The sequence below is a fragment of the Anoxybacillus sp. ST4 genome (assembly GCF_019448545.1).
Taxonomy (GTDB): domain Bacteria; phylum Bacillota; class Bacilli; order Bacillales; family Anoxybacillaceae; genus Anoxybacillus; species Anoxybacillus pushchinoensis.
In genome coordinates this window covers 115344-173014 of the sequence record NZ_JAHZOE010000003.1, presented here as the reverse complement: position 1 = coordinate 173014, position 57671 = coordinate 115344, and the positions used below count along the sequence as shown (strand labels likewise).

Genomic DNA, 57671 nt, shown 5'->3' with positions numbered 1-57671 from the left:
TTGTTAATTTAGCCGCTAAACGCGCATTTTGTCCACGTTTTCCGATCGCAAGAGATAATTGATAATCTGGCACAATGACCGTCGTTGCTTTTTCTTCTTCGTTGACGATGACATCGAGCACTTTTGACGGACTTAGCGCATTAGCTACAAATTCAACCGGATCTGCCGACCAGCGAACAATATCGATTTTTTCACCTTTTAATTCGTTTACAATCGCTTGTACCCGCTGACCTTTTGGTCCGACACACGCGCCAACCGGATCGACTTCAGGGTTATCAGAATGAACAGAAATTTTTGAACGATCTCCTGCTTCACGCGCAACGGACTTAATTTCTACCGTCCCGTCATAAATTTCCGGCACTTCCAATTCAAACAATCGCTTAAGCAATCCTGGATGCGTGCGCGATACGTAAATTTGTGGTCCTTTTGTCGTTTTTTCTACTTTTGTAATGTATACTTTAATGCGATCATGCGGCTTATATGTTTCATTCGGCATTTGTTCACTTATCGGAAGTAGCGCCTCAATTTTACCGAGGCTGACATAAATAAATTTCGAATCTGTTCGCTGTACAATACCTGTCATAATATCTTCTTCACGATCAGCGAATTCGGCATAAATGACGCCGCGCTCCGCTTCACGAACGCGTTGTGTCACTACTTGTTTCGCTGTTTGAGCAGCAATACGTCCGAAGTTTTTCGGCGTCACCTCAATTTCAACGACGTCGCCTACTTGATAATTTGGATTGATTCGCTTCGCTTCATCGAGCGAAATTTCTAAGCGGGAATCGTACACTTCATCTACTACTTCTTTGCGTGCAAATACACGAATCGTTCCCGTTTCTTGATTAAAGTCAACACGCACGTTTTGCGCTTGATTAAAGTTACGTTTATAAGCGGACACAATCGCCGCCTCAATCGCTTCAATTAACACTTCTTTACTAATGCCTTTATCGCGCTCAAGCGCCGTTAAGGCATCCAACAATTCTGTATTCATGAACCGGTCGTCCCCCTTTATGTGAATTAAGAGAAAATGACAGCCAGCCGTGCGCTAGCTACTTTTTCGTATGGAATCGTCACCATTTTTTTCTTTGTTTTTACTTTCACTTCTACTGTCACCGTATGACCATCAAATGCGGCTAACAACCCTTCGAACTCTTTTTGGCCATCAATCGGTTCGTACGTTTTCATATAAACATGTTTCCCGATGGCACGTTCGAAATCTCTCGTCTTTTTGAGCGGACGTTCAGCCCCCGGTGACGATACTTCTAAAAAGTAATTGTGCGGAATCGGATCGACTTCATCTAGCTTTTCGCTTAATCGTTCGCTGACGACACCGCATTGATCAATATCAATTCCAGTCGGTGAATCAATAAAGACGCGTAAAAACCAGTTCTTTCCCTCTTTCACATATTCAATGTCGACAAGCTCTAATCCGATCTCTGTCAAAATCGGGGTGACGAGCTCTTCAACAATGTGCGTCACTTTTTTCATCTTGGTCCTCCTAACTGCAAGAAAATCCCTTGCAACGGCAAGGAATCTCGAATCAATACGAAAGAGTGGGTTTCCCCACTCTTTTTGTACATTATCTTTACCATTTCCACTAGAACTATAACATATTGGCAAAAAAATTGCAACTCATTTAAAAGAGCGACAATTGGTTTTGATCTGGTAGCGACTGCAAACAGCCGCGACTTTCGAGATATTCTAAAATCGTTTTTGATACTTTTCCACGTTGCTGTAAATCTTCTTTCGATAAAAATTCGCCTTCTTCCCGCGCGCGCACGATGCTAAGCGCAACGTTCGTCCCTAATCCTGGAATCGCATTAAACGGCGGAATGAGCGAATTTCCGTCAATAATAAACTCTGTTGCTTGTGAACGATACAAGTCGATATTTTTGAATGAAAATCCTCGTTCACACATTTCGAGGGCAATTTCAAGCACCGTTAATAAGTTTTTTTCTTTTGCGGAAGCGTCAAGCCCTTTCGCTTGAATTTCTTCAATTCGTTTACGAATCGCAGCAGATCCTTGAATCATCGCATCTAAATCAAAATCTTCTGCGCGTACGGTAAAATATGATGCATAGTAAAGAAGCGGGTGGTGCACTTTAAAATACGCGATGCGCACCGCCATTAACACGTAAGCAGCCGCATGGGCTTTCGGGAACATATATTTAATTTTTTTGCACGATTCAATGTACCATTTCGGCACATCGTGCTTGCGCATTTCCTCTTCAAACTCCGGCGTTAATCCTTTCCCTTTCCGCACTGATTCCATAATTTTAAATGCTAGCGACGGCTCTAAACCGCGGTAAATTAAATATACCATAATGTCGTCGCGACATCCGATCACTTCCGATAGCGTACACGTTCCGCTCTGAATAAGCTCTTGGGCGTTGCCGAGCCAAACGTCTGTCCCGTGCGATAAACCTGAAATTTGCACAAGCTCCGAAAATGTTTTCGGTTTTGTTTCTTCTAACATTTGGCGAACGAAGCGCGTACCGAACTCCGGAATTCCTAGCGTACCTGTATTGCACATAATTTGTTCAGGCGTTACTCCAAGCGATTGTGTGCTACTAAAAATTTTCATCACTTCTGGATCGTCTGTCGGAATTGTTTTTGGATCAATTCCGCTTAAATCTTGCAACATGCGAATCACTGTTGGATCATCGTGTCCGAGAATATCTAACTTTAATAAGTTATCGTGAATGGAGTGGAAATCAAAATGGGTTGTACGCCACTCCGCACTCGTATCATCGGCTGGATATTGGATCGGTGTAAAATCATAAATGTCCATATAATCTGGAACGACGATAATACCGCCTGGGTGTTGTCCTGTCGTCCGCTTGACTCCCGTACATCCTGCCGCTAACCGATCTACTTCTGCCCCGCGCACGTGAAGGTTATGATCGTTTATATACCCTTTCACAAACCCATACGCTGTTTTGTCAGCTACGGTGCCAATCGTTCCTGCGCGATATACGTTATCTTCACCGAATAACACTTTCGTATAGTTATGCGCTCGCGGTTGATACTCGCCTGAGAAGTTCAAATCGATATCTGGCACTTTATCCCCTTTAAACCCTAAAAACGTTTCAAAAGGGATGTCGTGTCCATCTTTATTGTACCGTGTGCCACATTTCGGGCAGTCTTTATCCGGTAAATCAAATCCAGAACCGACCGAGCCGTCATCAAAAAACTCGGAATGCTTGCAGTTCGGACAGACGTAATGCGGTGGAAGCGGATTAACTTCCGTAATTTCGGTCATCGTCGCAACAAATGACGAGCCGACCGAACCGCGAGAACCGACAAGATAGCCGTCATCAAGCGATTTTTTTACAAGTTTATGAGAAATTAAATAAATGACTGCAAAGCCATGACCGATAATGCTCTTTAACTCTTTCTCTAATCGTTTTTCAACGATGTCTGGAAGCGGATCACCGTAAATGCTTTTTGCACGCTCATAGCTCATGCGATGAATTTCTTCGTCTGCGCCTTCGATTTTTGGTGTGTACAGCTCATCTTTAATCGGTTTCACTTCCCCGATGAGATGGGCGATCTTGTTTGTATTTGTGACAACAATTTCTTTCGCTTTTTGTTCGCCAAGAAATGAAAACGCCTCTAACATTTCGTTTGTCGTTCGGAAATGAACGTTCGGCAATTCATGTCGATTTAACGGATTGCCGCCCGATTGTGAATGAATTAAAATTTTGCGATAAATTTTATCCTCTTTGTTCACGTAATGTACGTTTCCTGTCGCCACAACCGGAATGCCGAGCCTTTCGCCAAGTTCCACAATATTTGTAATAATTTCTTTTACCGCTGCTTCATCGCGCACATACTCCATCTCAATGAGCGGAGCGTACACTTCCGGTGGATGCACTTCAAGAAAGTCATAAAACGGAGCAATTTTTTCTGCTTCTTCCATTCCTTTTTGCATCATCGCTTCAAACAACTCACCTTTGTCGCATCCTGAACCGACTAAAATACCTTCGCGATGTTGCTGTAATACGGAACGTGGAATGCGCGGAACCCGGTAAAAATAATGAACATGTGAAAATGAGACGAGTTTAAATAAGTTTTTTAAACCGACTTCGTTTTGCACGAGCAATGTCGCATGAAACGGGCGTGATCGCTGAAAAGCACCTTGTTCTTTCGATGCCACATTGAGATGGTCGTGATAAGTAATTCCTTTTTCATCAAGCTCTTTCAATAAATGAATAAGCAAATACCCTGTCGCTTCAGCATCATAAATGGCGCGATGGTGTTGAGTTAATTCAATGTTAAATTTTTTACAAAGCGTATTTAAACGATGGTTTTTTAACTCCGGATATAAATAGCGAGCAAGTTCAAGTGTATCAATAACTGGATTTGTTACTTTACCCCGATGAATCTTTTTAAATCCTGCATTTAAAAAACCAATATCAAACGTTGCATTATGGGCAACGAGCACACAGTCTTCTATCCAGTGATAAAATTTCTCTAACACTTCTTCGACGTCTGGAGCGTCTTTTAACATATCGTCCGTAATTTTCGTTAATTCAATAGTCGTTGCAGAAAGCGGATGATGCGGGTTAGCAAACGACTCAAAACGGTCAATAATTTCTCCGTTTTTTACTTTTACCGCGGCTAATTCAATAATTGTATCATATACAGCGGAAAGCCCTGTCGTTTCCACGTCAAATACGACAAACGTATCGTCCATAAGGCGACGGTGAGCTTCATTGTAAGCGATCGGTACACCATCATCGACGATATTCGCCTCTAGCCCATATAAAATTTTCACACCATATTTTTTCCCTGCACTATATGCTTCAGGAAACGACTGGACAACGGCATGATCCGTTACAGCGATCGCCTCATGACCCCATTTTTTTGCTTGTTCAACAAGCTTTGTGATAGAGGCGACAGCATCCATTTGACTCATCTGCGTATGAACATGCAGCTCGACACGCTTTTCTTCCGCCGTATCTTGACGTTCATTTGGTTTCACTTCATTTAAATCGTTCGCAATGAGCACAAGATCGCGTACAAACGTATCGTTTTGCACGCTACCGCGCACTTTAACCCACATTCCTTTTTTTACACGTTGCATTAATTCTGCATCTTCTTTATCGCGCGAAAACATTTTCACAAGAATGGAGTTTGTATAGTCGGTCATTTTCAACGTCAATAATGTTCTTCCACTTTTTAACTCTTTTGCTTCTACGTCAAAAACGTACCCTTGCACGACGACACGCCGCTCTTCTTCTACAATTTGGTCAAGAGAACGAATTTGTTCCTCGTCTTTAATATGGTAACCAATTACAAGCGGACCGCTTTCCTCATTCTCGTGGTTCTCTTCTTGTTTCGGCATCGCTTCCATAAACGCGGCTAAAGCGCGCTCTTCATCTTCTTTTTGTTTTTGAGATAAAAATTGTTCAAACTGCTGTTCATCGTGTTTCACGTCAGCTTCTAATTGCAAATGCGGAAAGCCAAACGAGGCGTACGTCTCAGCAAACAATTGAGCAAATCGTTTTTTCAAAGCAATCGCTTCTGCCTCATTGCGCGCTTGTACAGTTACTTTCGTTCCTTTTACTGCCGGTTGCTGTTGCGCGAGCAAGGAAAGAAGAGGCGAGTTTTGTTGAATCGTGTCAATAAAAATCGGCCAATACATCGCGACATCTTCAGCAGTAAACGTTTGATCCTCTACTGCAACTGTGCATTGCACATGGGCGATATGGCGAAATTGTTCGATTAATCGTTTACGAAATTCAGCATATACGTGCGCTTGCAAAATGGCAGGAAAGCGAAAGTAAAAATGCCAACATGTCGTTCGTTTGTCGACAACGACTTTTTCAATTCGTCCATGCGCCAAATCGTTTGCGATATGAGAAGAAGAAAGCTGTAACTGTTGTAGTAAAATAGAAAATCGTTCTTTTTGTTCTTCCTTTTGTTCTTCCTTCATTGTTGTTCGTTACAAAAAGATGTAACGGTACACCTCCCTTTCTTTTTTATACATCGTTTGGGAGCGATAGACGACAGAAAGAGAGGGACCCCCCTCTCTGTCGTCTACAAATAACGGCGCAATGTTTCAATTAATTGCGACACGTGCACTTCTTCTGTTTCACCTGTTTTGCGCACTTTCACTTCAACAATTCCTTCACTTGCGCGCTTTCCGACCGTTACACGCACAGGCAAGCCAATTAAATCGCTGTCAGCAAATTTTACTCCTGGACGTTCTGCACGATCATCGTACAACACTTCAAATCCTTCTTGTTGTAAACGGTCATACCATTCATCTGCAAGTTCCCGTTGCTCGTCCACTTTTGGATTGACAGAAATGAGATGAACATGGAACGGAGCAACTGCTGTCGGCCAAATGAGCCCGTGTTCATCGTTATATTGCTCTGCGATGGCTGCAAGTGTGCGAGATACACCAATGCCATAGCACCCCATAATCATCGGCTGCGTGCGCCCATTTTCGTCTAAATATGTTGCATTCATCGCTTCACTATAACGCGTTCCGAGTTTAAATACATGTCCAACTTCGATTCCACGCGCAAAACGAATCGTTCCTTTTCCGTCTGGCGATGGGTCTCCTTCTTGAATAAAGCGAACATCGGCATATTGCGCAGCAAAGTCACGATCTGGGTTAACTCCTTTGTAATGGTAGTGGGCTTCATTCGCTCCACATACACCGTTAACAATTGCTTTCACCGCATGATCGGCTAAAACGAGCACATCGTCGCGAACGCCAATTGGACCAAGGGAACCAACTTCGCAGCTCATTACTTGTTTCGTTTCATCTGGTGTTGCTAATTCAACAACTGTTGCTTCTAATATATTTTTCACTTTCACATCGTTAACCTCATGATCGCCGCGAACGAGAACGAGCACGTAACGATCGTCTACTTTAAACAGCAACGACTTGATACATTTTTCTTTTGGCACTTGAAGGAATTGGCTCACTTCTTCAATTGAGCGTTGTTCTGGCGTATGCACTTTTTCAAGCGGTGCATGCGGCTCATCGCTTCGCTCATACGTTGTAATCACTGGTGCCATTTCAATGTTCGCAGCATAATTAGAGGAATCTGAGTATGCAATCGTATCTTCTCCAACATCAGATAAAACCATAAATTCATGCGTATCTTTTCCGCCCATCGCACCAGAATCGGCGATGACTGCACGGAAATTTAATCCGCAACGACGGAAGACGTTTGCATACGCTTCGTACATTTTATTGTACACTTCATCTAAACTTTCGTGTGAAGCATGAAAGGAATACGCGTCTTTCATGATAAATTCACGACCGCGAAGCAAACCGAAGCGCGGACGCTTTTCGTCGCGAAACTTCGTTTGAATTTGATAAAGCGTCAGCGGCAAACGTTTATATGACTTCACTTCATCACGAACGAGCGCCGTAATGACTTCTTCATGTGTTGCCCCAAGCGCAAAGTCGCGATCGTGGCGATCTTTTAAACGCATCAATTCCGGTCCGTACGAATACCAACGACCTGATTCTTGCCATAATTCGGCTTGTTGGAGCGCTGGCATGAGCAGCTCAATAGCACCGGCGCGCTCCATTTCTTCGCGAATGATCGCTTCGATTTTTTGCAACACACGCTTGCCGAGCGGTAAAAAACTATATACTCCGCTTGCATTTTGACGAATGAAGCCGGCGCGAAGCAATAGCTGATGGCTTTTAATTTCCGCATCTGCTGGTACTTCACGCAACGTAGGAATAAATGACATACTTTGTTTCATCTCTTGCACCTCTTACTCCATCAATTTATTATAAGAAAAATTTTTGAATATCGTTCCATGTCACAACAAGCATAAGCAACATAAGAAGGGCGAAGCCAATAAAATGCACAATGCCTTCTTTTTGGCGATCAATCGGCTTTCCACGCAACGCTTCAAGCGCAAAAAACGTTAAGCGGCCACCATCGAGCGCTGGAAGCGGAAGTAAGTTGATAATCCCTAAGTTGATGCTTAAAATCGCTCCCCATTTCATTAAGTAATACACACCTGATTGAGCGACTTTATGCGTCGAAACTGCAATACCAACTGGTCCAGATAACATATCGAACGAAAATTTTCCCGTCAGCAAATGACCTAAACCAACAATAATCTCCTTTGTCCAATAGTACGTTTCTAGCGCGCCCTGCTTTATAGCACCAACAACTGATTTTTCCATCGGTCCATACACGCCAATTAGTCCAATTGTTTCTCCTTCAATCGTTTTCTTTTCCGGTGTAACGGTAAGATCGATCATTTCACCGTTGCGATTGATTTGAAATTGGAGCGGTTTTTCTGGACTTTTCCGAATGACTGTAACGACATCTGTCCACGAAGACATGGACTGTCCATCGATGGAAATGACAACATCCCCTTGCTTTAACCCAGCTTCACGTGCTGCACCGTCTTCGGTTAACTCGCCAATGATCGGTTTGTCAACCGGATAGCCTTGCAGCAGCCCAATAACAATAAAAATGACGAGCGCTAAAATAAAGTTCATTAGCGGGCCAGCGAAAATAGTCATGGCGCGCTGTCCGAGCGTTTTAGAACCGAATTGACGATCGTACGGCGCAATTTGCATTTCCTCTCTGTCAATGACAAAATACGCTTGGTCACTTAATTCAAAACGTTGTAAGCGATCATCATCACCTTCATAGCCTTCAATATATAGCTCATGCTCAAAGTCAGCGCGCTCCACTTCAATGATTTTGGCATCTGGATATTCATCTTTATGATTGACGATTACTTTTTTCACTTTGCCTTCCGAGTCAAACAATAATCCGACAACTTGACCGCGCTTAACGTCCATCATCTCCGGATCTTCACCGGCCATGCGGACGAAACCACCGAGTGGAAGTAAGCGAATCGTATATGTCGTTTCTCCTTTTTTCATGGAAAACACTTTTGGGCCGAATCCAATCGCAAACTCACGGCATAAAATACCAGCCCGCTTAGCGAAAATAAAGTGACCTAACTCATGAAAAAATACAAGCGCACCAAAAATGATAATAAAAGCAATAACCGTTTCCAACGTTCCAACCACCTTTTATATGTGTAGTGATTTTACAAATTGTCGCGTTTCGCGATCAATCATTCGAATCGTGTCAAGATCCGGATCAGCAATCGGGACATGCCGTTCCATCGCCTGCTCAATGTATTGTTCAATCGCTAAAAACGATATTTGCCCAGCTAAAAAGGCGGCCACTGCTTCTTCGTTTGCAGCGTTTAACACGGTCGGCATCGTCCCGCCTATTTTTCCTGCCTCATAAGCAAATTGTAAACAACGAAACCGGTTCATGTCCACTTTTTGAAAATGTAACGTGGCCACTTCTGCTAAGTTTAGTCGCTCGATATGGAGCGGAAAGCGATCTGGATATGTTAATGCATATTGAATGGGCACGCGCATATCTGGCGTTCCAAGTTGGGCAATGACGCTTCCATCATGAAACTGTACCATGGAATGAATAATGCTTTCTTTATGTAAGAGCACATGAATTTGCTCATACGGTAAGTAGAACAACCAATGCGCCTCGATGACTTCGAGTCCTTTGTTCATCATCGTCGCAGAATCGATCGTAATTTTTGCCCCCATCGACCAATTCGGATGTTTGAGCGCTTCTGCAACGGTGACATGCTGCAGCTGCTCGCGCGTACGATCGCGAAAACTACCTCCGGATGCGGTCAAAATAATACATTCAACGTTTTTCTGTTTTTCTCCTTGTAAACATTGAAAAATCGCGGAATGTTCACTATCTATCGGCAAAATCGAGACACCATAGGCAGCGGCGTGCTTCATGACGAGATGACCCGCAGTAACTAACGTTTCTTTGTTCGCTAATGCGATTGTTTTTCCCGCCTCTATCGCTTTTAACGTAGGCACTAGTCCGACGCTTCCTACAACCGCATTAACGACAATATCCGCTTGTTCAACCGTCGCCACCTCAATCAACCCGTCTTCACCGGAAACGATGCGCACACGTCCAATATATTCGCGCTGTAACATGTCCGCATCTTCTTTTTGAGCGACACATACGATTTTCGGTGAAAATTGTTCAATAATCATTCGAGCCTGTTCAATGTTTCGCCCAGCTGAAAAAGCAACGAGACAAAACGCATCACGATGGGCGCGAATGACATCGAGCGTTTGCATCCCGATCGAACCTGTCGCACCTAATAAGCTAATTGCTCGCAAACTGTCCACTCCTTTTTACACAATGAGGTAAAACAAATATAAAATCGGTAAAATAAACAGCAAACTGTCGAAACGATCTAAAATGCCGCCGTGCCCTGGTAAAATCGCCCCTGAATCTTTTACTCCATAGTGGCGTTTAAACGCGGATTCAACTAGATCACCGAGCTGCCCGAAAATAGATAAAATAACGGTTCCAATAAGCAACAAAAGAAACGATGGGGCAAACGGCGATAGCCACTCATAAACGCTCACAACAAGAAGCGCACATAACACGCCGCCTATCGCACCTTCTACCGTTTTATTCGGACTAATATGCTCCCATAATTTACGCTTCCCAAACGCCCGACCGATAAAATACGCTCCGCTATCTGTTGCCCAAATTAAAAATAGGGCATAAAAAATATAAGACAATCCTGCTTCTCGCACTTGTAAAAAGGAATAAAATCCGACGCCTACATATAACAAAGAAGCAATCATAAAACCGGCGTCATCGAACGTAAACGCATTTTTAGATATAACCGTATAAATAAGCAACAATAAAAGCCCGATGATGAGCATCCATATGTTTATCATATGTTCATATGGATATAAAAAGAGCCATAAAACGAGAAAACTGACGACGCTCGGAAACGAAAAGAGCGATATGCGTTTCATACGAATGAGCTCAAATAAACCAACCGTAGCTAACACATACGTTAAAATGAGAAATGGCCATCGGCCGTATATGACAATAGGTAAAAAGATTGAAGCTGCAATGATCGCTGTTACAATTCTTTGTTTCATATGAAATTATACGCCTCCAAATCGACGGCTTCGTTGCTGGAATGCATGTACCGCCTGTAAAAAATGTTGCTCTGTAAAATCTGGCCATAATACATCTGTAAACCAAAACTCCGTATAAGCTAACTGCCAAAGCATAAAATTACTTAACCGAATTTCCCCGCTTGTACGAATGAGTAAATCCGGATCAGGCAAATCGTTTGTCATCAAATACGAATGGAACAACTGCTCATCGACATCGCTTACTTCAATCGTTCCGCTTTGAATATCAGTAACGAGCTTTTGTACCGCATGTACAATTTCCGCGCGACTTCCGTAGTTTAGCGCAAAGTTTAAAATTAAACCTGTATTTTGCTTCGTTTCTTCGATCGCTTTTTCAACTGCACGTAACGTATGTAAAGGTAGTTCATCTTTATGTCCCATCACGCGTACTTGCACGTTTTCGGCGATGAGCTCAGGTAAAAATGTGTTTAAAAATTGTTCAGGCAATTGCATTAAATAGTCAACTTCCGTTTTTGGCCTTTTCCAATTTTCCGTCGAAAATGCGTATAGCGTCAACACTTTTACACCTAGCTCGTTCGCAAAGCGCGTAATTTTTCGCACCGTCTGCATCCCTTCGTAATGTCCAGCCATACGTGGCAACGCGCGCTTTTTCGCCCAACGTCCATTTCCATCCATAATGATCGCCACATGCGCCGGAATTGGCCCTTGTAAAATGGATTGTTTTGAACTTACTTCTTCTTTGTTTTTCCATCTTTTCATTTTTTCAAACATTAGCGCGTGTCCTCCAGCTTTCGTCCATCGTGATCAGGCTGTGCGCCCTATTTCGTAATTATAGCAAAAAACCCTCTATAAACATAGAGGGACTTATACTTCCATAATTTCTTTCTCTTTTTCTTTCGTAATCGCATCAATTTTTGCAATGTGGTCATCCGTTAATTTTTGAATGTCTTCTGTATACCCACGCAATTCATCTTCCGTAATGTCGCCGTTTTTCTCTAACTTTTTCAACTCGTCATTTGCATCGCGACGGATGTTGCGCACAGCAACTTTCGCTTCTTCTGCATATTTTTTCACGAGCTTCACAAGTTCACGACGACGCTCTTCAGTGAGCGGTGGAATTGCGATGCGAATGACTGAACCGTCATTTGAAGGTGTAAGTCCTAAATCCGATGCTAAAATGGCTTTTTCGATTTCTTTTAATACCGATTTGTCATACGGCTGAATGACAAGAAGACGCGCTTCTGGCACTTGAATACCTGCTAACTGAATAATCGGTGTTGGCATGCCATAATAATCAACTGTAATTTTTTCTAACAAAGCAGGATTTGCTCGTCCAGCACGAACCGTTGCGAGTTCACGAGAAAACGCTTGTACAGCTTTATCCATTTTTTCTTTCGCATTCGTTAATACTTGCATCTTATTTCCCCCTTACAATTGTTCCAATATTTTCGCCTAATACAGCACGTTTAATATTTCCTTCTTCCATAATCGAGAAAACGATAAGTGGAATATCGTTATCCATACATAGCGAGGAAGCGGTGGAATCCATCACACCTAACCCTTGTTTAATTACATCTAAGTAAGATAATTCATCGTACTTGACCGCATTTTTATCGACTTTTGGATCGGCACTATACACGCCGTCTACGTTGTTTTTCGCCATTAAAATAACGTCCGCTTCAATTTCTGCCGCACGAAGCGCAGCTGTCGTATCTGTTGAAAAATATGGGTTTCCTGTGCCTGCCGCGAAAATGACGACACGTTTTTTCTCTAGATGACGGATAGCCCTTCTACGAATGTACGGCTCTGCCACTTGACGCATTTCAATAGACGTTTGTACACGTGTTTGTACACCGAGTTGCTCTAAGCTATCTTGTAGGGCGAGCGAGTTCATTACCGTTGCTAACATGCCCATGTAATCCGCTGTGGCACGATCCATTCCCATTTCGCTACCAACTTTTCCACGCCAAATGTTTCCGCCGCCAACAACGACAGCGACTTCGACTCCAAGTTCAGCTACTTCTTTCACTTGCTGGGCAATCGATTTAATGACCGCTGGATTAATCCCGAAGCCTTGATCACCAGCTAACGCTTCACCACTTAGTTTTAAAACGACACGTTTATATTTTGGGCTTTCCATTGTAAACCTCCATCCCGTTCTTTAAAAATAGGGAACACGTATGTGTTCCCTATTTGCTTCCTTACTTACGAACTTGGCTCATAACTTCTTCAGCGAAGTTATCTTGACGTTTTTCAATTCCTTCGCCTACTTCGTAACGGATGAAGCTTTTCACCGTTGCGCCATTTGATTCTACAAATTGACGCACTTTCACATCTGGATTTTTGACAAAGCTTTGCTCAAGCAAGCAAATATCTTCAAAGAATTTGCCTAAACGACCTTCAACCATTTTTTCAACGATGTTTTCTGGTTTTCCTTCGTTTAATGCTTGCTGTTTTAACACTTCACGCTCACGAGCAATTTCATCCGCAGATACTTCATCGCGAGAAACGTATTTTGGATTAATTGCTGCAATGTGCATCGCTACATCTTTTGCCACGTCGCTATTTGTTGTACCTTCTAATACAGTTAATACGCCGATGCGGCCCCCCATGTGCAAGTATGCACCGAACGCTGCATTGTCGCCTTTTTCTACAACTGCAAAACGACGTAACGTAATTTTCTCACCAATTTTAGCAATCGCTGCGTTAATGTGCTCTTCTACTGTTGCACCATTGTCCATTTTTTGTTGTAGCGCTTCTTCTACTGTTGCAGGCTTATGCTTTAATAAATGCGCTGCTAATTCTTTAACTAACGTTTTAAATCCTTCGTTTTTCGCAACGAAGTCTGTTTCAGAGTTTACTTCTAAAATGACTGCTGTATTTCCATCTACTTCGATTAACGTTGTTCCTTCGGCTGCGATGCGATCTGCTTTTTTCGCTGCTTTCGCCATTCCTTTTTCGCGAAGCCAGTCGATCGCTTTTTCCATATCACCGTTTGTTTCTGTTAATGCTTTTTTGCAGTCCATCATTCCTGCGCCTGTCTTTTCGCGCAACTCTTTTACCATTTGAGCAGTAATTGCCATGTCAAACATCCTCCTTTTTTATGTGCGAAATCGTATGTACACAAACCGAAACGGTTTGTATGCTTAGTATGCCCGATTTTCTTAAAAAAAGGTGATAAAAGGCTTCCCCCTCTTATCACCTTTCACATGTTTACTCAGCTGTGACAACGGCTTCTTCGCCTTGTTTTGCTTCTAAAATTGCATCAGCAATTTTAGCTGTAAGAAGCTTCACAGCACGAATCGCATCGTCGTTCGCAGGAATGACGTAGTCGATTTCGTCTGGATCGCAGTTTGTATCTACGATTCCGATGATCGGAATGTTTAATTTACGAGCTTCTGCAACGGCAATGCGCTCTTTGCGTGGGTCGATAACAAATAACGCATCTGGCAATTCTTTCATTTCTTTAATACCGCCTAAAAACTTTTCAAGACGCTCTAATTCTTTCTTTAGTTTTACCACTTCTTTTTTAGGCAATACATCGAATGTGCCGTCTTCAGCCATTCTTTCGATCTCTTTTAAACGTTTAATACGTTTTTGGATCGTTGCAAAGTTTGTTAACGTTCCACCTAACCAACGTTGGTTTACGTAGAACATGCCAGAACGTTCTGCTTCTTCTTTCACAGAATCTTGCGCTTGTTTTTTCGTACCAACGAATAAAATTTTGCCACCGTTTGCCGCAAGCTCTTTAACGAAGTTGTACGCTTCTTCTACTTTTTTCACTGTTTTTTGCAAGTCAATGATGTAAATACCATTGCGCTCAGTGAAAATGTATTTTTTCATTTTTGGGTTCCAACGACGTGTTTGATGCCCGAAGTGAACCCCTGCTTCAAGCAACTGTTTCATTGAAATAACAGACATCTTTCATCCTCCTAGATGGTTTTTTCCTCCGCTCACGTCATTTTTAAGCAAGACTGCAAAGCAGCACCGTCGCTTAAATCGATGAGCGTGTGTATTCACACCAAATAGAACTATATCATAATTAAAAAGCACATTCAACTACTTTTGGTGAAATTTAAGCAAAAGCTCTATTTCTGTCTTGCCACGTTTTAACGCTTTCGCTATTTCGTCGATCGTTTTTCCTTGTTGTTGAAGCTTTAATGCTTCCGAAACGAGCGATTCAAGCGATTGCTCTCCATTTCGCTTAGCTGTCGACAGTTCCACTCGATCGACCACTTGCTCGATCGGCAGCGAAGGAGGCGCTTCTTTTTTCTTTTGACGAACAGCCGATGATGTAATTTGTTTAACAAATCGTTCGTTCTCTTCCTTAAACTGCATTAAATATGTCGTCATCATCGTTTCCATTTCGCGAAGCCATTGCTCTTGCTCTTTTTCTGCCTCTTTCATTTTCATCCACTTTAACGATAAAAGAATAATGAGAAAGAGCGAAATGCCGTGCAAAACGAAGCTGATCATCCATAAAAACGTCGTCATATCATCCCTCTTATCCAATGAAGTCAATGTGTGTCCCTTTGTAAGGGTGTTTGCTCTTTTCTCTTTTTTCATCATGTTTTTTCCATTTTGTTCGTTCGCTTCGTTCGGCTTTCGTGACTTGTTGCCGAATGCGCTCATCTTGTTTTTTCATCTCTGCTGCAAGCTGTTGTTGAGCAAGCTGTCCGTACTGTTGCATATGTTCTTGCCATTTTCCGAGCTCATGCGTTTTCGGCAACGCGACTTGCAATTCGACGAGTTTGAAGCTCATATTTGTCACTTCCTTCATAAAATTGATGAAGGACTGCCATCACTACATAGCTTGCTCAATCAATTTGCGCATTTTAAATAATGCTTTAGCGTGAATTTGGGAAATACGCGACGTTGACAGCCCCATAATGTGCCCGATTTCTGTGAACGTCAATTCTTCTTTGTAAAATAAGCTAACGACTAATTGTTCTTTTTCATTTAGTTGTTGAATGACGTTTGCCAATTGTGCAATTTGCTCCTCGCGCAATATATGTTCTTCAGGCGATGGCGATTGATCGTCACGAATGGTAAATGACATATGTTCGTCATCATCATCAAATGGCCGTTCATCAAGCGATAAGATGTGAGCGAAAAATTGTTCGCTCATGACAGTATACACTTCATCTTCTGGCATGTTTAACGCTTCAGCAACTTCTTTAGCACTTATTTCACGCATGTACGTTTGTTGCAGCTGTTCGATCGTTGCTTCAATTTTTTTTGCCTTTTCTCGCACGCTGCGCGGAAGCCAATCTTCTTTCCGCAATCCATCTAAAATCGCTCCGCGAATGCGGAATGACGCGTACGTATCAAATTTTAAATCGCGTGAAGGATCAAATTTTTCAAGCGCATCATACAAGCCGAGCAAAGCTAAACTTTTCAATTCTTCTTTCCTCACGCTTTTCGGAAGGGATGAAGCGATACGTTGGACGTGATAATCAACAAGCGGCATATATTTTTCAATGAGTTGATCGCCCGCTTCCCGATCGCGAGCGTCTATCCACTTTTGCCAGCATTGTTCAATCATATCATCCCCCCTAGGTGAAAAGGTAGCCTACAACGTTTGAAATTTATTTTTCTTCATGGCTTAACAGTTGACGAATATATTGCGCGACTTTTTGTTGCTCTTCTTCGCTCAAACCTTCAATCATTTGCTCTACATGTTCATCATTTCGTTCCGTCCGTGAAACGTCTGGAGTGGATTCATCTTTTTGAATAAAGGCGACCATCCAGCGAATGACAAAAGCAAAAATAAAGAAAATAGCAAATGTGAGAAAGGCGCGCATGATAGACGTCCATATACTATTTTGCAACAACGAAGAAAAGAAGGCGATCATACAGCCGAATAAGGCGAAAACAACGTTAAATTTCCATGTACTAGCCATTACATTTCCCGTACCCCTTGATTTACTGTTCGAATTAGCAATATGCCTGTTTTCGGATGAAATTCTATCGTCCGCCCACTACTTCCCCCGACGTCTTCAGCGACGATCGGGATGCGAAAACGTTGAAGCTGTTCGCGGACAGCTTCAACGTTGCGCGGTCCAATGCGCATCATATCTGTCGTCCCTGTTCGAAATTGAAACATTTGCGCACCGCCGGCCATTTTCGCTTTTAAATGCCCGTTTCGTCCTCCTGCCCCGATGACGCGACGTATTAACTCTTCAATCGCCGTGTCGGCATATTTCGCTACGTTCATTTGCTCGGATTTTGCTAACGACGAATCTGGCAACATAACATGCGCCATCCCTGCCACTTCTTTTGCTAAGTCGTACACGACAACCCCAACGCATGAGCCGAGTCCGCATGTACGAATGACATGTGGCGCTTTCACCACGTTCATGTCAGCAATTCCGACTTTAACTACATGAACAATTTCACTCATCATGTTCCACACCTAAAGACTGAAAGATGATACGAAACGATTCTGGGTCAGGAAGTAAGAAAAAGTGGCCATTTACACGATCATTCGGCTGATGCTCCTCATGAATTGCCGTGTCCACGACAATGACATGATCGCCGACGCGCGACATTTCAATTAATCCATAGCTTAAAATCGCTCCGATCATATCAATGCTAAGCGCCGGAACAGATGGATATAAATTTAAGTTTGTGAAATCGGATAAAGATGATAAATATGAGCCAGCTAAAATGTTGCCAAGCTCCTGCAAAGCAGAAAGCGACAACTCCGAACAATCTTGTTCAAGTTTAAATTGTTCATCACCAATCATTTGTCGAATAAACCGTTCCGCTTGTTCAAGCGATAACACGAAAAACATGTTGCCGGGTGCATCTCCTTCGATGCGCAAAAAAACGGCAGCAACGACATTATCAGCTCCACCGACAATGTCCATCATTTCATCAAATGAAATGATGCGCACATCTGGAATCGTCATTTCTATTCTTTTATTTAGCAACTGTGATAACGCTGTTGCTGCATGGCCCGCTCCAATATTTCCAATCTCTTTTAGTATGTCCATATGGACGGCACTCATCCGTTCAAAATATGACATGGACAAATTATCCTTTCTCCGTTTTTAATACTTTTTCTAAGTTTAATAAGATGAATAGACGCTTCCCAATTTTTACGACGCCATTAATATAGTCTGCTGTCGTCGCATCGACTACTTCTGGCGGCGGTTCGATCGCTTCTGTCTCAATATCAACGACATCGTTCGCCGCATCAACAATTAAGCCGACTTCAACATCATCGAGCGCGACGATAATGACGCGCGTATGATCAGAAAACTCCGCTTCCTCTAAGCCAAAACGCATGCGCAAGTCGATAATGGGTGTAACAACCCCACGTAAATTAATTACGCCTTTCACATACTTCGGAACGCGAGGTACACGCGTAATATGTTGAATCTTTTCAATCGAGCGCACTTGTTGAACCGGAATCGCGTATTCTTCATCTTTCAGTTGGAATACAATCACTTTCAGCTCAGCCACATTCAATTCCCCCTCTCGCTTGTCCCTACTTAATTAACGCATTGCAATCAATAATGAGCGCGACTTGGCCGTCACCTAAAATCGTCGCCCCCGAAATGGCAAACACGGACGTTAAGTAGTTGCCAAGCGATTTTAACACCACTTCTTGTTGACCGATAAATGAGTCAACGACAAGCCCTGCCATTTTCTCGCCTTTGCGTACAATGACAACAGATAAAAAGTCGTCTTCTTCTTTAGAGGCAGGCACTTCGAAAATATCTTTTAGGAATAAAAGCGGAACGACTTTCCCGCGGAAATCGATGACTTTTTGATTATGAGCATGTAAAATATCTTCTTTTTTCACAATCGCTGTTTCAATAATCGATGACAGCGGAATCGCATATTTTTCATTTTGAATTTCCACTAACATAACAGAAATAATGGATAGTGTGAGCGGCAGCTGAATGGAAAAGACAGACCCAGCTCCTTCTTCTGAATCAATCGATACCGATCCACCGAGCGATTCGATCGTACTTTTTACAACGTCTAATCCGACACCGCGTCCTGAAATATCAGATACTTTATCTGCCGTTGAAAATCCTGACGCAAAAATAAGTTCATACACTTGTTTATCTGTTAAGTTCGCTGCGTTTTGTTCAGAGATGATCCCTTTACTTATCGCCTTCTTTAACACTTTTTCGCGGCTAATGCCTGCACCGTCATCTTCAATTTCAATAAACACATGGTTTCCGCTATGATACGCTTTTAACTTTACTGTTCCTTCTTCCGGTTTTCCTTTCGCCCGACGCACATCTGGCGTTTCAATACCGTGATCGATAGCGTTGCGCAACAAGTGAACGAGCGGATCACCAATTTCGTCGATGACTGTGCGGTCAAGCTCCGTTTCTGCTCCAATAATTTCAAGATTAATTTTCTTTCCTAAATCGCGAGCTAATTGCCGTACCATGCGCGGAAAGCGGTTAAATACCGTTTCGACCGGTACCATGCGCATATTTAAAATAATGTTTTGCAAGTCTCCGGAAATGCGTGACATCCGTTCGACCGTCTCATGCAATTCTGGGTTGTTCAGTTCGCGCGAAATTTGCTCCAATCGTCCGCGATCAATAACAAGCTCTTCAAATAAGTTCATTAGTACGTCTAAACGTTCAATGTTGACGCGAATCGTCTTGTTGCTTACTTGTTTTCCAGTTGCTTTTTCTTCTTGTCCTTCTTGCTTTTTCTCAACCGCTTGCTCTACTGCTTGCTGTTCTTCTTTTTGTTCGTGTTTTGTTTCCGTCGTTTTTTCTTCTTCCGTAGATCGATGTAAGTTCACTCGTTGAACGATAACTTGCTCCACTTCCGACACTTTCATAATGCGCTTTTGTAACTCGTCTTCTAATACTTTTGTCACAACTGTCACGACAAATTGATCATCGAACTGTTCTGCTTCTAGCATCTCAACGGTCGGAACGGATTTAATGACTTCTCCAATTTGTTCAATCACTTCAAAAATCATAAACACACGCGCTGCTTTTAATAAGCAGTCGGAGCGCAATTTTACAGTTACTTCATAACTATGAAATCCTTGTTCAGCTGATTGTTTTAAAATAGTATATTCAAATTCATCATACGTTTGTTCATGTGTTGGAGCTGGTTTTTGTGGAGCGGCGACCGCTTCCCCTTTTTCGATTTGCTTTAGCTGGGCGACAACATTTGTAACGTCGCGCTTTCCATCTCCACCTTCAGAAATAGAAACGACCATCGCTTCTAAATCATCGACAGCGCGAAAAATGACATCGAGCAATTCAGGTGTGACGGCAATTTTCCCGTTACGAATCGCATCAAGCACATTTTCCATTTGATGGGTCAAATTGGCCAAGTCTTCAAAGCCCATCGTCGCTGACATCCCTTTTAACGTATGCGCAGAGCGGAAAATTTCATTGACGATCGACACATCATCTGGATTTTTTTCAAGCTCTAACAATTGTTCGTTAATCGTTTGTAAATGTTCTCTACTTTCATCAATAAACACTTCGAGGTATTGACTCATGTCCATTGTTCCTATCCCCCTCAAACTTTTACGTGCTTCATTACCGCTTCGGCAATGTCATCAACGTGAACGATTTCATCAACAACGTTCGCAGCAATGGCTGATTTCGGCATACCGAATACGACGGAAGATTCGGCGGACTCTGCGATGACGAATGTCTTTCCGGACGCTTTTAGCTGTTTCAGCCCTGCTGTGCCATCTGAACCCATGCCTGTCATAATAACAGCAATTTTTTCATAATCCGTTAACGTGCTTAACGATTCGAACATCACGTCAACGGAAGGACGATGTCCATTGCGCGGCTCTGCTTCATCGAGATGAATCGCAAGCGATGTGCCCACGCGTTTCACATATAAATGTTTTCCGCCTGGCGCGATATACGCTGTGCCTTTTTGAATGATTTCACCATCTTCTGCTTCTTTGACGCGAATATGACTTAACGAATCCAAACGGGTAGCTAACGATTTCGTAAACCCTTTCGGCATATGCTGGACGACTAAAATCGGTGCGTCAATCGTTGCCGGAAACTTCGTTAGCACATGTTGAAGAGCGCGTGGTCCTCCTGTCGATGTGCCAATGGCAATCACTTTTTTCGTTCCGCCCACGCTTTGTCGTTCGCTTACCTCTATTTTACTATATTGTTTTTGTGGCAACATAGACATTTTTTGCTTTGTTTTGACTGTTCGCAAATTCGCTTCGCTTGCTAAAAGCACTTTTTCGATCATTTTATCTTTAATTTTATATAAATCTAGCGAAATGGCACCCGAAGGCTTAGCGATAAAATCAACCGCACCGTATTGCAGCGCTAAAATAGTATTTTCCGCCCCTTCCTTCGTTGTGCTTGAAATCATAACGACAGGAAGCGGGTGTTTTTGCATAATATATTTTAACGTCTCAAGCCCATTCATGACAGGCATCTCAACGTCTAACGTCACGACATCCGGTTGGAGCTGCTCGATTTTTTGCAACGCTTCTTGCCCATCGCGCGCTGTGCCAACAACGGTCAAACGCGGATGCTGTGACAAAAAGTCGCTAATTAATTTGCGCATGAAAGCAGAGTCATCAACGACGAGCACCTTTGCTTTATTCACAGCGATGATAACCTACCTTTCTAAAAAGTATTGGCGCAACTTCGCAAAAAAGTGAAATGGACGTTTCATTTGCTCCTTATGCTCTTCATTTGCCAAATAGCGTTCAGTCATTTGTATGACTGCCTTGCTTGCTTTCGCACTCGGATCAAATAAAAGAAAAGGCGTTTGACGAATAACTGCATTGCTTACCGTGCGATCTTCAGGTACGTACCCTAAAGCATGCAGTTCTTTTCCTAAAAAACGTTTCGCTACTTGCTTTAAACGTTGCAACGTCTCTATCCCTTCTTTGTCGGAACGGGCGCGATTGACTAACACATAAATCGGAAGTTGATGGTCTGCTAAATGAATGTATTTCATCGTCGCATACGCATCCGTTAACGCTGTTGGTTCAGGCGTCGTCACGATGAAAATATCGTCAACTGCCTTCAATAACTGAAGGCGATCTTCGGACATGCCTGCCCCCATATCGAAAATGATGTAATCATACTGCTCGGAAACAAGTTGTAGTTGTTCAATGAAATATTGTACTTTCTGTTCATCCATGTGAAAAATGTCCGTCAATCCCGTTCCGCCAGCGATAAACGACAAGTTTTCTGGTCCTGTTTTTATAATATCATGAATCGTTACGTTAGGACGAAAAATATCGATAATCGTGTGGGATGATGTTTGTCCAAGCAAAATGTCGATATTTCCCATACCGATATCCATATCAAACAACAATACGTTTTTCCCGCGTTGACGTAGTGCTAAAGAAAAGTTTAATGACACGTTCGATTTTCCAACGCCACCTTTGCCGCTTAATACAGCAATCGCTTTCGTTTCTGTTTCATGTTGCATTTTTTTCACGCGTAAACGTAAACTTTCAGCCTGATCTCTCACCATCGTTGCTCGACCCCGGTAATCATATTTGCAACAAGCTGTGGAGTAGCTTCCACAATATCATCAGGTACGTTTTGTCCGTGCGTCACATACGCCGCCCCGATGCCACATTGGATCATCATGTTTATCATCGCACCATGTCGGCTCGTTTCATCGACTTTTGTAAAAATAAACTTATGAATAGGAATAATTGAAAACTGATCGTAAATGTCTTTCATATCTCGCCATTTTGCCGTTAACGATAGGACGAGAAATGTTTCCATTTCCTCGTTAAAATCAATCATTTCTTTTAAATCGTTCACGTATTGGGCGTTGCGAAAGTTTCGCCCGGCAGTATCGATAAAAACGATGTCGTACGACGCAAGCTTTTCCTTCGCTTGACGAAAATCGTCGACATTGTAACATACTTCAAGTGGCACATTTAAAATTTTTGCGTACGTTTTCAATTGGTCAATTGCGGCAATACGATACGTATCTGTCGTAATAAATGCCACTTTTTTACGATGTGTAATGACGCAGTCGGCCGCCATTTTGGCAAGCGTCGTCGTTTTGCCAACCCCTGTCGGCCCTACAACGTTGACGTATTTTTTTTGAAATGAAATCCCACCAAATGAAAAGGACGATAATGTTTTGACGATGTCATCGTGAAGCCATTTTTTCACTTCGTCGTCTGAAGCGTTCGCCCCGGACGTATACCATCGTTGCAACAATGCAGACATGAACATCGCACGCACATCGTCACTTATTTCTTGATCGATCAAATGCGCATCGATCGCCTTTAGAGGGGACGGATAATGCTCCATCGCCCCTCCTTGCGTCAATTGATGAATCGTCGCTTTTAACTGCTGAATTTCTTTCAACAATTGCTCGTCACGCAGCGGTTCGATTCGCTCTTTTCGTTTTTCTTTTATTTGTTGAACAGGCGGAGTGGCTGGTTTTGGATCAACGGCAGCAATGACCTCGATATTTTTTCGGGAAAATAGTCCGAGAAAGCCTTTTTTATGAACGACTTTCGAATTTAAAATGACCGCATCATTTCCAAGTTCCGCTCGAATCATTTTCATCGCTTCTGGCATCGATGAAGCAACAAACTTTTTTACTTTCATTCGACATTCACCACCCCAACACTTTGAACTTCGACGTTTGCTTCAAGTTCATTATACGACAACACGGGAACGTGACGGAAATAACGCTCCGTTAATTGTCTCACATACATGCGCACAGCAGGCGAACAAAGCAAAATTGGCGATTGATCTTGAAACGGGAATTGTTCAATTTGCATTGCAATCGCTTCGATAATAGCTTGGGAAACGACCGGATCGAGCGCTAAATAATTGCCGTGTTCAGTTTGCTGTACACCTTCAGCAATCATTTTTTCAACTTTCCCTGACAATGTGATAACGCGCAACGGCTGACCTTCAACAACATATTGGCTCGTAATTTGACGAGCGAGCGCTTGACGAACGTATTCCGTTAAAAGATCTGGATCTGTCGTCATTCGCCCAAAATCGGCAAGCGTTTCAAAAATGACCGGCAAGTTGCGAATGGACACTTTTTCACGCAATAAGTTGGCAAGTACTTTTTGAATGTCACCGACCGACAGCGGATTCGGTGTTACTTCCTCTACTAAAATCGGATACGATTCTTTCACGTGGTCGATCAGCTGTTTCGTTTCTTGACGGCCGAGCAACTCATGCGCGTGCGCTTTTAACAGCTCAGTAATATGTGTTGATACGACGGACGGCGGGTCAACGACTGTATATCCGAACATTTCAGCCCGTTCCTTCATATCTTCAGAAATCCATTTTGCCGGTAATCCGAACGCCGGCTCAATTGTATCAATTCCTTCAATCGCATCATCTTCAACGCCGGGGCTCATCGCCAAATAATGATCAAGCAACAGCTCGCCGCGCGCTACTTCGTTTCCTTTAATTTTTAGGCGATATTCATTTGGTTGCAGTTGAATATTGTCACGAATGCGCACAACGGGAATAACTAGGCCAAGCTCTAAAGCTAATTGACGACGTATCATCACGATACGATCTAATAAATCCCCGCCTTGGTTGGCGTCAGCAAGCGGAATTAACCCGTACCCAAACTCAAACTCGATTGGATCAACACTTAGCAAACTTACAACGCTTTCTGGACTTTTCATTTGATCCATCTCTCGTTCTTCTTCTGTTTCTTCCGGTACCGCCTCTGGCACATGAGCCTGCTTCGATAATTGATATGCCCCAAACGCGAGCAATGCCGCGATCGGAACGGTTAACAAATCATCAATCGGCGTCAACAATCCAAGTAAAAAAATCGTTCCCGCTGTAACGTATAACATTTTCGGATAAGCAAACAACTGCCGCATAACGTCGGCGCCTAAATTATCATCTGAAGCGGCACGCGTAACGACAATACCTGTCGCAGTAGAAATTAATAACGCCGGGATTTGGCTAACAATTCCATCTCCAACAGTTAATAATGTATATCGTCTAGCTGCTTCACCAATATCCATACCTTGCTGCACCATTCCGATAACGATTCCAAACAACATGTTAATAAGAACGATAATAATGCCCGCGATCGCATCACCTTTGACAAACTTGCTCGCTCCGTCCATCGCGCCATAAAAATCAGCTTCTTGAGCAATTTTTTCGCGCCTTTCTCTCGCTTGCTGTTCAGAAATAATTCCGGCATTCAAATCCGCATCAATGCTCATTTGTTTTCCCGGCATAGCATCGAGCGTAAAGCGCGCTGCTACTTCCGATACACGCTCTGCCCCTTTTGTAATGACGACAAATTGAATAATGACTAAAATTAAAAAAACGACAAACCCGACGACAACATTGCCACCGATAACAAACGTACCAAACGTTTCGACTACCCCGCCAGCTTCTCCTCTGCTTAAAATCGAGCGAGTTGTTGAGACGTTTAAACCGAGGCGAAACAACGTAAGCAAAAGAAGAAGCGAAGGGAAAATCGAAAACTGGAGCGGTTCGCGCATATTCATCGACGTTAAGAGAACGAGCAGCGCAAGAGAAATATTGAAAATGATGAGGACGCTAAGCAACCACGATGGTAGGGGAATAATAAGCATCGCTACAATTAATACAACCATAAGTAATACAGACAAGTCCCTTGCCGACATAAACGTTCTCTCCTATTTACAGTTTGTTTTTCATCTTGTAGACGTACGCTAAAATTTCCGCTACCGCTTTAAAAAAAGCTTCTGGAATAACCATTCCGACATCTGTTTGATCGTATAGCGCACGTGCGAGTGGACGATTTTCAACGATCATGACATCATGCTTTTTAGCGATGTCTTTTATTTTCTGTGCCATGTAATCCGCCCCTTTAGCGACGACGATAGGGGCGTCTGCCTGTTGTTCATCATATTTTAATGCAACTGCAAAATGCGTTGGGTTGGTAATGACGACATCTGCCTTTGGCACTTCTTGCATCATGCGGCGCATCGCCATTTCCCTTTGTTTTTGTTTAATGCGTGATTTAATGAGCGGATCCCCTTCCGTCTTTTTATATTCGTCTTTAATGTCTTGTTTCGACATACGAATATTTTTTTCAAAATCGTACCGTTGATACAAATAATCGAATATCGAAAGAAACAATAAAGCGACAGAAGCGGCGATGCCCATTTGAATCGTTAACCGTCCGAGCGTTGCCGCAATCGCACCAATCGATTTGTGCGATAACGATAAAATATCATCGATATGCAACCATAATACAGAGAATGTAACAACTCCGACAAACAATACTTTTAAAATCGATTTTAATAATTCGACGATCGCTCGCAGCGAAAATATACGTTTAAATCCTTGAATCGGATCGAGTTTGCTTAGTTTCATTTGTAACGGCTCCGTCGTAAATAAAAAGCCGACTTGTACAAAGTTTGCAAATAGTGCCGCAGCGATCGCCGCTACAAAAATCGGGCCGACGAGCATCGCGAGCTGCTGGAGAAGATCCATGAAAATGAGCTGCACCGAATGAACGGTAACGTCCATGAAAAAATAATGCTGAAACGACTGACGAAACAGCCGTACAACCGCATCTCCCCACGCGCCCGAAGAAAAAGAAAGCACAAGAAAAACAACGAGCATTAAAAAGGCAGCGGTCGCATCAGCACTTTTCGCCACTTGTCCTTTTTTACGCACTTCTTGCCGCTTCCTCGGCGTTGCTTTTTCTGTCTTTTCCCCAGCGAAAAACTGTAAATCAACCGACAGCCAGCTCACGTTATGCGCCTCCTAGTAATTTCATCATGCCGCGCATCGACATAAAAGTCAGTTCGAACAACTGTTTCGTAACAACAAACATGCTTGAAAACACAATGATAAACAAAACGAAACTAACTATAATTTTTACAGGTAAACCGATGACGAAAATGTTCATTTGCGGAACTGTCCGAGCGACAATACCGAGCGCTACATCGACTAAAAATAAACACCCGACAATCGGAATAGCCATTTGCAACGCAATGACAAACATCGCTTGAAATAAACGGACAACTTGTTCTGCAACGGCTCCATTCCCAAAAGGGACGAGGTGGTCAACCGGAATGAATCGATAGCTATAAAAAATACCGTCTAACAACAAATGATGTCCATTGACGGCTAACAAAAAAAATAATGCGATCGTATATAAATATTGCCCCATCAATGGGCTTTGGGCACCTGTTTGTGGATCAATGACGTTTGCAATAGCAAAACCCATTTGGAAATCAATGAGTCCACCTGCAATTTGAATCGCCGACATAATCATAAAAGCAACGAGACCGATAAGCAATCCGACAAGCACTTCTTTAATGAGCAGCATCATATACGTTCCGTCAATATTTAATGGCTCTGGATCAAGCGAAAAAAACATGAGCCAACTAATGAAAAAAGCAAAACCGATTTTATGAACGTTCGGTATATTTCGATACGAAAATAGTGGCATCGTAACAAAGAAGGAAGCGACGCGCGCAAAAATAAGTAAAAAAGTCGGTATATACGTATATAGCTCCATACGTTTCATCCTACAAATTTACTTAAGTTACTAAAAATGTTGTATGCATATGAAATCATGCGTGAAAGCATCCACGGGCCAAAGAAAATAAGACCGAGCAACACAGCGACAATTTTCGGAACGAATGCTAACGTCTGTTCTTGAATTTGCGTCGTCGCTTGCAAAATGCTAACAAATAATCCTACTGCCAACGCAAGCAACATGAGCGGTCCACATACAATAAGCACCATATACACGCCGCGTTCAGCAACTTGAATGACAAAATCGGGACTCATATTTCCCACCTACTTTAAAAGCTTTCTAGTAACGATTTAACAACTAAATACCATCCGTCGACGAGAACAAATAATAAAATTTTAAACGGCAATGAAATCATGACCGGCGGCAACATCATCATTCCCATCGACATGAGCACACTAGCAACAATCATATCGATTACTAAAAATGGAATGAATAACATAAAACCAATTTGAAAAGCGGTTTTTAATTCGCTAATCGCAAAAGCAGGAACGAGCGCTGACATCGGAATATCTTGCACCGTTTTCGGCTGTTCAACCCCTGCGTAGCTTAAAAATAACGCTAAATCTTTTTGGCGCGTATGTTTGCTCATAAACTCTTTCAGCGGTACTTCCGCCCGCTCATATGCTTCTTCTAAGTTTATTTGTTCATCGAATAACGGCTGCAACGCCTCGCGATTAATTTGTTGAAATGTCGGTGCCATAATGAAAAATGTTAAAAATAGTGATAGCCCAATTAACACTTGGTTTGGCGGCATTTGTTGCGTTCCGAGCGCTGTTCTAACAAACGATAAAACGATGACGATGCGCGTGAACGATGTGACCATAATTAAAATGCCAGGCGCCACCGACAAGACGGTTAACAACAATAACAGCTTCACAGATGTAGCAACATTTTCGGGCGCACTATTGTTAAAAAACTGCATCACTTCATTCATGTTGATCCCTTTCTTTTTCCAACGCGCTCATTGCTTTTTTTCGCTCATGAGCTAGCTGTTGTAGCTCTTGATTGAACAGCTGGCGAAAGCGAGGTTCGCTCGTTTTTCGCTGCAAAAGCGACTGTAGCGATTTCCATACGCCCGCCGCATCAAGCATAGAGTCGAGACGCGCTTCATGTTGCTTAAGCAGCTCTTCAATTTCTTGCTCATCGGTAATTTCCTTTAATAAGTGAATCGACTCGCCTACACCGACAACAAACACACGCCGACCAACTTTCACAATTTGAATCGTTCGATTCGTTCCTAAACTTGTCCCACCTAAATGTTGAATGAGCCCTTTTCGCTCATAAAATCGGTTTTGTTTATTTAACCATCTTAAAAGCGAATATAGTAAAAAGATAACAAACGCCGTCGCAGCAATAAGTTTGACAAAATCCCAAACGGTAACAGGAGACGGTTGGGCAATCGTTTCATTTGGCGCATCATTGTTCGTTTGTTGTTCCTTACATGCTTCTGGATGCTCTAAACATTCTTTTACGCTATTCGTTTGTTCTGCAAAAGCAGGGGAAACTGCTTGCAGAACAACGAACGCGCACAATATGATCATGCGGATATAGCGCAATGAATTCCACCTCTAACCGAGCGTTTTGTTAATTGCTTCAATGACGCGATCTGCCTGGAACGGCTTAACGATAAAATCTTTTGCTCCTGCTTGAATCGCATCGATAACCATCGCTTGTTGCCCCATTGCAGAGCACATAATAACTTTCGCGTTGCTATCAATTTTTTTAATTTCTTTCAATGCTGTAATGCCATCCATTTCTGGCATCGTAATATCCATCGTCACTAAGTCCGGGCGAAACTCTTTATATTTTTCTACCGCCTGCGCCCCATCAGCTGCTTCCGCTACAACTTCGTGTCCGTTTTTCGTTAAAATATCTTTAATCATCATTCTCATAAATGCTGCATCATCAACAATTAAAATTCTTGCCATTCTCCAAAAACCTCCCGAATTATCGTAATTTGTTTAACCGATCGCTCTGGCTAATAATGCTTGTTACACGCACCCCGAAATTCTCATCGATAACTACCACTTCACCTTTGGCAATTAGTTTATTGTTTACTAAAATGTCAACAGGCTCACCAGCTAGTTTGTCGAGCTCGATAATCGATCCTGACGATAAGCTTAAAATATCTTGCACCGATCGCTTCGTGCGTCCAAGTTCTACCGTCACTTGCAACGGAATGTCGAGCAACATATCGAGATTGCGCGACTCCGCTTCCGGTAGCGGTGCAGGTTCGAAGCTTGCAAAAGCAACAGGCTGGACGTTGACAGGCTGCTGCACAGCTCCTGTTCCGAAATGTTGAGGAGCCTCTTTTTGCGTTTGTTGAGCCGATGAAGGCGCTGGCTGCGTTGGTGCGGATGGCGCGGTTTGGCGTGGCTCATTCGTATTTATTGTAGCTGATGTTTGCGTATTTGTACTAGACGGATTTAATAAATTTTCAACTAATTCTTTCGCAAAATGAATCGGAAGTAACTGCATAATGTTTGAATCAATTAAGTTCCCTACTTTTAAACGGAACGATACTTTCACGAGCACATCGTCAGGCGGTAAATATTCAAACCCTTCGCCTTCTGATAAATCAAGCAAGTGTAAGCTTGGCGGAGAAATGTCAACTTTTTTACTAAAAATCGTCGACATCGATGTCGCCGCCGATCCCATCATTTGATTCATTGCCTCTTGCACGGCGCTCAGTTGAATGTCATCCATGAGAGCTGGCGGGTTTGTTCCGTCTCCTCCCATCATTAAGTCAGCAATAATAGCCGCATCCGACTGTTTAATAACAAGCAAGTTCGTTCCTAAAAACCCTTCCGTATAGCTCACTTGAATCGCAACATACGGATGCGGGAATTCTTCTGCTACACGCGCACGCTCGATAAGCGAAACGCTCGGCGTCGTAATTTCAACTTTTTGATTTAATAACATCGATAACGCTGTCGCGGAACTACCAAACGAAATATTTCCTATTTCACCAAGTGCATCTTGTTCGATTGGTGTCAACACGTCATCAATTGACATTGTGCTAGACGGCATCGGATCTTCATCAATCCCACGCAACAACGCATCAATCTCGTCTTGAGATAACATATCGTCACTCATCATCGCCGTCTTCCCCCTTTATAACATCTAAAATTTGTACCGCTAATCGTTTGTTCATTTTTCCTGGCTGTCCGATAAACTTCGGCACATCTCCTACTTTAATAATCAATGGATCACGCACCGTTTGATCTAATTGAATGACATCGCCAACAGAAAGTTGCAAAAACTCTTGTACAGAAATGGTCGATGTTCCGAGCTGTGCAATCATCGGTACTTTCGTTTGTTTTAGCCGTTTTTGCAACGTTGCGACTTCTTCCGGTTCGCGCTCTTTTTTTTGCGTCTGCATCCAATAATGGACGGATAATTTCGGGATGATTGGTTCTAGCACGACGTGCGGAATACAAATATTAATCATTCCACTAATGTCGCCAATTTGCGTATTTAATGAAATGACGACAACCGTTTCGTTCGGCGATACCATTTGTAAAAATTGTGGATTTACTTCGAAGTCAGTAAGCATCGGATCCATATCAGCGACCGATTCCCACGCTTCGCGCAAGTTGCTAAACGCTTTCTCAAACAAGTTCGACATAATTTTTGTTTCGATTTCTGTTAAATTTTCAATTTTATTCAAGCTCATTCCTCTGCCGCCTAATACGCGATCAAGCATCGCATAAGCGATATTTGGGTTTACTTCTAACAGCACGCGCCCATCGAGTGGTGGAACTTCAAATACTGTTAAAATCGTCATTTTCGGAATGGAGCGAATAAATTCCTCATACGGCAATTGGTCAGCAGATGCGACTGAAATTTGCACGTATGTGCGCAATTGAGCGGAAAAAAATGTCGTTAACAAACGAGCGAAGTTTTCATGTATGCGCGTTAAGCTGCGAATTTGATCTTTCGAAAACCGCAACGCTCGTTTAAAGTCGTACACTTTCACTTTCTTCTCTGCTTCTTCTTTTTTCAATTCATCAGCGCTCATCTCTCCAGCGGATAGCGCTGCCAACAAGGCATCAATTTCACTTTGCGACAAAACTTCTCCTGACACCGTTCTCACCTCCTACTCCTATTCATATGATTTACTGGAGAATAAAGGAGGTTATATAAATTTTTTCAACTTTTCCTTCTTGCATGAGCTCATTTATACGTTCGCGCAGTTTTTTCTCTAAAAGAAGTTTTCCTTGCTTTCCTTTAAATTGCTCTCCTGTCATCTCTGAAAGTTCTTCAATAATAATATTTTTAATTTGAAAATCGCGCTTTTCCGCTTCTTCTTTCGCTTTTTCGCTATCTGTTTGAATTTTAAACGCAATTTTTATAAAGCGACCATCCGATAAGTTCGTCATCATTTCAGGGACATCAAACGAGCTGGCGACAATTTCATCGACCGTCGGCTCCTTCGGTTCATTATTTCCCATAAACTTCATAACAACGACAAGCGCAACGACGCTAACGAGCGTAATGACCCCCATGATGATAAGCATCACTTTTAACATCTTATTGTCTTTCAACGTCGGATCCCTCCGCATCTCTCCTTAATCCAAGCACCGAAATATTGCGGTAAAATGTTTCTACTAATAACATAACATCTTCAACAGACTCCCGCACGACAAACTTTTTGCCATTCGTTAACGTAATTGTCGTGTCAGGAAAGGCTTCAACTTGCTCTATGTAAATAGCGTTTAACGTGAAAGGCTTTCCATTTAATCGCGTTAATTGAATCATTATGTATCGGGGGCAACCGCCCCCGTCCCCCCTTTATTCATTATTTCTTCAAGTTGACAAGCTCTTGTAAAATTTCATCCGACGTTGTAATAATGCGTGTATTTGCTTGGAATCCGCGCTGTGCAACGATCATTTCCGTAAACTCTTCTGACAAGTCAACGTTTGACATTTCAAGCGCTCCAGAAATAATTTCACCTGCCCCATTTAAGCCAGGTCGTGACAATTCATTAATCGTTAGACCGTTTGCATTTCGATCAAGCTTACCTGAGTTATTCGTTTCTTTAAACGTATTGCCACCCATTTTCTCTAACCCTGTTGGATTCGGAAATTGTGCCAATAAAATTTGTCCCGCAATTTTCAATTGCCCGTTGCTATCGATGAACGTCACTTTACCATCTGCCGTAATTCCAAAGCTTTTCGCCGTTTTCGGAATTTGAATGAGTCCTGGCTCAAAGCTAGTCACATTTCCGTATTTCGGTTCACTATAATCTTGTAATACTTGCTGGACGCTTTCCACAAAACCGCTAATCCCTTCTAAGTACGGTCCCATCATTTTTTCAGCCTCCGCTAACGTATCCGGCCAATCGGCATCGTTTTCTGGAAGTAGCGGAACTGGATTAATACTTGCTTTCGGAGATACACGATCATTGAAATACGTCCCAGCCGCAGCAAGCGTTTGATCATCTGGATCTGTCTTTCCTGTAATTTTTTCGTTTAGACTTTTGAGTTCATTGTTAAAGTTTTTAATAAAATTAGTGAAATCTGTTTGTGTAGTTGGGTTATTATCAGGGTCTTTCGTAAACTCATCCTTCCACTTCTTTATGAAGTTCACAAGACCATTGGTACTATTAAGAAATGCATCTAAGTCACGTCTCGCTTGAGCAACATGTGGAGCGTTCGCGATAACAGTATCCACATCTTTAATCGCTGCTTCCCCGATTAAATATTGCCCGTCCGAGTTTACAATATAACCGTATTCATCTAAATAAAAGTTACCGGCACGTGTAAAGCTTAAGTTAAACACGCGGTCGATCGGCACACCTGTATTCACTTTATTCGTTCCGAGCTTTCCAGCTGGTCCATCCATGCTAATTAATGTGACATCGTTAATCGAGCCAACAACGAAAAAGCCGTCGCCACCAAGCGCCAAATCGAGCGGACGGGACGTCGTTTGCGTCGATCCTTGCGTATGAACTGTTTCGATCGAACCAAGTCCACTCCCTAAACCAATTTGTTTTCCGTTAATTCCTCCGCGCGTCCCTGTCGATGATGTCGCCGCAGAAATTTGTTGCGACACAAGGTCTTTAAACGTCACACGCGCTTTTTTGTAGCCGTACGTATTGACGTTAGAAATATTGTTACCAATGACGTCTAATTTATATTGGAAGTTGCGAATACCACCAATGCCAGTAAACATTGAACGTAACATATAATCCTCTCCTTTTTGTTATTTGAGCGGCTTCTGTCATTCCGCACGCTCAAAGGCTTCCTGTAAAGGTCCAGCCTTTTATATAATGATGGCGCCATTAATATTTGTAAACAGTTGCGTTTGTGCTTCTTCGCGATTCATCGCGGTAATGACCGTTTCATTCACAGCGCTCACAATTAATGCAGCTTCATTTGTAATGACGAGCGAATCGCGCACCCCTTTTTGTTTCGCCTCTACAATTTTTTGCCCAATCATTGCCCATTGTTCGTCGTTAATGTGAATATTTCGCTCTTGCAAACGTTGTTGCGCATGTTTGCTTATTTTTAACCCTTTTCCTGCTTCAATAAGCGCATCGCGAAACGATTGCCGCTCTGATTTTGATGAAGCAACGACTTGCTTTTTCGGCGGAATGAGCGGGGCAGGCGGAAAAAACTGTATTCGATCCATTCCCTCACCTCCTTTATTGCGACACTTTTGTGACGCGAGAGGCTAACACCGTTTCTCCTTGCTCGAGCTCTAACCATATATCTGTTCCTTTTTGAACGACAGCTTGAACAACACCGCTTTTTTCATCCCACGTCACCGTCTTGCCGATCCATTCACTATATTGAGCGAGCGACGGTGTAGATTGTTGTTGCATAAGCTTTTGCAACGCATCTAGCGTGCTGACAAGCTTTTCCGATGTACTTGTTTGCGATTCAATAAACTTGCCCATCATATTCGACATATTTACCATTTGTTCAAGCGATGAGAAGTTTGCCATTTGTGAAATAAATTCCCGGTCTTCCATCGGATTGAGCGGATCTTGGTGTTGCAATTGCGCAATTAAAATTTTTAAAAAATCATCTTTTCCTAACGAACTTTTTCCTGTTTCACGCTGTTTTACTTGTTGTTGCGATAAAAGTAAACTCGGATCGATCGCTGTCACAACTATCACCTCTACACGTCGAAATGAAACAACTCTTTTAACCACTCATCAAACGATTGGTCAGGCTGCTTTTTTTCTTCTTTTTGCTGTTGTTGCTGCTGTTGCTGCTTTTGTTGATGGAATGCATGGTCGCGAAACTTTGCTTCGTCAAATACATTAAATTGTTCGACCGTCACTTGATCCGCAATGTGCGCAAGTTGATGGATGTGCTGTTCCACTAACTGTTTTGCCGCTTCCGTAGACGTAATCATTTTTGCCGTTAGCTTTCCTTTTTGCTGAATGAGTTTAATCGTGACGTATCCTAAATGCTCAGGATGCAACCGAATAAGTAATTGTGCATTTCCGTTTTTCCATTGTGTAAATTGACTTGCGCGAACGATCCGTTCGATTTGCGATGCAAGCGGAGTTTCGCTTGTCGTATTGACCGTTTGCACCTCTATTGGCACACTTTTTTCAACCGACCGCTGTACTGCATGTAGCACGCTTGGCATCCGAACGATTCGCTCCATTTGCGATGCAAGCGGAGTTTCGCTTATTTGTGTCTCTAGCGGCATGCGTGATTGGACGGCTTGTTGAGCGTGCAACAGATCAGATGTGCGAACAATTCGTTGCATAGGAGCTAATTGTTCGTGGACAGGTAGCCACGATTGTTGTTGCTGAAACGGCCATTCAACCATTTTTTGCGCATTGTTCAACAACATAAGTTGGTTATTAACGATGTTTTGCAACATCGCCTGAATGGTAGCGTTTTGTTCATCATGTGCCCCAAACACGTGACGAAATGTTGCGCGCGCATATTCAATGATCTGCTCTGGAATCGCCCATTGCTTTTGCTCAAGTTGGAATAATGCAACGACAAGCATGAGCTCGTCTTTTTCATTTCGATCATCCGTTGGCGCAAACATCGCTTCAAGCGGTTGCTCAGATGAAAATCGTTCCGTGATGTCATTTTTCATGTCTTCTGGCAAAAGGGAAAGGAACGCTTGAACGACATCATTACATAACGTTTGTTTGTCTGCATACCCGTCATGAGCAGGAAGTTGCGCAAACCATTGTTGCAGCTGTTCCCAATCGACAGTTCGTACCTTTTCGGATGACTGAACGGATTGCTGTAACGGTTTCGCCTCTTGACGCAACGATGCAATGATACGAGCAAATGCGTTGTCATCGCTCGTTTTCATTTGTCCATGTTGTCCGCTAGATGACGTCATGAAGGAAATCGGTGCGATATTCATCTACTCACCTCCTTTCAATTGTCTGCTTTTTTCGCAAGCAAGCTCGTATATTTCGCCGCATTTTGTGCATCCATTTTTTCTAAAATGGCCGCCACTTTATCTGTTTTCAACTTCGACAATAAATTGACTGCCTCTTGATCTGACATTTGTGGAATAATTTCTGCCGCTTTGCGCGGAGACATCGTTTCATACATTTTGACAACATCGACACGCGGCGTATTTGTTTGCTCAGCTGGCGGAGTTGTTGTCGGCTCTTGCACTTGCTCCTTTTCCGCTTGCAAGCGGGCAATTTCTTGCTGAAGCGCATCAATTTCCGCTTCTTTTTCTTTAAGCACATCGTTTGCCTTTTTTAGTTGTTTCTCTTTTTCAACGATCGTTGCTTTTAGCTCGACGAGTTGTTCTTGCAGTTTCTTTTTTTCGTTTGCTTCCGTTCCTTCTACCCACTGAGAAATAAAAGGCAATTGACCTGCATATTTTTTTCCTTGTTCAAATACGTTAATGCCAGAAAACGTTAAAATGAGCAAAGCGACTGAAATTGTAAATAAAAGCGGAATAAAAACGACAAAGAGAAACCATTGCAACTTGCTTGTTTTTTTCGTTTCTTCATCTTTTTCAAACTGTTCCATTGACGCTCACCTTGTTTCCCGATAGCAATATTGCTGAATTGAAAGATCGTCCATCTGCTTTTGTTCCATCATGCGCATATGCTGAGCCAACATTTCGTCATGTTTTTCTTTCATCTTTTCATATTTTTTCACTTCTACGTTCAGCTCGACTAATTTTAGCTGTTTCAACTCCATGTGCTGACGGGCTTGCATGACGAGATGTTGATAATGATCGATAATGCGTTGCAAATTGACCATAAATTGTTGAAAGGAGCGAATATGTTGAATAGCTACCCCCGATTGCAACTGATGTTTATGCTGTTCTTCATACTCTTCTTTTTGTTTTAAAAAATGGTACAGTTTTTCCGCCACTTCTTCAAATCGGCTGCGCGCCTCTTCATATTCGTGCAACGCCTTTTGTTTTTCGTGTTCTTTTAAGTTTAAAATTTTCGTTAGCTTAAATGGTGTCATTATTTATTCACCCTTGTTCAATAAGTTGAAACAACTGTTGAACGCTTTCGTTTATTGTGAATGATTCATGAACATCTTGCTTTAAAAATGAAATGATTTTCGGATAGTAACGAATAGCTTCGTCAATTTCCCGCGATGATCCTCGCTTGTAAGCTCCTATTTGAATTAAGTCTTCAGATTGAACGTATGTCGCAAGCAGCTCGCGCAATTTTTCTGCCACTTTCCGATGTTCTTGCGTCACAATATAGTTCATGACACGGCTGACGCTTTTTAATACGTTAATTGCTGGATATTGTCCTTTATTTGCTAGTTGGCGCTCCAAAACAAAGTGGCCATCTAAAATGCCGCGAACGGTATCAGCAATCGGCTCGTTCATATCATCTCCATCAACGAGCACCGTATAAAAGGCAGTAATTGTGCCATGCTCATTCGTCCCTGTCCGCTCAAGCAATTTCGGCAATATCGCAAAGACAGACGGCGTATATCCTTTCGTCGTCGGCGGTTCTCCGATCGCCAGTCCAATTTCACGTTGCGCCATTGCGACACGCGTGACAGAGTCCATCATCAGCATGACGTTAAGTCCTTGATCGCGAAAATATTCTGCAATCGCTGTCGCTGCATATGCTCCCTTCATACGCATTAAAGCTGGTTGATCTGACGTAGCGACAACGACGATGGAGCGCTTTAATCCTTCGGGACCAAGGTCACGTTCAATAAACTCACGCACTTCGCGTCCGCGTTCACCAATTAAAGCAATAACGTTTAAATCGGCATTTGTGTTTCGAGCAATCATTCCCATTAACGTACTTTTTCCAACACCAGAGCCAGCAAAAATTCCAACGCGTTGTCCTTTACCGACCGTCAGTAAGCTGTCGATAATTTTTACGCCAACCTCGATTGGCTCCGAAATGGGCGGACGCGTCATCGGATTTGGCGGCTGGCGATCGATTGGAACAGCCGTTAACCCTTTAGGAAGCGGCTGACCGTCGAGCGGAGCGCCTAGCGCATCAATCACACGTCCGACAAGCGCTAAACCTACTTTAATTTCTAACGGGGAGCCCGTTGCCTCTACAATGCAACCGGGGGCAATATCTTGAACTGTTGCATATGGCATTAATAGTACGTATTCATCGCGAAATCCAACGACTTCCGCTTGAATTTTCTTCTTTTTTTTATGGCCAATATGAATATAGCAAACATCACCGATCGAGCTTTCCGGCCCTTTTGCTTCAATCATTAAGCCGATCACACGCGTCACTTTACCAAATCGTTTGTACGGGTCGAGCAGATCAATTTCATTGACGAGCGCTTGCCAATTCATTCATTTTCCCCCTCGATTCGCTCGAGCAATTGAAGTTTTAACTGCTCCAGCTGTGTGTCGACACTCGCATCAATGCGACCGAACGGCGACTCGACAATGCAACTTGTCTCCGCCAATGTTTCATCCGGATAAATAAACAAATGAACGTCTTGGCTAAATAGCGCTTTTAGCTCCTCTTTTTGACGGGTGACGACGTCATAATAAGCCGGATGAACGTATATTTTCACTTCTTCATGTTCACGAACTTCTTTAATTACTTGTTTTACAAGTCCAAGAAAATGTTCTTTATTTTCGGCGAGACGTTCGCCGATGATGCGCTCTGCTACTTTGCATGCAACGAGTAAAATCGTTTCATCGGCTGACTGCAACATATGATAAAATTGTTCATTCGCTGATTGAACGATTTGTTTTGCCTCACGAATGGCTTCCGTATATTGTTGAAAGCCGTCATGCCGTCCTTGCTCTAAACCGACGGCATAGCCTTCTTGACGTGCTTGCTCAATCCATCGGCTTCGTTCTTCTTCCCATTGCCTTTGTTCCTCGGCAATTTGTTGTTGAATCGATGCGTAGTACATGTCTGCTTCTTGACGAATGCTTGCTGCCTGTTGTTCCGCTTGTTCAATGAGCATTTGTACATGTTCTACCGTTGCTTCATGATGATGCTCGTTCGCTTCAGGCGGCATATCAGGCAGCATTTTTTTTACTTGAATGACCGCTCGTTGCTCCGTACACGTCCGAGCAAACGGGGCTTTAATGACTTTAGACAATAATATCATCTCCTCCGCCACGAGCAACGACAATTTCACCCGCTTCTTCGAGACGGCGAATGACAGCAACAATGCGCGATTGCGCTTCTTCTACGTCGCGAAGACGAACTGGTCCCATAAATTCCATTTCTTCTTTAAACGTTTCCGCCATGCGCGATGACATATTGCGGAATACGACTTCTTTCACTTCATCGCTAGACACTTTTAATGCAAGCAACAAGTCTGCGTTGTCCACTTCACGAATGACGCGTTGAATCGCACGGTTATCAAGCGTAACGATATCTTCAAATACGAACATCCGCTTTTTAATTTCTTCCGCTAACTCCGGATCTTGAATTTCAAGAGCATCTAAAATCGTGCGTTCAGTAGCCCGATCGACACCGTTCAACACTTCAACAACCGCCTCGATGCCACCTGTTTGCGTGTAGTCTTGCACAACTGTCGTTGACAGCTTCCGCTCAAGCACTTGTTCTACCTCATTAATCATTTCCGGAGATGTGCGGTCCATAAGGGCAATGCGGCGAGCGACGTCCGCTTGCATTTCTTGTGGAAGCGCAGATAAAATTTGGCCGGCTTGAGCAGGATCTAAATACGACAGTACGAGCGCAATCGTTTGTGGATGTTCGTTTTGTAAAAAGTTTAAAATTTGTGCTGGATCGGCTTTCCGTGCAAAATCAAACGGACGTACTTGCAAGGCGGACGTTAAACGATTAATGATGTTCATCGCTTGCTCTGGACCGAGCGCTTTTTCAAGCACTTGTTTCGCATAAGCGATTCCGCCTTGTGAAATGTAATCTTGAGCTAAGGCGATTTGATGAAACTCTTCTAAAATCGTTTCTTTTTTCTCAGCATCAACTTGACGAACGTTAGAAATTTCAAGCGTTAGCTTTTCAATTTCTTCTTCAGATAAATGTTTATATACGGATGCTGACACGTCGGGACCTAACGAAATGAGGAGGATGGCCGCTTTTTGTTTTCCTGTTAGTTCGCCTTTTTGATCACGCTTTGCCATATAATCCCCTCCCTTATTCTTCTGCAAGCCATGTTCTTAATAGTTTTGCAAACTCTTCTGGTTTTTCTTTTGCAAGCTTTTCAAGCTGCTTGCGGCGCAACGTTGCTTCTGTTTCGACTTCTTCGTTTACATCTGGAATGTGTACTGCCACTTGCTCTTCTTGTAGCGGCAGTTCGTCCATTTCTTCTTTTTTTCGCTTGCGCAACCATAAAAAGACGAGCAATGCAATGATGAAAACGAGCACTCCGCCACCAGCAAGGTAAGCCCATGTTGGAATAGCTGTAGATTGTTCGTCAAACTGCACCTTTCCGTTAAACGGTTGTACAGAAACGACGACGCGGTTTTGTAAGTCCGCATCGGTCCATTGACCTGCGATCTCTTTATCAACCGATGTACGCACGATCGTCCCTAAAATTTTTGTAATGTCGTCAACCGTTTGCGCCGGAAGTGAGTTCGGATCGTTTGGTGTCGGCGGTTCTACCATCACTTGAATGCCTAAATCTTTTACTTTATAAGGACTTGAAACAATTTCCTTTTTTATTCTATTAACCTCGTTGTTAATTGTTTCCTCGATTCGCTCATAATCACCGTTTGTCTCGCCATTTGCTCCTTCATACCCTGGCACCTCGTTTTCTCCTACGCCCGCTGTGCCACCCGGCTGTGCCCCTTTTCCTGAAAACGTCTCAGTAATGCGTTGCACACTAACGGCGATGCCTTCCATATTCTCTTTATCTACTGGCTCAACAAGCTCTTCTTGACGGTTTTCTTGCGTGAAATCTACATCGGCAGTCACAGACACGACTACCTTATCTTGTCCGATCATCGTTCCTAACATTTGTTGAACGCGCCGTTGAATGTCACGTTCAATTTGTTGTTTCACTTCATACTGCTCAGCAAATGTTTTGCCCGACGAAAAATTTTCTTTATTTTTTAAGTCAAAGTACTCAAAATATTGATTCATAATGACGATATTTTCAGTAGGAAGGTTCGGCACGCTTTTGGAAACAAGATGGTATAACGATTGAATTTGCTGTTCATTGAATTTATATCCTGCCTTTGTTTTCAAAACGATAGATGCCGATGCTTCTTCCTGTTGATCACCAACAAAGATGGTCGGCTGGGGTAGATTAATCATCACTTTCGCATCTTCTACCCCGTCGATACTTTTTATTAAATTAGCGAGCTCTGTTTGCATCGCCTCAATTTTTAGCACGTTAAATTCGTTATCTGTCATCCCGAAGCCGGAGTTTTTCCCAAAAAACGAATAATCAATGCTGCCGCTTTCCGGGATGCCTTCTGCGGCCAACTCTACTTTTAACGTATTCACAAGCTGTTCCGGCACTAAAATCGTCGTGCCGTTATCGGCAACTTGTGACTGAATGCCGCGCTGATCAAGCGTCGCTTTAATTTGTCCTGCTTCCTGCGGCGATAAATTGCTGTAGAGAGGAACGAAATTCGTCCGCGTCGCAAAAAAAGCAGTGAGCGCCACGGCGATGACTACCAGGCCAACGAGTCCGAAAGCCATCATTTTTTGCTGCTTCGTTCTCTCGCTCCAAAACAATTTGAATCGTTCTATCGCTTGTTTTAATTGCTCGTTCATATGCTTCCTCCGCTATCTCATGAGGTCAATTATACTTGCATTCTCATCACTTCTTGATACGCTTCGACGACTTTATTGCGCACTTCGATCGCTAGTTGAAGCGACACGCTTGCTTTTTGCGAAGCGATCATAACATTGTGTAAATCAACGTTTTCCCCTCTTGCTAACTTCGTCGTCAGTTGATCTGATTGAATTTGTTGCTTGTTCACTTCTTGAATCGCCTCTTTTAAAAATTGCGAAAACGCACGTTGCGCCTCGGCTGGCTTTATTGTTTGCTGCTGCACAGCTGGTGATAAAGCTGCACGTTGAATGCGATCAATCATCGTTTATCCCCCTACTTTCCGATTTCTAACGCCTTCATTAACATTCCTTTCGTCGCGTTCAATACGGTCACGTTCGCCTCATATGAGCGAGTCGCGCTCATTAAATCGACCATTTCTTTTAACGGATCAACGTTTGGAAGCTGTACATACCCATTTTCATCTGCATCAGGATGAGATGGGTCATACACAAGTTTAAACGGCGTTTGGTCTTCGATAATTTTCGTCACTTTCACTCCACCTGCCGACCGCTCGTTCATTGCCTGACTTAAAAAAGAAGAAAACGATTCGTTCGGCTGCATGACAACCATTTTCCGGCGATACGGTTGCCATTTTCCATCTACCATTTTCGCCCGCGTCGTATCGACGTTCGCCATGTTGGCTGAAATGACGTCCATGCGCAACCGTTGTGCCGTTAAAGCGGAAGCGGACACATTGAAACTTTGAAACATATATTATTTTCCTCCCTTAATGACCGTTTTTAAGGAGTTAAACTTCCCGTTTAACCGCTCGACTAACGCGTTGTAATAAATTTGGTTTTGCGCTAAATCCGACATTTCTTTATCCAAATCGACATTGTTCTTATTATGATTGTAAACGAGATCGTTTTTCGTTGTCACGAAAAATTTGTTTGTGCTTCCTTTAAACTCAAAATGGCGCGGATCCGTACGATACGCTTGCAACGCCTGATGAAATTCATTTCGAAACTGAACGTCTTTCGCTTGAAAATTCGGTGTATCGACATTCGCAATGTTGTTTGCGATCACTTTTTGCTTCAATGATGAGTAATTTAATCCTTGTTCTAATATTTGAAACGTATGTGAAAACAATTTCACGACATATTCCTCCTCGTAAAGACACCGTTCGACACCTTTATTGTAAAAAATTATTTCCAATATGTATATAGGGAACATTGGACTATTTTTCACATACTTTAACAAAAGAGGCATCTTTGCGAGAAAGATGCCTGCTTTATTTGGAGACAAGAAGCTTTTCTTATTAATGATGTTTTAATTTTTCAAGCTCTGTTAAAAACTTATCGTTTAACACTTTAATGTACGTTCCTTTCATTCCAAGGGAACGAGATTCAATAACTCCAGCGCTTTCTAGTTTGCGCAATGCATTAACAATAACCGAACGCGTAATGCCGACTCGATCGGCAATTTTACTTGCAACAAGCAAGCCTTCTGTCCCATTTAATTCTTCAAAAATATGTTCAATTGCTTCTAATTCACTATATGAAAGCGAGCTAATCGCCATTTGAACGACCGCTTTGCTGCGCGCTTCCTCTTCAATTTCTTCCGCTTTTTCACGCAAAATTTCCATTCCGACAACCGTTGCACCGTATTCAGCTAAAATTAAGTCATCATCGTGAAATTCTTTATCTAAACGGGATAAAATAAGCGTTCCTAAACGCTCGCCCCCACCAATAATCGGGACGATCGTCGTTAGCCCGTTTTTAAATAAATCTTTATTTTCCACTGGAAACGCCGTATACTCACTATCAATATCAAGGTTTGGCGATGTTTCTGTAATGTTAAATAAATTTTTCGTATATTCTTCTGGGAATTGACGGTCAGCCAACATTTTTTTCATTCGCTCGTTTTCAATCGTTTGTTTAATCGCAAATCCGAGCAATTTGCCCCGACGGCTAACAACGAAAACGTTTGCTTCGATTACTTCGCAAAGCGTCTCTGCCATTTCTTTAAAGTTTACTGGTTTTCCAGCCGCATTTTGCAGCATCGCATTAATTTTTCTCGTTTTTTCAAGTAAATTCATCTCGCATCCTCCTTATAAAATAAACTGACTTAAATCTTTGTTTCGCACAATATTTCCGAGTTTTTTCTCCACATACTGCGGGGTTATGACAATTTTTTCAAGATGCACATCCGGTGCTTCGTACAATAAATCTTCTAACAACTTTTCCATAATCGTATGAAGGCGGCGTGCGCCAATGTTATCTGTTTGTTGATTCACTTCAAACGCCACTTCCGCAATTTTACGAATAGCATCGTCAGAAAATTCAAGTTGTATACCTTCTGTCGCAAGTAAAGCGACATATTGTTTTAACAGCGCATTGTTTGGTTCTACTAATATTTTTACGAAATCATCTACCGTCAGCTTCGTCAGCTCGACGCGAATCGGAAAACGCCCTTGCAGTTCCGGAATTAAATCGGACGGTTTCGCCATGTGGAATGCACCGGCCGCAATAAACAAAATATAGTCCGTTTTCACTGGCCCGTATTTCGTCATAACGGTTGACCCTTCCACAATCGGCAAAATGTCGCGCTGCACCCCTTCACGCGAAACGTCAGCCGATGAGCCAGTCTGTCCTTTTCGCGCAATTTTATCGATTTCATCAATAAAAATAATACCTGACTGTTCAGCTAATCGAATAGCTTCTTGCGTCACTTCGTCCATGTCGATCAGCTTTTGCGCTTCTTCGTTCACGAGTACATGGCGCGCTTCTTTCACTTTTAATTTTCGTTTTTTTCGTTTTTTCGGCATAAAGCTACTTAACATATCTTGCATATTGACGCCCATTTGCTCGATGCCAGCACCTTGAAATAAGTCAAACATAAGCGGTTGTTGTTCTTCTACTTCAATCGTCACAAATTCATCTTCTAACTCTCCGTTTGCGAGCTTCCAAGCGATTTGTCGCCGTTTTTCAACAATGTGTTGCTCATCGCTTCCTGTCTCCGGTTGCTCTTGCGCGCCGCCAAACAAAAGTTCGAACGGATTTTTCATCGGCTGCTTCGCTTTTCCAGGCACGAGCAATTCAACAAGACGCTTATTCGCCAACTCTTGCGCGCGATCTTTCACTTCGTTCATTTTTCTCTCTTTGACAATGCGTACGGACGTTTCGACGAGATCGCGTACCATCGATTCGACATCTCGACCGACATACCCGACTTCAGTAAATTTCGTCGCCTCTACTTTTACGAACGGAGCGCCAACAAGTTTCGCTAACCGCCGTGCAATTTCCGTTTTTCCTACGCCCGTCGGTCCGATCATTAAAATGTTTTTCGGCACGACTTCATCGCGCAACTTCTCGTCTAACAAGCTGCGGCGATAACGATTTCTTAACGCGATCGCCACCGCCTTTTTCGCTTCATGCTGACCGACGATAAACTGATCAAGCTTTTCAACAATTTGTTTTGGCGTTAACATGCCGCTCCCCCCTTACAGCTCTTCGACAATAATGCAATCGTTTGTGTACACGCAAATATCGCTCGCTACTTTTAATGCCGCTTCCGCAATTTGCTTCGCTGTTAAATGCTCACCTGCATACGCCTTTAACGCTCTCCCTGCCGCTAGCGCATAGTTGCCACCTGAGCCGATCGCTAATATACCATCATCCGGTTCGATCACTTCCCCCGTTCCGGAAATGAGGAGTAAATGGGTGTCGTCCATGACGATTAACATCGCCTCTAACCGGCGTAACACTTTATCGCTCCGCCATTCTTTCGCTAGCTCAACCGCAGCGCGCTGTAAATTTCCATTGTATTCTTCTAGCTTTCCTTCAAACATTTCAAACAACGTGAACGCATCGGCTACCGCTCCCGCAAAGCCAGCTAACACTTTGCCATGAAAAAGTTTACGAATTTTTCGTGCGGTATGTTTCATCACGACAGCATTGCCGAACGTTACTTGACCATCACCTGCCATCGCCCCTTTTCCTTGGTGGCGAATCGCAAAAATCGTCGTCGCATGAAATTGGCTCATAAACATCCTCCTTATTTTCGTTATGCGCGCGGGTGGGAATGTAAATAAATGTGGCGCAAATGATCTTTCGTTACATGTGTATACACTTGCGTCGATGAAAGATGCGCATGCCCTAACAATTCTTGTACAGAACGTAAATCAGCGCCTTCGTTTAACAAATGGGTCGCAAATGTATGCCGAAACATATGGGGGCTTACTTTTAGCGAAAGAGCAGCGCGTTCGACGATGTCGTTTAAAATATGACGCACCCCTCTTGGCGTTAACGCGCCGCCGCGCGCATTTAAAAAAAGCACATCCGTCGGCGCTTTTGCTTTACTTATCAGTTGCTGACGTCCGTCTTGTATATATCGTTCAAGCGCTTCTTTGGCGTACGTACCGAACGGGACATATCGCTGTTTATTTCCCTTTCCGTAAATTAAAATGGTACATACCGAAAAATCAATGTGTGATAAGCGAATGTTACAACATTCACTTACCCGTACACCCGTTGCGTACAACAGCTCGATAATGGCTTGGTTTCGTTGACCGATCGCTGTATTCAAATCATTGACAACAAACAGCTGTTCTAATTCGTCTTGGTACAAAAAATGTGGAATTTTCTGTTCTTTCTTCGGCAACGAAGCAAGGGCAAACGGATTTTCAGAAACGATTTTTTCACGCACTAAAAATTTATAAAAACTGCGCAAACTCGACATTTTCCGGGCAATCGAACGGCTAGATTGCTTCCGCTTATGAAGCTCGGTTAAAAACAGGCGAACGTCGCTGTAAGAGACGTCTTGCAATCGTTTGACTTGTTCGCGCTCCATAAATTCGAAAAATTCGCCAATATCATGCTTATAACACGCAATTGTATATTCTGAATAATTTTTTTCTATTTGTAAATATTCAATGAACAAATGTAACGTAAAATTCACATTTTCCATTCGATCACCTCACAAGAGCTACTAAATAGTAGCATAATTTAGCAGCTCTTGCAATGAATTTCACAACTTTTTTAAAAAATTCTGAATCGTTTCTAACGCCCGTTCTGCATACCGTTCATTTTTTTTCTTTTTATCTTTAATCGGCTCATCGAGCGGGGCAAATAAGCCGAAATTGGCGTTCATCGGCTGAAAATGTTTTGGGTTCGCTGACGTAATGTAATGCGCCATGCTGCCGATTGCTGTTTCCTGTGGAAATACGATCAGTTCTTTTCCGAGCACGTAATGTGCGGCGTTGATCCCCGCCACAAGTCCTGAGGCTGCTGACTCAACATATCCTTCGACACCGGTCATTTGTCCTGCGAAAAATAAGTCTTCTCTCTCTTTATATTGATACGTCGGCTTTAGCAACTTTGGAGAGTTCAAAAACGTATTGCGATGCATGACACCGTATCGTACAATTTCTGCTTGTTCAAGCCCCGGAATGAGACGAATGACTTCTTTTTGCGCCCCCCATTTTAAATGCGTTTGGAAGCCGACAATGTTGTATAACGTCCCTGCCGCATCGTCTTGACGAAGTTGTACAACAGCATAAGGACGTTTCCCTGTACGTGGGTCTTCTAAACCGACGGGCTTCATCGGACCAAACAGCAACGTCTTTTTCCCGCGTCGTGCCATAACTTCAATTGGCATGCATCCTTCAAAATAAATTTCTTTTTCAAATTCTTTTAAAGGAACTGTTTCAGCAGAAATGAGCGCATCATAAAATCGCTCAAACTGCTCCTCTGTCATCGGGCAGTTAATATACGCCGCTTCCCCTTTATCATAGCGAGATTTCACATACACTTTCTCCATGTTAATGCTTTCTTTTTCAACAATCGGTGCTGCCGCATCGTAAAAGTATAAATATTGTTCCCCTGTCAACGCTTGAAGTTGTTCTGAAAGCGACTGCGATGTTAGCGGGCCGGTCGCAATGATGGTCGGACCGGCCGGAATCGCTGTTACTTCTTCACGAATGACGGTAACATTCGGATGATTCGCTACCATTTCCGTCACTCTTGCCGCAAATTCGTGACGATCGACAGCTAAAGCGCCACCGGCTGGCACTGCACAAGCATCTGCTGCTTTTATAATAACGGAGTCTAAACGACGCATTTCTTCTTTTAACACACCGACCGCATTCGTTAATGTGTTCGCACGAAGAGAATTGCTACATACAAGTTCTGCAAATTTGTCGGTATGATGCGCAGGGGTTTGTTTAACCGGACGCATTTCGTACAATCGAACACGAATGCCGCGCTTCGCTAGCTGCCACGCCGCTTCACTTCCTGCTAGTCCTGCTCCGATAACTGTTACTTCCATATACATATTCCCTCCTCGATAAAATGGGTGAGGGTATTCGCCTCACCTTACTGTTGTTCGTGATATTCGCACTGCGTACATTGAATGTGCATACTCTTTTTCCCTTTTTTCTCAACAAGCATGCCACCGCACTTCGGGCACGGGCGATTGATCGGTTTATCCCATGACACGAAGTCGCACGCTGGAAAACGATCACAACCGTAAAACATACGCTTCTTTTTACTTTTTCGTTCAACGATGTTCCCTTCATGACAACGTGGGCATTTCACGCCAATATCTTTGACGATCGCTTTCGTATTTCGACATTGTGGAAAATTGGAGCAAGCGATGAACTTCCCAAAGCGCCCCATTTTATATACCATCGGGCTACCGCATACGTCGCAGTCCACATCTGCCGCTTCATCTGCAATTTCGACTTTCTCCATTTCAACTTCAGCGATTTTTAACCGTTTTTCAAACTCGCGATAAAACTCATCAATGATGCGTACCCATTCGACTTTTCCATCTTCAATGTCATCTAAATTTTTTTCCATTTTCGCTGTAAATTCAACGTCTAAAATTTCCGGGAAAAATTGCATCATTAAATCTAGTACAATTTCACCAAGCTCTGTTGGAACGAAACGTTTGTTTTCGAGCGTGACGTAATTTCGTTTTTGAATCGTATCAAGCGTTGGAGCGTACGTCGATGGGCGACCGATACCAAGTTCTTCTAATGTTTTTACGAGCCGAGCTTCCGTGTAACGTGGTGGGGGCTGCGTGAAATGTTGCTTTCCTTCAATGTCTTTACTAAATACGCGTTCCCCTTCAACAAAATCCGGCAGCAACCGTTGTTGTTCGTCTTTCGGATCATCCGTCCCTTCCACATACACTTTCATAAAGCCTGGAAACTTAACCGTCGAACCGGTCGCACGGAAGATGACAGTTCCGTTTGATAGTTCCACTGCTACTGTGTCGAGCACAGCCGGCGCCATTTGGCTTGCGATAAAGCGCTCCCAAATGAGTTTGTACAGCTGATATTGATCGCGCGTCACGTACGGTTTAATCGCGTTTGGATGGCGCCAGACGGACGTTGGACGAATCGCTTCGTGCGCATCTTGGGCGTTCGCTTTTTGTTTTTCTTTTCTTTTTTCTGTTGGTACATATGATGTGCCGAACGTCTGTTCAATATACTGAATCGCCTCTTGTTGAGCGCTTTCGGATACGCGCGTCGAGTCTGTACGCATATATGTAATTAAACCGACCGTCCCTTCACTTCCAAGGTCGATCCCTTCGTATAGCTGTTGGGCAACCATCATCGTTTTTTTCGTGCGGAAGTTTAATTTCCGCGCTGCTTCTTGTTGTAAAGACGATGTAATAAACGGTGCAACAGCATTTCGCTTTCGTTCTTTTTTCGTTACCGATGTGACGACAAATTCGTTTCCTTGAATGTGGCTTAACACATGTTGCACATCTTGCTCCGTTTTTACGTCGAACGTTTCACCGTTCAAGCGATAAAATTGCGCCTCAAATACATCATTGTCTTTTACAAACGTTCCTTGAATCGTCCAATACTCTTCTGGTTGGAATGATTGAATTTCTTTTTCCCGATCGATAATTAAGCGAAGCGCAACAGATTGCACGCGCCCTGCACTTAATCCTTTTTTTACTTTTTTCCAAAGCAACGGGCTAATATTGTAGCCGACGAGACGATCGAGCACACGCCGCGCTTGCTGGGCATGAACTAAATGCATATTGATGGCACGCGGATGTTCAAACGATTGTTTAATTGCGTCTTTTGTAATTTCGTTAAATACGACGCGACATTGTGAATCAATGTTTAAATCAAGGAGATGGGCTAAATGCCAAGCGATCGCTTCCCCTTCACGATCGGGGTCGGCTGCAAGAAATACTTTTTTTGCTTTTTTCGCCGCCGCTTTCAATTCTTTAATGACCGACCCTTTTCCGCGAATCGTAATGTACTTCGGCTCATAGTCGTTTTGTATGTCAACGCCCATTTGACTTTTTGGCAAATCACGTACGTGTCCCATCGATGCTTTTACTTTATACTTTTTTCCTAAATATCTCTCAATCGTTTTCGCCTTCGCCGGCGACTCTACAATGACTAAGTAGTCTGACATCATTTTGTCCTCCCTCAAGAGGTAATTCGTAAAGTAAAATCTTCATTATTATTAATGATGATGTATTCATTTGTCAAACATCATTTTTCGATTTTTTCTTTCATTCATGTAAAAAGGTGTCGAAATTCCTCTTCAATATCCTCGCTCGCTAGTACTAATTTCGCCCCTTGTTGAATGAGCCGATTCGTCCCAAACGCCTCTTTTGTCAATATGTCGCCCGGGATCGCAAACACTTCTCTTCCGTACTGTAACGCAAAATGAGCGGTAATGAGCGAACCGCTCCGCTCCTTCGCTTGCACGACGAGCGTACCGACAGATAAGCCGCCAATGATGCGGTTGCGCATCGGAAAATGCCACGTTTGTGGGCGAATAACCGGCGGGTATTCAGAAAGAATAAGCTGTGTTGTCGCTAGCTGTCGAAACAACGATTCGTTTTCAGGTGGATATATATAATTGAATCCCCCGGCAATGACGGCAATCGTTTCACCGTCATATTGCAAACATAAACGATGCGCCTGTGCATCAATCCCTTTTGCCAATCCGCTAACAACGACCCAGCCGTTTTGAATAAGCGGCTTAACGATCGTTTGCATCGCTATCATCCCTTGCCGAGTAGGCATCCGTGTTCCGACGACACTAATCATTTTGCGTCGTGTTAACAATTGTATGTTCCCTTTCGCATATAGTACCCACGGCGGATCGTATATATGTTTTAGCCAATGAGGGTAACTTTCATCCGCTATTGTCACAATATGAATGTTTTGCTCCTCATATGTTTTTATCATACGTTTCAACTTGTGACAATGCAAATCATGGAAAAATACAGTGAAATGTTTTTGCGAGATTGGAAGTAATCGTTGCAATTCATGAGGAGAAAGGTGAAAGATGGAAGTTAACGATGAATCAAAGCGGAGTAATTGTGCTATACTTTTCCAGCCAACGCCGCGGCAATGATGCAAATGAATAAGCCTTTCTCGGAATGTATCGTACATCATATCCCTCCTCTTTTTATAAAAATCGTCCTAAGGAACATGCCCTAGGACGATGTGACGATTAATGAGTTTTGCACTTTTCGTATAAGCCGCGCTCTTTTAATACAGAAATTAACGTTTCACCAATGACTGCTGGCGTTTCTGCGACTTTAATGCCGCACGCTGTCATCGTTTTAATTTTTTCTGCAGCCGTTCCTTTTCCGCCAGAAATGATCGCACCGGCATGTCCCATGCGCTTTCCTGGAGGAGCTGTTTGGCCGCCGATAAAGCCGACAACCGGTTTTGTCATGTTTGCTTTTACCCATTCTGCCGCTTCTTCTTCCGCCGTTCCGCCAATCTCACCGATCATAATGACCGCGTACGTATCTTCATCTTCGTTAAACGCTTTTAATACGTCGATGAAGTTTGTACCGTTGACTGGGTCACCGCCAATACCGACCGCCGTTGATTGACCGATTCCCGCTTGTGTTAACTGATGAACAGCTTCGTACGTTAACGTACCGGAGCGGGAAACGATACCGACATGGCCTTTTTTATGAATATAGCCCGGCATAATGCCGATTTTGCATTCTTCCGGTGTAATGATGCCAGGGCAGTTTGGTCCGATTAAGCGCGTTTTCTTTCCTTCCATATAGCGCTTCACTTTTACCATGTCTAATACCGGAATGCCTTCTGTAATACAAACAACTAAATCGATTTCCGCATCGACAGCTTCCATAATCGCATCGGCAGCAAATGCTGGCGGAACGTAAATGACAGAGGCGTTCGCACCTGTTTTTTCAACCGCTTCAGAAACCGTATCAAACACAGGTACCCCTTCAACTTCCGTGCCACCTTTTCCTGGTGTTACCCCACCAACAATGTTTGTGCCGTACTCAATCATTTGTTTCGTATGGAACAACCCTTGTGAACCTGTAATTCCTTGTACAATGACTTTCGTATCTTTATTAACAAAAACGCTCACGTTTCTCCCATCCCTTCTATTAGCTTACTAGCGAAACGATTTTTTGCGCGCCGTCTGCCATCGATTCAGCGGCTGTAATATTTAATCCGGACTCTTCTAAAATCTTTTTCCCTAATTCAACGTTCGTTCCTTCTAAACGAACGACAAGCGGAAGATTTAAACCGACTTGTTTCGTTGCCTCAACAATTCCGTTAGCGATGACGTCGCATTTCATAATGCCCCCAAAAATGTTAACGAAAATACCTTTAACATTCGGGTCAGATAAAATGATTTTAAACGCTTCTGTTACTTTTTCTGTCGTCGCACCGCCACCAACATCTAAAAAGTTTGCCGGCTCGCCACCGTAATATTTAATGATGTCCATCGTCGCCATCGCTAAGCCTGCACCGTTAACCATGCAGCCGATGTTCCCATCGAGCGAAATGTAGTTTAAATCGTATTTTGACGCTTCAATTTCTTTTGGATCTTCTTCGTCTAAATCGCGATATTCTAAAATGTCTTTATGGCGATATAACGCGTTTGAATCAAAGTTAAGCTTCGCATCAAGCGCCATTACTTTTCCATCACCCGTTACGACAAGCGGGTTAATTTCAGCGATTGAGCAATCTTTTTCAACGAACACTTGATATAAGCCTAACATAAATTTTACAGCTTGATTGACAAGCTCTTTCGGAATATTGATGTTAAATGCCATGCGGCGCGCTTGGAACGCTTGTAGGCCGACAGCTGGGTCGATATACTCTTTAAAAATTTTCTCCGGCGTTTTTGCAGCCACTTCTTCGATTTCTGTTCCGCCTTCTTCTGATCCCATTAATACTACGCGGGACGTCGCACGGTCAACAACAAGCCCGATGTAATATTCCTTTTTAATGTCGCATCCTTCTTCGATCAACAGACGCTTCACTTCTTTTCCTTCTGGACCTGTTTGATGCGTCACAAGCACTTTTCCGAGCAATTCGCTCGCATATGTACGAACTTCCTCTAGGCTTTTTGCGACTTTTACACCCCCTGCTTTTCCGCGACCGCCAGCGTGAATTTGCGCTTTAACGACACAAACGTTGCTGCCGAGCTCTTTTGCCGCTTCGACCGCCTCTTCAACCGTAAACGCCACACGGCCGTTCGGCACGCTTACTCCGTAGCTTCTGAGGATCTCTTTTCCTTGATACTCATGAATATTCATACCCCATCCTCCTATGTATAAAAATAAAAGTACTAGCGCTTTCATTGTATAATGATACTTTGTCAGTTGTCTACCATTTAGACAGAAAATTCTTTAACGAAAGAAAAAAGGAGCATGATCATCGCTCCTCCACCTTTTTTTCGACTTGATAAATAAACGCGAATACTTCGGCGACAACTTTGTACAGCTCTTCTGGAATCGTTTCGTTTAGCTGTAATTGGCCGAGCATCGCCGCAAGCGTTTCATCTTCGTAAACGGGGACGTCGTATTGTTTCGCTTTTTCAATGATGCGCTCAGCAACCGTCCCCTCCCCTTTTGCAACAACGATAGGGGCAACATGTTGCTCATCGTACGACAAAGCAATAGCACGTTTTCGTGTCATATGCGATAATCCACCCCTTTGTATGAAAATGGTTCGACGAGCAATCGTTTCTTTGTCGGTGCGCGCTCTGGCACTTTGACGTGAACGGTCGAAAGCGTATAACCATGCTCAGCAAGTTGTTTTTTTAACGACGGCTCAAGCGCTGAGACGTACGACGATAAATGCGGCGTGTCATTGATGACGAAAATATGGACAATGCGTTGTTGAATGTGAACATCGACGATCGTTTCTTTTAACGTCGCCATCGTTAAGTAAAATAACATGCGACAATAATCTGTATCGATTTTTCCGTTTTCACGTTGTTTCCCGCGCCATTGAATCGTCACGTCTGTGGCGTGCGTTCCAATGAGAAGTGGAAATTGGGTAAAAAGATGGCGAAGCGGTGCGTCACTTGTCGATAATAGTTGCTGCGCCTTCATGCGCTCGAATAGCGATACGATTTCTTCTTTCAATTCGCCGGTCGCTTCAGCCGCTGCTGATTGCAATAAAGAAAATGATTCATCTTGTTGCTTGATCACCTGTTTGAGCAGTTGATAAACCCGTTCTGGTGAAAATGAGGAAAGCTCCGGCATATCGCGCAAAAATGAGGCAAGTTTCGTTAACGTTTCATTCGGTGGCAACCGTTCAATCATTTGAGCGAGCATCATCCGTTGCTCGTATAACGGCTTATCATGCTGCAAAGCGACGAGCGAACGAAACACATCGTCTTGAAACGGCAAATCGTGCATAAGAAGCCATTTGATCGCTTGAGCTTCCTTTTCCCCTCCTGTTTGCATCCATTGCCGAAGCGACGCCATATCATTCGTTTTAAATGAAAAAGATTGGTCGATCATCCACCGCACAAGCGCCTTCGTTTGTTCGTTTGTCGGCAACCGAAAGTGACGAATGACGCTTTCTTCATCTGCCGTTTTTGCCGTTTGCGGCAACATTTTTAGCAGCAGCGGGGAGGCTTGTTGCACTTGAAACGTATATGCCCCACCTTCTTTAGCTGGCGATTGCAAATGAGCGGTAAGCATATGCGTTCCGATTCGAACGAGCGCTGTACGATCTTCATTTATTTTTTCGATTTTCCCATGTATGATATCTCCTATGTGGAACGTTGGTGCTTTCGGTAGGCGGTTCGTTTGCGCCTCATCAAATAACGTGCGCAACCATTGAACGTTCATTTCATTCCCCTCGCTTTAGTCGCTCGCGAATTGGTGCAAATGAGCGGCGATGTTCCTCAATCACTCCATATTGTTCAATGGCTTGCAAATGCTCTTTCGTTCCATATCCCATATGCCGCTCAAATCCGTATTGTGGATATTTCTCACCTAACTGTTTCATCATGCGATCGCGCGTCACTTTCGCTATAATGGAGCTTGCTGCAATAGACGCACTATGTGCATCCCCACGAATAATCGACGTTTGTGGAATCGATAGCGGGATATGCATGGCATCAATGAGAATATGTTCCGGAACGACAGAAAGCGACTGAACGGCTTCAATCATCGCTTTTTTCGTTGCTTCGTAAATGTTGAGCTCGTCAATTTCACGTGCACAAACGACCCCGATGCCGATCGCAAGCGCCGTTTGTTGAATGACAGAAAACAGTTGTTCTCGCTTCGTTTCCGATAGCTTTTTTGAATCATCTAAATGCGGAAGAAACACGTCTTGTGGCAAAATGACCGCCGCAGCAACAACCGGACCGGCAAGCGGACCGCGCCCGACTTCATCTACACCAGCAATATAGCGGACACCCCGTTCGTATAGCGACCGTTCATATTGCAACATATGCAAAAAGCGTTCTCGCTCGCGTTTTTCCATCTCTTTTTGTTTATACCATTGTTGAACGAGGCGTTGGACGCCTTTTCGCTCGTCATGTAATAGTTGTTGAAACCATTCGTCTGTTTCATCGTGAATCGTTTGTAGTCGTTGTTTAATCTCTTGCATGTTCACGCGCAATCACTCCTTACACTTTATATCGGCTCATTCATAAAAAAATAAAGGCTCGCATATGCGAACCTTACAGGCGATCGAAACTAAGCCGTCCTAGTTTTTCTGTGCGAATATCGCGCAATACGAGCTCGGCTACTTTATCGTAATCGACGACGCCGCCAGAAGCGAGGCAACCTCGTCTTTTACCGATTTCGTCGAATAGTTGGACGATGTCCTCCGGAATATGAGAAAGAGCGTACCGTTCTTTTAAACGATCAGGGTAATGCGCCGTTAAAAAGCGCAACGCATATACGGCAACGTCTTGCAAATTTAAAATCGTATCTTTAATCGCTCCTGTCGTTGCGAGCTTTAATCCGACTTCTTCATCTTCAAATTTCGGCCATAAAATTCCTGGCGTATCAAGCAATTCAAGTTCCTTGCCGACTTTAATCCACTGTTGTGCTTTCGTCACTCCTGGTTTATCGCCCGTCTTTGCGATATGCTTTCCTGCTAACCGATTAATGAGTGTTGACTTTCCTACATTCGGAATGCCGACAATTAATGCGCGCATTGCACGTGGGCGTTTTATTCCTTTCGCTGCCATCTTTTCGAATTTTGGACGCAACCGTTCCTTCGCGGCTGCAACAATTTGTTTCACACCCGTTCCGCTTTGAGAATCAATCGCAATTGCCTCGATTTGTTGCGTAGCGAAAAAGGCAATCCACTGTTTTGTGACGTCTGGATCAGCCATATCTGTCTTATTGAGCAACATGATGCGCGGTTTATTAGCAACAATTTCATCAATTAACGGGTTGCGTGAAGAAAGGGGAATGCGCGCATCAACAAGCTCAAATACAATATCAATCAGTTTTAATTTTTCTGTTACTTCCCGCTTCGCTTTCGCCATATGGCCGGGAAACCATTGAATCGTCATCGCTGCCACCTACTTTATATGATGTTATTCAACAATGCGAGCATCCGAAAGAGGCCAATAGACGACGGACGTTTTGCCTACCACTTTTTCCATCGGAATGAACCCGATATGGCGGCTATCTTTACTATACCGACGATTATCTCCGAGCACGAATAAATGGCCTTCTGGGACTGTTTTTTCCCCCCATAGCTCTTCAAGAGTAAACGACTCTGTTAGCGGACCGTCAAACAGTTGTTTTTTCTCTTCATCTAAGTACGGCTCTTTATACGGCTTTCCATTGACATATAGCGTATCGTTTTTATATTCGATGCGATCGCCTGGAAGCCCAATGACGCGCTTAATATAATCTTTGCCTTCCTCCGCATGAAAAACGATAATATCAAACCGTTCTGGTTCACCAATTTTATATGCAACTTTATTGACGATCATCCGATCTTGATGATGCAACGTCGGCATCATCGATTCCCCTTCGACAATAATCGGGGCAAAAATGAAGTAGCGAATGCCGCCTGCTAACGCCACTGCAATAAGAATTGCTTTCACCCATTCAAACCATTCGTTTTTTTGTTTTTCCATCCTTCTCCCACCTATATGATACATGTTGAAAAAGGAGCTTGATGATCAAGCTCCTCGCAATCATTTCTTTTGTTAGATGATTTCTTTGATGCGTGCTGCTTTACCGCGGAGTTGACGCAAGTAGTACAACTTCGCACGACGAACTTTACCGCGACGAACAACTTCTAATTTTGCAATCTTCGGCGTGTGTAATGGGAATGTACGCTCAACACCTACACCGTAAGATACTTTACGAACTGTAAATGTTTCGCTAATTCCACCACCACGACGCTTGATTACAACGCCCTCAAATACTTGGATACGTTCACGGTTTCCTTCAACAACTTTAACGTGAACGCGCACAGTGTCACCAGGGCGGAATTCAGGAAGATCGTTACGTAGTTGTTCTTTTGTAATTTCTTGAATTAAATGATGCATCATATTCATCTCCTTCCAACAGATGCTCATGCTTATGCTTCTTGTTCATAGCAGCGGAACATCGTTTTCATGCGACGTAAGTCACAACGTTTATACTAGCATAAAGATGTATCGGATGCAAGAGTTACCGCTCATTTTTTTCCCATTGTTCGATCCATTTTTTTTGTTGTTCCGTTAGTTCATACGTCTCAAGTAAATCTGGACGGCGCAACCATGTGCGACGCAACGACTCTTTTTGGCGCCATTCTTCAATTAAGCGATGA

Annotated in this window: 62 protein-coding genes and 2 pseudogenes (2 of these 64 cut by a window edge); all 64 read right to left on the bottom strand. The window is 43.1% G+C overall.

Translation table 11 applies throughout. The features are described from left to right. On the bottom strand, positions 1 to 994 hold the 5' portion of the coding sequence (nusA, locus tag K1I44_RS04165) for a transcription termination factor NusA (protein WP_003394825.1). It extends 110 nt beyond the left edge of the window; only the first 994 of its 1104 coding nucleotides appear in the window; its start codon is at positions 992 to 994; its stop codon lies off the left edge, out of view. A 26-nt stretch (positions 995 to 1020) separates the two neighbouring features. After that, a complete protein-coding gene (rimP, locus tag K1I44_RS04160; RefSeq protein WP_003394827.1) occupies positions 1021 to 1491 on the bottom strand; it encodes a ribosome maturation factor RimP in 471 nt (156 codons plus the stop codon). A 148-nt stretch (positions 1492 to 1639) separates the two neighbouring features. Then, positions 1640 to 5944, bottom strand: coding sequence for a PolC-type DNA polymerase III (locus tag K1I44_RS04155; RefSeq protein WP_219985345.1), 4305 nt, complete (start codon positions 5942 to 5944; stop codon positions 1640 to 1642). 104 nt (positions 5945 to 6048) lie between these two features. Continuing rightward, on the bottom strand, positions 6049 to 7743 hold the full coding sequence (locus K1I44_RS04150; RefSeq protein WP_003394832.1) for a proline--tRNA ligase: 1695 nt from the start codon (positions 7741 to 7743) through the stop codon (positions 6049 to 6051). A 28-nt stretch (positions 7744 to 7771) separates the two neighbouring features. Then, on the bottom strand, positions 7772 to 9028 hold the full coding sequence (rseP, locus tag K1I44_RS04145) for an RIP metalloprotease RseP (protein WP_219985344.1): 1257 nt from the start codon (positions 9026 to 9028) through the stop codon (positions 7772 to 7774). Between the two features lie 15 nt (positions 9029 to 9043). After that, entirely contained in the window at positions 9044 to 10189 is a 1146-nt protein-coding gene (gene dxr, locus K1I44_RS04140; RefSeq protein ID WP_255573202.1) for a 1-deoxy-D-xylulose-5-phosphate reductoisomerase, read from the bottom strand. A gap of 15 nt (positions 10190 to 10204) precedes the next feature. Then, on the bottom strand, positions 10205 to 10972 hold the full coding sequence (locus K1I44_RS04135; protein ID WP_003394836.1) for a phosphatidate cytidylyltransferase: 768 nt from the start codon (positions 10970 to 10972) through the stop codon (positions 10205 to 10207). A 6-nt stretch (positions 10973 to 10978) separates the two neighbouring features. After that, the gene (locus K1I44_RS04130) at positions 10979 to 11743 is read right to left on the bottom strand and encodes an undecaprenyl pyrophosphate synthase (protein ID WP_003394837.1); all 765 of its coding nucleotides are present in this window, start codon (positions 11741 to 11743) and stop codon (positions 10979 to 10981) included. A gap of 93 nt (positions 11744 to 11836) precedes the next feature. Then, positions 11837 to 12388 carry a ribosome recycling factor gene (gene frr / locus K1I44_RS04125; protein WP_003394838.1) on the bottom strand — a complete coding sequence of 184 codons (552 nt, stop codon included), beginning with the start codon at positions 12386 to 12388 and terminating at the stop codon, positions 11837 to 11839. 1 nt (position 12389) lies between these two features. Then, positions 12390 to 13112 carry a UMP kinase gene (gene pyrH, locus K1I44_RS04120; RefSeq protein ID WP_003394839.1) on the bottom strand — a complete coding sequence of 241 codons (723 nt, stop codon included), beginning with the start codon at positions 13110 to 13112 and terminating at the stop codon, positions 12390 to 12392. A gap of 61 nt (positions 13113 to 13173) precedes the next feature. Next, the gene (gene tsf / locus K1I44_RS04115; protein ID WP_003394840.1) at positions 13174 to 14055 is read right to left on the bottom strand and encodes a translation elongation factor Ts; all 882 of its coding nucleotides are present in this window, start codon (positions 14053 to 14055) and stop codon (positions 13174 to 13176) included. Between the two features lie 130 nt (positions 14056 to 14185). Continuing rightward, positions 14186 to 14893, bottom strand: a complete 708-nt coding sequence (gene rpsB / locus K1I44_RS04110; RefSeq protein WP_021094186.1) for a 30S ribosomal protein S2 — start codon at positions 14891 to 14893, stop codon at positions 14186 to 14188. A 138-nt stretch (positions 14894 to 15031) separates the two neighbouring features. Beyond that, on the bottom strand, positions 15032 to 15466 hold the full coding sequence (locus K1I44_RS04105; protein WP_219985342.1) for a DUF6115 domain-containing protein: 435 nt from the start codon (positions 15464 to 15466) through the stop codon (positions 15032 to 15034). Between the two features lie 10 nt (positions 15467 to 15476). Further along, on the bottom strand, positions 15477 to 15734 hold the full coding sequence (locus K1I44_RS04100; RefSeq protein ID WP_003394844.1) for a hypothetical protein: 258 nt from the start codon (positions 15732 to 15734) through the stop codon (positions 15477 to 15479). 42 nt (positions 15735 to 15776) lie between these two features. Further along, on the bottom strand, positions 15777 to 16517 hold the full coding sequence (locus K1I44_RS04095; RefSeq protein WP_003394845.1) for a FliA/WhiG family RNA polymerase sigma factor: 741 nt from the start codon (positions 16515 to 16517) through the stop codon (positions 15777 to 15779). A 43-nt stretch (positions 16518 to 16560) separates the two neighbouring features. Beyond that, positions 16561 to 16875 (bottom strand): hypothetical protein, encoded by a 315-nt coding sequence (locus tag K1I44_RS04090; protein ID WP_219985341.1) that lies wholly within the window; start codon positions 16873 to 16875, stop codon positions 16561 to 16563. After that, on the bottom strand, positions 16875 to 17375 hold the full coding sequence (locus K1I44_RS04085) for a chemotaxis protein CheD (RefSeq protein ID WP_003394847.1): 501 nt from the start codon (positions 17373 to 17375) through the stop codon (positions 16875 to 16877). The genes K1I44_RS04090 and K1I44_RS04085 overlap by 1 nt, the downstream gene beginning before the upstream one ends. Next, positions 17368 to 18003: a chemotaxis protein CheC gene (locus K1I44_RS04080; RefSeq protein WP_003394848.1), complete on the bottom strand. Its 636-nt coding sequence runs from the start codon at positions 18001 to 18003 to the stop codon at positions 17368 to 17370. Before K1I44_RS04080 ends, K1I44_RS04085 begins: the two co-directional genes overlap by 8 nt. A gap of 7 nt (positions 18004 to 18010) precedes the next feature. Next, the gene (locus K1I44_RS04075; RefSeq protein ID WP_003394849.1) at positions 18011 to 18442 is read right to left on the bottom strand and encodes a chemotaxis protein CheW; all 432 of its coding nucleotides are present in this window, start codon (positions 18440 to 18442) and stop codon (positions 18011 to 18013) included. Between the two features lie 25 nt (positions 18443 to 18467). After that, positions 18468 to 20477 (bottom strand): chemotaxis protein CheA, encoded by a 2010-nt coding sequence (locus K1I44_RS04070; RefSeq protein WP_003394850.1) that lies wholly within the window; start codon positions 20475 to 20477, stop codon positions 18468 to 18470. Between the two features lie 14 nt (positions 20478 to 20491). Then, the gene (locus K1I44_RS04065; RefSeq protein WP_219985340.1) at positions 20492 to 21562 is read right to left on the bottom strand and encodes a protein-glutamate methylesterase/protein-glutamine glutaminase; all 1071 of its coding nucleotides are present in this window, start codon (positions 21560 to 21562) and stop codon (positions 20492 to 20494) included. 12 nt (positions 21563 to 21574) lie between these two features. Continuing rightward, the gene (locus tag K1I44_RS04060) at positions 21575 to 22444 is read right to left on the bottom strand and encodes a MinD/ParA family protein (protein WP_003394855.1); all 870 of its coding nucleotides are present in this window, start codon (positions 22442 to 22444) and stop codon (positions 21575 to 21577) included. Further along, positions 22438 to 23547 (bottom strand): flagellar biosynthesis GTPase FlhF, encoded by a 1110-nt coding sequence (gene flhF / locus K1I44_RS04055; RefSeq protein ID WP_219985339.1) that lies wholly within the window; start codon positions 23545 to 23547, stop codon positions 22438 to 22440. Before flhF ends, K1I44_RS04060 begins: the two co-directional genes overlap by 7 nt. Then, a complete protein-coding gene (gene flhA, locus K1I44_RS04050) occupies positions 23544 to 25580 on the bottom strand; it encodes a flagellar biosynthesis protein FlhA (protein ID WP_003394859.1) in 2037 nt (678 codons plus the stop codon). The genes flhF and flhA overlap by 4 nt, the downstream gene beginning before the upstream one ends. A gap of 16 nt (positions 25581 to 25596) precedes the next feature. After that, on the bottom strand, positions 25597 to 26679 hold the full coding sequence (flhB, locus tag K1I44_RS04045) for a flagellar biosynthesis protein FlhB (protein ID WP_219985338.1): 1083 nt from the start codon (positions 26677 to 26679) through the stop codon (positions 25597 to 25599). Between the two features lies 1 nt (position 26680). Next, on the bottom strand, positions 26681 to 27460 hold the full coding sequence (gene fliR, locus K1I44_RS04040; protein ID WP_219985337.1) for a flagellar biosynthetic protein FliR: 780 nt from the start codon (positions 27458 to 27460) through the stop codon (positions 26681 to 26683). Then, positions 27457 to 27726, bottom strand: coding sequence for a flagellar biosynthesis protein FliQ (fliQ, locus tag K1I44_RS04035; protein WP_003394866.1), 270 nt, complete (start codon positions 27724 to 27726; stop codon positions 27457 to 27459). Before fliQ ends, fliR begins: the two co-directional genes overlap by 4 nt. 14 nt (positions 27727 to 27740) lie before the next feature. After that, the gene (fliP, locus tag K1I44_RS04030; RefSeq protein WP_003394867.1) at positions 27741 to 28406 is read right to left on the bottom strand and encodes a flagellar type III secretion system pore protein FliP; all 666 of its coding nucleotides are present in this window, start codon (positions 28404 to 28406) and stop codon (positions 27741 to 27743) included. Further along, complete coding sequence (gene fliZ, locus K1I44_RS04025; protein ID WP_003394870.1) at positions 28399 to 29028, bottom strand: flagella biosynthesis regulatory protein FliZ; 630 nt, start codon at positions 29026 to 29028, stop codon at positions 28399 to 28401. The genes fliP and fliZ overlap by 8 nt, the downstream gene beginning before the upstream one ends. A 12-nt stretch (positions 29029 to 29040) precedes the next feature. Next, complete coding sequence (locus K1I44_RS04020; protein ID WP_003394872.1) at positions 29041 to 29400, bottom strand: chemotaxis protein CheY; 360 nt, start codon at positions 29398 to 29400, stop codon at positions 29041 to 29043. A 19-nt stretch (positions 29401 to 29419) separates the two neighbouring features. Next, the gene (fliY, locus tag K1I44_RS04015) at positions 29420 to 30571 is read right to left on the bottom strand and encodes a flagellar motor switch phosphatase FliY (RefSeq protein ID WP_003394874.1); all 1152 of its coding nucleotides are present in this window, start codon (positions 30569 to 30571) and stop codon (positions 29420 to 29422) included. Continuing rightward, positions 30561 to 31559: a flagellar motor switch protein FliM gene (fliM, locus tag K1I44_RS04010; protein WP_219985336.1), complete on the bottom strand. Its 999-nt coding sequence runs from the start codon at positions 31557 to 31559 to the stop codon at positions 30561 to 30563. Before fliM ends, fliY begins: the two co-directional genes overlap by 11 nt. Before the next feature lie 31 nt (positions 31560 to 31590). Continuing rightward, on the bottom strand, positions 31591 to 32004 hold the full coding sequence (gene fliL, locus K1I44_RS04005; RefSeq protein WP_080629191.1) for a flagellar basal body-associated protein FliL: 414 nt from the start codon (positions 32002 to 32004) through the stop codon (positions 31591 to 31593). Position 32005: 1 nt separating this feature from the next. After that, entirely contained in the window at positions 32006 to 32233 is a 228-nt protein-coding gene (locus tag K1I44_RS04000) for a flagellar FlbD family protein (RefSeq protein ID WP_003394880.1), read from the bottom strand. Positions 32234 to 32273: 40 nt separating this feature from the next. Further along, entirely contained in the window at positions 32274 to 33662 is a 1389-nt protein-coding gene (locus K1I44_RS03995; protein ID WP_219985335.1) for a flagellar hook-basal body complex protein, read from the bottom strand. Positions 33663 to 33740: 78 nt separating this feature from the next. Then, entirely contained in the window at positions 33741 to 34109 is a 369-nt protein-coding gene (locus K1I44_RS03990) for a TIGR02530 family flagellar biosynthesis protein (RefSeq protein ID WP_219985334.1), read from the bottom strand. A gap of 13 nt (positions 34110 to 34122) precedes the next feature. Next, on the bottom strand, positions 34123 to 34590 hold the full coding sequence (locus K1I44_RS03985) for a FlgD family protein (RefSeq protein ID WP_003394887.1): 468 nt from the start codon (positions 34588 to 34590) through the stop codon (positions 34123 to 34125). Between the two features lie 11 nt (positions 34591 to 34601). Further along, positions 34602 to 35825, bottom strand: a complete 1224-nt coding sequence (locus K1I44_RS03980) for a flagellar hook-length control protein FliK (RefSeq protein WP_219985333.1) — start codon at positions 35823 to 35825, stop codon at positions 34602 to 34604. 14 nt (positions 35826 to 35839) lie between these two features. Next, a complete protein-coding gene (locus K1I44_RS03975) occupies positions 35840 to 36451 on the bottom strand; it encodes a MotE family protein (protein WP_219985332.1) in 612 nt (203 codons plus the stop codon). Next, positions 36438 to 36497, bottom strand: a pseudogene (locus K1I44_RS15495) (hypothetical protein); the annotation flags it as partial. The gene K1I44_RS03975 and the pseudogene K1I44_RS15495, both read right to left, overlap by 14 nt. Continuing rightward, a pseudogene (fliJ, locus tag K1I44_RS03970) lies at positions 36491 to 36901 on the bottom strand (flagellar export protein FliJ); the annotation flags it as partial. The pseudogenes K1I44_RS15495 and fliJ, both read right to left, overlap by 7 nt. A gap of 7 nt (positions 36902 to 36908) precedes the next feature. Next, positions 36909 to 38222, bottom strand: a complete 1314-nt coding sequence (fliI, locus tag K1I44_RS03965; RefSeq protein ID WP_219985330.1) for a flagellar protein export ATPase FliI — start codon at positions 38220 to 38222, stop codon at positions 36909 to 36911. After that, on the bottom strand, positions 38219 to 38998 hold the full coding sequence (gene fliH / locus K1I44_RS03960) for a flagellar assembly protein FliH (RefSeq protein ID WP_219985329.1): 780 nt from the start codon (positions 38996 to 38998) through the stop codon (positions 38219 to 38221). Before fliH ends, fliI begins: the two co-directional genes overlap by 4 nt. Then, complete coding sequence (fliG, locus tag K1I44_RS03955) at positions 38982 to 40001, bottom strand: flagellar motor switch protein FliG (protein ID WP_003394898.1); 1020 nt, start codon at positions 39999 to 40001, stop codon at positions 38982 to 38984. The genes fliH and fliG overlap by 17 nt, the downstream gene beginning before the upstream one ends. A gap of 13 nt (positions 40002 to 40014) precedes the next feature. Continuing rightward, complete coding sequence (gene fliF / locus K1I44_RS03950; RefSeq protein ID WP_003394901.1) at positions 40015 to 41601, bottom strand: flagellar basal-body MS-ring/collar protein FliF; 1587 nt, start codon at positions 41599 to 41601, stop codon at positions 40015 to 40017. A gap of 29 nt (positions 41602 to 41630) precedes the next feature. Then, positions 41631 to 41924, bottom strand: coding sequence for a flagellar hook-basal body complex protein FliE (gene fliE / locus K1I44_RS03945; RefSeq protein WP_003394903.1), 294 nt, complete (start codon positions 41922 to 41924; stop codon positions 41631 to 41633). A gap of 11 nt (positions 41925 to 41935) precedes the next feature. After that, positions 41936 to 42373, bottom strand: a complete 438-nt coding sequence (gene flgC / locus K1I44_RS03940) for a flagellar basal body rod protein FlgC (protein WP_003394905.1) — start codon at positions 42371 to 42373, stop codon at positions 41936 to 41938. Between the two features lie 3 nt (positions 42374 to 42376). Then, entirely contained in the window at positions 42377 to 42757 is a 381-nt protein-coding gene (gene flgB / locus K1I44_RS03935) for a flagellar basal body rod protein FlgB (RefSeq protein ID WP_003394908.1), read from the bottom strand. A 163-nt stretch (positions 42758 to 42920) separates the two neighbouring features. Then, positions 42921 to 43700: a GTP-sensing pleiotropic transcriptional regulator CodY gene (gene codY, locus K1I44_RS03930; protein WP_003394910.1), complete on the bottom strand. Its 780-nt coding sequence runs from the start codon at positions 43698 to 43700 to the stop codon at positions 42921 to 42923. Positions 43701 to 43712: 12 nt separating this feature from the next. Further along, positions 43713 to 45092: an ATP-dependent protease ATPase subunit HslU gene (gene hslU, locus K1I44_RS03925; protein WP_003394913.1), complete on the bottom strand. Its 1380-nt coding sequence runs from the start codon at positions 45090 to 45092 to the stop codon at positions 43713 to 43715. 12 nt (positions 45093 to 45104) lie between these two features. Further along, positions 45105 to 45653 carry an ATP-dependent protease subunit HslV gene (gene hslV / locus K1I44_RS03920; RefSeq protein WP_279625309.1) on the bottom strand — a complete coding sequence of 183 codons (549 nt, stop codon included), beginning with the start codon at positions 45651 to 45653 and terminating at the stop codon, positions 45105 to 45107. A 14-nt stretch (positions 45654 to 45667) separates the two neighbouring features. Beyond that, positions 45668 to 46570: a tyrosine recombinase XerC gene (gene xerC / locus K1I44_RS03915; RefSeq protein ID WP_003394917.1), complete on the bottom strand. Its 903-nt coding sequence runs from the start codon at positions 46568 to 46570 to the stop codon at positions 45668 to 45670. A 60-nt stretch (positions 46571 to 46630) separates the two neighbouring features. Next, positions 46631 to 47929 (bottom strand): FADH(2)-oxidizing methylenetetrahydrofolate--tRNA-(uracil(54)-C(5))-methyltransferase TrmFO, encoded by a 1299-nt coding sequence (gene trmFO, locus K1I44_RS03910; RefSeq protein WP_003394919.1) that lies wholly within the window; start codon positions 47927 to 47929, stop codon positions 46631 to 46633. A gap of 47 nt (positions 47930 to 47976) precedes the next feature. Further along, positions 47977 to 50046 carry a type I DNA topoisomerase gene (topA, locus tag K1I44_RS03905; RefSeq protein ID WP_003394922.1) on the bottom strand — a complete coding sequence of 690 codons (2070 nt, stop codon included), beginning with the start codon at positions 50044 to 50046 and terminating at the stop codon, positions 47977 to 47979. 104 nt (positions 50047 to 50150) lie between these two features. Then, complete coding sequence (gene dprA, locus K1I44_RS03900; protein ID WP_003394926.1) at positions 50151 to 51038, bottom strand: DNA-processing protein DprA; 888 nt, start codon at positions 51036 to 51038, stop codon at positions 50151 to 50153. 61 nt (positions 51039 to 51099) lie between these two features. Then, a complete protein-coding gene (gene sucD / locus K1I44_RS03895; RefSeq protein ID WP_003394929.1) occupies positions 51100 to 52002 on the bottom strand; it encodes a succinate--CoA ligase subunit alpha in 903 nt (300 codons plus the stop codon). Between the two features lie 19 nt (positions 52003 to 52021). Then, entirely contained in the window at positions 52022 to 53182 is a 1161-nt protein-coding gene (gene sucC, locus K1I44_RS03890) for an ADP-forming succinate--CoA ligase subunit beta (RefSeq protein ID WP_003394931.1), read from the bottom strand. A 118-nt stretch (positions 53183 to 53300) separates the two neighbouring features. Beyond that, positions 53301 to 53564, bottom strand: a complete 264-nt coding sequence (locus K1I44_RS03885; protein ID WP_003394933.1) for an EscU/YscU/HrcU family type III secretion system export apparatus switch protein — start codon at positions 53562 to 53564, stop codon at positions 53301 to 53303. Then, on the bottom strand, positions 53561 to 54730 hold the full coding sequence (locus tag K1I44_RS03880; protein WP_219985328.1) for a hypothetical protein: 1170 nt from the start codon (positions 54728 to 54730) through the stop codon (positions 53561 to 53563). Before K1I44_RS03880 ends, K1I44_RS03885 begins: the two co-directional genes overlap by 4 nt. A gap of 1 nt (position 54731) precedes the next feature. Continuing rightward, positions 54732 to 55496 carry a ribonuclease HII gene (locus tag K1I44_RS03875; RefSeq protein WP_035044768.1) on the bottom strand — a complete coding sequence of 255 codons (765 nt, stop codon included), beginning with the start codon at positions 55494 to 55496 and terminating at the stop codon, positions 54732 to 54734. A 73-nt stretch (positions 55497 to 55569) separates the two neighbouring features. Continuing rightward, positions 55570 to 56424, bottom strand: coding sequence for a ribosome biogenesis GTPase YlqF (gene ylqF, locus K1I44_RS03870; RefSeq protein WP_219985327.1), 855 nt, complete (start codon positions 56422 to 56424; stop codon positions 55570 to 55572). A gap of 15 nt (positions 56425 to 56439) precedes the next feature. Continuing rightward, complete coding sequence (lepB, locus tag K1I44_RS03865; protein WP_003394940.1) at positions 56440 to 56991, bottom strand: signal peptidase I; 552 nt, start codon at positions 56989 to 56991, stop codon at positions 56440 to 56442. Positions 56992 to 57063: 72 nt separating this feature from the next. Next, positions 57064 to 57408, bottom strand: a complete 345-nt coding sequence (gene rplS, locus K1I44_RS03860; protein ID WP_003394943.1) for a 50S ribosomal protein L19 — start codon at positions 57406 to 57408, stop codon at positions 57064 to 57066. 124 nt (positions 57409 to 57532) lie between these two features. Continuing rightward, positions 57533 to 57671, bottom strand: the 3' portion of a protein-coding gene (gene trmD / locus K1I44_RS03855; RefSeq protein WP_003394945.1) for a tRNA (guanosine(37)-N1)-methyltransferase TrmD. The gene runs 599 nt beyond the window's last position; only the last 139 of its 738 coding nucleotides appear in the window; its start codon lies off the right edge, out of view; its stop codon occupies positions 57533 to 57535.

Bases quoted from the DNA above. Each gene is read 5' to 3' on its own strand.
- fliP (WP_003394867.1), bottom strand. From the start codon at position 28,406: ATGAATGAAGTGATGCAGTTTTTTAACAATAGTGCGCCCGAAAATGTT.
- flhA (WP_003394859.1), bottom strand. From the start codon at position 25,580: ATGTCGGCAAGGGACTTGTCTGTATTACTTATGGTTGTATTAATTGTA.
- K1I44_RS03885 (WP_003394933.1), bottom strand. From the start codon at position 53,564: ATGACACGAAAACGTGCTATTGCTTTGTCGTACGATGAGCAACATGTT.
- rimP (WP_003394827.1), bottom strand. From the start codon at position 1,491: ATGAAAAAAGTGACGCACATTGTTGAAGAGCTCGTCACCCCGATTTTG.
- trmFO (WP_003394919.1), bottom strand. From the start codon at position 47,929: ATGGAAGTAACAGTTATCGGAGCAGGACTAGCAGGAAGTGAAGCGGCG.
- K1I44_RS04000 (WP_003394880.1), bottom strand. From the start codon at position 32,233: ATGATTCAATTAACGCGATTAAATGGAAAGCCTTTCACGTTAAACGCT.
- K1I44_RS04150 (WP_003394832.1), bottom strand. From the start codon at position 7,743: ATGAAACAAAGTATGTCATTTATTCCTACGTTGCGTGAAGTACCAGCA.
- fliI (WP_219985330.1), bottom strand. From the start codon at position 38,222: ATGAATTGGCAAGCGCTCGTCAATGAAATTGATCTGCTCGACCCGTAC.
- codY (WP_003394910.1), bottom strand. From the start codon at position 43,700: ATGAATTTACTTGAAAAAACGAGAAAAATTAATGCGATGCTGCAAAAT.
- K1I44_RS04020 (WP_003394872.1), bottom strand. From the start codon at position 29,400: ATGGCAAGAATTTTAATTGTTGATGATGCAGCATTTATGAGAATGATG.
- fliF (WP_003394901.1), bottom strand. From the start codon at position 41,601: ATGAACGAGCAATTAAAACAAGCGATAGAACGATTCAAATTGTTTTGG.
- K1I44_RS04155 (WP_219985345.1), bottom strand. From the start codon at position 5,944: ATGAAGGAAGAACAAAAGGAAGAACAAAAAGAACGATTTTCTATTTTA.
- K1I44_RS04095 (WP_003394845.1), bottom strand. From the start codon at position 16,517: ATGATTGAACAATGCTGGCAAAAGTGGATAGACGCTCGCGATCGGGAA.
- flhF (WP_219985339.1), bottom strand. From the start codon at position 23,547: ATGAAAGTAAAAAAGTTTGTTGCTTCATCGATGCCAGAAGCGATGAAA.
- fliL (WP_080629191.1), bottom strand. From the start codon at position 32,004: ATGTTAAAAGTGATGCTTATCATCATGGGGGTCATTACGCTCGTTAGC.
- tsf (WP_003394840.1), bottom strand. From the start codon at position 14,055: ATGGCAATTACTGCTCAAATGGTAAAAGAGTTGCGCGAAAAGACAGGC.
- frr (WP_003394838.1), bottom strand. From the start codon at position 12,388: ATGCAAGTATTAACGAATGCGAAAGAAAAAATGGATAAAGCTGTACAA.
- xerC (WP_003394917.1), bottom strand. From the start codon at position 46,570: ATGGAAAATGTGAATTTTACGTTACATTTGTTCATTGAATATTTACAA.
- hslU (WP_003394913.1), bottom strand. From the start codon at position 45,092: ATGTTAACGCCAAAACAAATTGTTGAAAAGCTTGATCAGTTTATCGTC.
- K1I44_RS04060 (WP_003394855.1), bottom strand. From the start codon at position 22,444: ATGGTGAGAGATCAGGCTGAAAGTTTACGTTTACGCGTGAAAAAAATG.
- rpsB (WP_021094186.1), bottom strand. From the start codon at position 14,893: ATGTCTGTTATTTCAATGAAACAGTTGCTTGAAGCAGGGGTTCACTTC.
- K1I44_RS03880 (WP_219985328.1), bottom strand. From the start codon at position 54,730: ATGAACGTTCAATGGTTGCGCACGTTATTTGATGAGGCGCAAACGAAC.
- K1I44_RS04085 (WP_003394847.1), bottom strand. From the start codon at position 17,375: ATGAGTGAAATTGTTCATGTAGTTAAAGTCGGAATTGCTGACATGAAC.
- hslV (WP_279625309.1), bottom strand. From the start codon at position 45,653: ATGTTTATGAGCCAATTTCATGCGACGACGATTTTTGCGATTCGCCAC.
- fliY (WP_003394874.1), bottom strand. From the start codon at position 30,571: ATGATGAGTGACGATATGTTATCTCAAGACGAGATTGATGCGTTGTTG.
- K1I44_RS03875 (WP_035044768.1), bottom strand. From the start codon at position 55,496: ATGCAAGAGATTAAACAACGACTACAAACGATTCACGATGAAACAGAC.
- topA (WP_003394922.1), bottom strand. From the start codon at position 50,046: ATGTCAGACTACTTAGTCATTGTAGAGTCGCCGGCGAAGGCGAAAACG.
- fliQ (WP_003394866.1), bottom strand. From the start codon at position 27,726: ATGAGTCCCGATTTTGTCATTCAAGTTGCTGAACGCGGCGTGTATATG.
- K1I44_RS04130 (WP_003394837.1), bottom strand. From the start codon at position 11,743: ATGTTTGAAAAAATGAAAAGATGGAAAAACAAAGAAGAAGTAAGTTCA.
- K1I44_RS04070 (WP_003394850.1), bottom strand. From the start codon at position 20,477: ATGGACATGAGTCAATACCTCGAAGTGTTTATTGATGAAAGTAGAGAA.
- K1I44_RS03995 (WP_219985335.1), bottom strand. From the start codon at position 33,662: ATGTTACGTTCAATGTTTACTGGCATTGGTGGTATTCGCAACTTCCAA.
- pyrH (WP_003394839.1), bottom strand. From the start codon at position 13,112: ATGGAAAGCCCAAAATATAAACGTGTCGTTTTAAAACTAAGTGGTGAA.
- K1I44_RS04100 (WP_003394844.1), bottom strand. From the start codon at position 15,734: ATGAGCTTCAAACTCGTCGAATTGCAAGTCGCGTTGCCGAAAACGCAT.
- lepB (WP_003394940.1), bottom strand. From the start codon at position 56,991: ATGGAAAAACAAAAAAACGAATGGTTTGAATGGGTGAAAGCAATTCTT.
- K1I44_RS04135 (WP_003394836.1), bottom strand. From the start codon at position 10,972: ATGAAACAAAGAATTGTAACAGCGATCATTGCAGCTTCAATCTTTTTA.
- sucC (WP_003394931.1), bottom strand. From the start codon at position 53,182: ATGAATATTCATGAGTATCAAGGAAAAGAGATCCTCAGAAGCTACGGA.
- fliE (WP_003394903.1), bottom strand. From the start codon at position 41,924: ATGATTGATCGCATTCAACGTGCAGCTTTATCACCAGCTGTGCAGCAG.
- dprA (WP_003394926.1), bottom strand. From the start codon at position 51,038: ATGTACGATACATTCCGAGAAAGGCTTATTCATTTGCATCATTGCCGC.
- fliH (WP_219985329.1), bottom strand. From the start codon at position 38,998: ATGATATTATTGTCTAAAGTCATTAAAGCCCCGTTTGCTCGGACGTGT.
- K1I44_RS04080 (WP_003394848.1), bottom strand. From the start codon at position 18,003: ATGTCATATTTTGAACGGATGAGTGCCGTCCATATGGACATACTAAAA.
- K1I44_RS03980 (WP_219985333.1), bottom strand. From the start codon at position 35,825: ATGAATATCGCACCGATTTCCTTCATGACGTCATCTAGCGGACAACAT.
- rplS (WP_003394943.1), bottom strand. From the start codon at position 57,408: ATGCATCATTTAATTCAAGAAATTACAAAAGAACAACTACGTAACGAT.
- K1I44_RS03975 (WP_219985332.1), bottom strand. From the start codon at position 36,451: ATGGAACAGTTTGAAAAAGATGAAGAAACGAAAAAAACAAGCAAGTTG.
- fliR (WP_219985337.1), bottom strand. From the start codon at position 27,460: ATGAAACGTATGGAGCTATATACGTATATACCGACTTTTTTACTTATT.
- fliG (WP_003394898.1), bottom strand. From the start codon at position 40,001: ATGGCAAAGCGTGATCAAAAAGGCGAACTAACAGGAAAACAAAAAGCG.
- K1I44_RS04090 (WP_219985341.1), bottom strand. From the start codon at position 16,875: ATGGCTAGTACATGGAAATTTAACGTTGTTTTCGCCTTATTCGGCTGT.
- K1I44_RS03990 (WP_219985334.1), bottom strand. From the start codon at position 34,109: ATGGATCGAATACAGTTTTTTCCGCCTGCCCCGCTCATTCCGCCGAAA.
- flgC (WP_003394905.1), bottom strand. From the start codon at position 42,373: ATGTTTCAAAGTTTCAATGTGTCCGCTTCCGCTTTAACGGCACAACGG.
- K1I44_RS04105 (WP_219985342.1), bottom strand. From the start codon at position 15,466: ATGACGACGTTTTTATGGATGATCAGCTTCGTTTTGCACGGCATTTCG.